Raw genomic sequence first — 57671 nt, 5'->3', positions numbered from 1 at the left:
CAGCAGGCTTTTATAAAACACGATGGATTTCAATGTGGCTACTGCACACCCGGACAAATTATGTCTGCCGTCGCATGCATTCGTGAGGGCCATGCCAATTCCGAAGCAGAAATAAGGGAATTTATGAGTGGAAATATTTGCAGGTGCGGAGCTTATCCAAACATAGTAGATGCAATAATGGAAGTTAAAGAGGGAGGGCAACAGGTATGAAACAGTTCCAATACGTTCGCGCCGCAAATCAAAAAGCAGCAATAAGCGCTCTTACAAAAAATGCTTCCGCACAATTTATTGCCGGCGGAACAAATCTTATAGATTTAATGAAAAGGGGAATTACTTCTCCAGATACTATTATAGACATCAATAACCTCCCAATAAAAGCGATAGAAGCATATGCAGGCGGAATAAGAATTGGCGCTCTTGCACTAAACAGCGAAGTGTCAGAAAACAAATTAGTTATTCAAAAACATCCACTGCTTGCACAAGCGTTAAATGCAGGAGCTTCAGCCCAATTAAGAAATATGGCCACAGTTGGTGGCAACATGATGCAACGTACACGCTGCCCATATTTTTATGACACCGCTTTGCCTTGCAACAAACGACAGCCCGGTACGGGATGCAGTGCGTTGGAAGGCTTTAATCGTATGCACGCTATTTTTGGACACAGTGATACATGCATTGCTGTTCATCCTAGCGATATGTGTGTTGCGCTTGTTGCGTTAGACGCCACTGCTTTGGTTACAGGCCATAAAGGCAACCGGCGTATTGCATTTGCTGATTTTCACCGCCTTCCAGGCGATACTCCTCAAAAAGATAACAACATCGAAAGAGGCGAATTAATTACCGGGGTCGAAATTCCAGATAATTCTTTTACTAAAAATGTTCATTATTTAAAAATCCGAGACAGGGCTTCTTATGCTTTTGCACTCGTTTCTGTCGCCGCGGCTCTTAACCAGGAAGGAAACACTATTAAAGATGCAAGATTAGCAATGGGCGGTGTCGCGCATAAACCCTGGCGCTTGCATGAAGCTGAAAAAGCATTGATAGGAAAAAAGGTTTCTGAAGAGAGTTTTCGTAACGCAGCAGAGATTGCAATGAAAGGAGCGAAAGGATTTAAGTATAATTCATTTAAATTGAAGATGGCTCCAAATGCAATTGTGGAGGCATTGAAAACAGCAGCAGGAATGGCTTAAACTAACTCTGGCTATCTTAAAAAGAAAATGTAGGGTACAAGCATCAAATTATTAATAATTCATCGTTGCGTCGCATTACGTTCATCAGACATGCTGCTATTAAGCTTTCTCATATTTCCCCGTTTGTAACAACAAAGACAAAAAACGAAAAGACGTAACAAAAAGTTTGAAGCCGTTAGTGCTATTTCGATTTACATAAATCAAAATGGATGCACAAAGAGATAAAAGTCGAAGTGAGTGACACAAGGATGAGAAAGCTTCAAATGACAACTAACAAAAATTATAGCAAAAGCTTTAAATAATTTTATGGGAAAGCAATTATTTTCTCCGGGCGAAAAAAACAAGGCACTGGATAGAGTTGACGGCAGGCTAAAAGTAACCGGGGCTGCAAAATACTCAGCAGAATACCAAATACCTGGCTTAACGTACGGCGTACTTGTCACAAGCACCATAACTAAAGGCAGAATTAAAAATATAGAGACAAAAGCGGCTGAGCGGGCACCAGGAGTGTTGGCGGTGATATCGCATGTAAATTCTATAAAAGTGCCTGGATTTGCTGATAACGAACATCCAACAGAACCACCAACCGGGGGAAGACCATTACGTGCCTTTCATAATGACCGGGTTTATTTTAATGGCCAACCTGTTGCTATCGTAGTGGCTAATAGTTTTGAAAGGGCAACTTATGCAGCGTCACTTGTAAAGTTACAGTACGACAAAGAAGAACATACCACTGATTTTGAAGCAAACACGGGAAAGGCGGTGTTGCCCGCGCAGGCTAAAAAAAATACGGACAATCCTTTGAATGATTATAATCGTGGAGAGGCGGATGCTTATAAAACCGCGGCTGTAAAAATAGAGGCAGAATATGTGCAACCGGCAGAAATGCACAATCCAATGGAATTACAATCTATCATTGCCTTATGGGAAGCTGGTGACAAACTTACTATTTACGATAAAGTACAGGGAACAAAACCCACTCAAAATGCCTTTGCTAAAGAATGGAAAATACCCCTTGAAAACGTGAAGGTAATTTCAAAATTTGTCGGTGGCGCTTTTGGTAATGGTTTACACAACTGGCCGCATGAATCCGCAGCCATAATAGCAGCCAAACAGGTAAAGCGCCCGGTAAAAGTAGTAATAACGAGGGAGCAAATGTTTACGATGGTTGGCTACCGGCCACGCACCTGGCAAAAAATCGGTATAGGCGCGACACCAGATGGAAAATTAGTAGGTATAACTCATGAGGCAATAGGGCAAACATCAAGTTACGAAGAGTTTACAGAGTCCACCTTGCAACAGACAAGAATGATGTATGCAGCTCCTAATGTTAGCACCCGCTATCGCATTTTACCTCTCGATGTCAGCACCCCTATCTGGATGCGGGGGCCGGGAGAAGCAACAGGAGCATTTGCACTAGAGTCAGCTGTAGATGAGCTTGCACACGCCTTACATTTGGACCCAATTGAATTTAGATTAAAGAATTATACTGAAACAGATCCTGAAAAGAATCTACCGTGGTCAACCAAGTTTTTAAAGGAATGTTTTACAACAGGAGCAGAAAAAATTGGCTGGAGTAAACGAAAAATGGAACCTGGCACTGTAAAAGCAGGAGAATGGCTGGTTGGTTACGGAATGGGTGTTGGCACCTTTGGTGCACATAGAGGCACTGCAGCAGTAAGAGCAAAGCTGTCTGCTGATGGTAACTTGCTAATGCAATGTGCTGTTACAGATATTGGTCCCGGCACCGGCACTGCTATGGTACAGGTTGCAGCGACCGCTTTAGGTATGGCACCGGAAAAGATAACATTCGATCTTGGCAACTCTGATTATCCCATGGCTGGCAACCAGGGAGGTTCTTCTACAGTAAACACTGTTGGATCAGCAGTACAAGCGGCGTGCAAGGCATTAAAACAAAAGCTTAAAGATCTAGCGACAAAAAAAGAAGCAGCATTTGGAACTGCGGATGCTGACAATATTATCATTAAAGACGGCAAATTATCACTTACAGATAATTCTTCTGTTTCTATTGCTATAAGCGATTTATTTAAACAAAATAATTTACCCGAAATAGAAGTTACTGAAGAATCGAAGCCCGGAGAAGAAGCAAATAAGTATTCGAAATATTCTTTCTCGATTCATTTCGCTGAAGTACATGTACACCCTAAAACAGGACAAATACGAGTCAAAAAAGTAGTTACCTGCGCCGATGCGGGTACTATTATCAGTTGGAAAACAGCAGCCAATCAAATGATTGGCGGAGTTACAGGAGGTATTGGTATGGCTCTTACTGAAGACGCTGTAATGGATCACCGCTATGGCAGATATGTTACAAAAGACCTTGCCGATTATCATGTGCCGGTACATGCTGATGTGCCACCAATAGATGTATGGTTTGTAAATAAACCTGATTATATTGTAGACCCTATCGGAACGAAGGGGCTGGGTGAGATAGCAATTATAGGGGTAGCGCCTGCAATAGCAAATGCCATATTTAATGCCACAGGAAAAAGAATAAGGGAAGTGCCCATCACTCCTGATAAAATTATTATCTAAAACTTATGTGTTTGATGTGAACTTGTCCTGGCAGCAGATAAGGTAAACGTAGTAGTAGAGTTAAATCCCTGTCTAAAAACTGGTTAAGGCAAAAACTATACAAATTTGTCATTTACGCGGTAAGCAGTATTTTTGCGCAGCTTTTAAAAAAGTTGCAGGTTTACCCGTACATTCATTTTTTATAAGAGGTGAAATCACAAGAGTAACCAGCAACCTTAATTATCATTCATACTAAATAATATTACAAAAATTATGGCTTACGACGTAATCGTTTTAGGAAGCGGCCCTGGAGGTTATCCTGCTGCTATCCGTGCCTCACAACTTGGTTTTAAGGTTGCCATTATTGAGAAAGAAAGCCTTGGGGGCGTTTGTCTCAATTGGGGCTGTATACCTACAAAAGCTTTACTTAAAAGTTCACAGGTATATGAGTATGCGAAGCATGGCGCTGCTTATGGTATAAATATCAGCGGGGCACAACAAGACTTTGGTGGAGTTATAAAACGTAGCCGTGGAGTCGCAGATAAAATGAGTAGAGGAGTTCAGTTTCTGATGAAGAAGAATAAAATAGATGTGATAATGGGTTATGGAAAACTGAAAGCCAAAGGACAAATAGAAGTAACCGCACAGGATAACAGCAAGCAAACAATTGAAGCCAAATACATAATCATAGCTACAGGAAGCCGCGGAAGGCAATTACCAAACCTGCCTATTGACGGCAAAAGTGTGATAGGTTACCGTGAAGCCATGTCTTTACCAACACAACCCAAAAGCATGATTGTGGTAGGTAGCGGAGCTATAGGTGTAGAATTTGCTTACTTCTACAATAGTATGGGCACAAAGGTGACAGTAGTTGAGTTTATGCCGAGGATTGTACCTGTAGAAGATGAAGACATTTCAAAAGAATTGGAGAGGCAATATAAAAAACAAGGCATTGATATTATGACCAATGCTACGGTAGAAGCAGTTGAGCCTACAGCCAATGGAGTAAAGGCAAGAGTTAAGACCCAAACCGGAGAAGTAAGCCTTGAAGCAGAAATCGTTTTAAGCGCAGTAGGTATTTCTGCAAATATCGAAAATATCGGTTTGGAAGAATTAGGCATTAAAACCGAAAAAGGAAAGATCGTAGTTGATAAATATGGACAGACAAATGTTCCGGGTTTTTATGCCATTGGCGATTGTACACCAGGGCAGGCTCTTGCGCACGTTGCTAGTAAAGAAGGTATAAACGCTTCTGAACACATTGCCTATGTAGAGAAGAAAAATAACCATGCTCCTGAAGGGATTGATTATAATAATATTCCTGGGTGTACGTATTGCACTCCAGAAATTGCCAGCATAGGTTTTACAGAGAAAGCCGCAAGAGATGCAGGTTATGAGATCAAAGTTGGTAAGTTTCCATTTACTGCAAGTGGCAAAGCAAGCGCAGCAGGCGCAACAGAAGGTTTTGTAAAGGTAATTTTTGACGCAAAATATGGTGAATTTCTTGGTGCTCACATGATTGGGCACAGTGTAACAGAGCTGATAGCAGAAGTCTCGGTGGCAAGAAGGCTGGAAACCACGGCTCACGAAATTCTTAATGCCATTCACCCGCATCCGACAATGAGTGAAGGTGTTAAAGAAGCTACTGCTGTAGCGTATGGTGAGGCTACTGACATTTAAGGATGTAATTTAATTTTTCTTCATATTTTTTTAAAGGCTGCTTTTTTTAGCAGCCTTTAAAATTAACGACATAACAAGCTTCTAATTTGAATGTATGGTGCAATAAAATCATGAATTTTACCTTTAATCGTTCTTTTATAAACTTCCCTTTAAAACATTCTAACAACCTATTTCTTAAAAACACAAACGGTAATGTCTAAGCCAATAAAAATGATTATATTAGATGTTAAAAATTGTAGGTGATGAAAAAGTATATTCTTTATTCAGGCCTAATAATCATTTGCTCTTTATCTGCTCATTTATATGCTCAGCCCGGTCTGAATAAATATGATACTGTTTCAAATTATATTCACATCGCCCCAGTAGCAAATAGTAAATGGAAAAAAGTAACAGGTTTTATTTTAAAGAATATTGGCACTTCAGGAGATACTAATTGGGTATCCGGAAAGATAACTTCTGTTGAAAAAGACTCTTCCGACTATTTTGTAAAAGTGAATATACCGGCCGCTGTTTTACAAAATTCTAAGGAAGCATGGTGTACAGCATTTGTACAAAGAGAAACACCTAATGGTTTAGACACCATTCCCGTGAAATATGGAGGCGTACAGTTGAGCAAAATAAAACTATTTTTAAAGTCGTCTCCCGAAGGCGCGGAGGCCTTTCTCATCCCCAACAGGATTTGGATGCAAAAAATACAAAATACAAACTGGGAGAAAGACAATTCGAAAATCGAAGATTTCAGGGTGAACACATCGAGCACAAATACTTTTGCTTACATAGATGAAACGGTATTTGTTGTATTATATAAAAAGGATAACCGGTATAAAAAAATTATTCATTTTACAAAACCCATGAGTGTGGAACAGGAACAAACTGCATGGGTAGAATTTTAAATGCTTGAAAAAACTTTCTGCTTTTTTATCTGTTGCCTCCGGTGTATTTGCAGTTATACCCGGCATTACTGTTATGATTAGCAATGTAGGAGTTCCCCCAAATTCTTCGAAAACTTTATTTGCAGCAACAATCGAAGCGTTAGGCGTTCTAACTCTTATGCTGATGTGGCTAAATAAAGAATGGATAAAACAAAAATCTCTTCAGACAATTACCAGGATTTCTGTTTATTCTATCGGTATCTTCTTATTATCGCTTTTCGCTTATATCTTTTTATATGGTTATTTAGTTGTTGATGTTGAAAATTCTAATTCCTTATTTTTCCCTCTGTGGGCTGAAGGAGAATTGAAAACCTATCTCGAAAAATTTGGAAGCCGGCCAGAACTAATAAGGCAATGGGGTCGTGATGATGTATATAAAGTTATTCAAAGCTCCTCGACGGTGCCTTTATTGTTTACAACAATACTATTACTGATCATTTACCAGCTTATTTTTGTTTCGCTGACTTTTTCATTTGGAATACTAGGTATAAAAGGAGACACGGAATAAAAGCATGAAATACTTGTAATATCCTAAGGCATCTTACAAATTTTTCTGTTATAATGCCTCACGACACTTTTCCTTGGCTAAAAAATGTTTCTTAATAATCTATAACTCTTTTTTCTGTATTACTTTTTAAAGCTGCTTCTATAACTTTTATTACTTCAAGGGCATCTTCGGCAGTTACCGGTACAGGGTCATTGAACCGTATGGCTTTATACATCTGGTCAAAATACTCCATATAATTTCCCTTAGGAGCAGCAATGTATTCTTTTACAACCTCGTTATTCCTTTCGGTATGCAAAAAGCCTTTTTCAGTTTCAGGCTCAATACCCCAATTATCGCCTTCAGGCATTTTTCCGGCTATTAAAGCATTTTCCTGCACATCACCTCTTGACTTAATTAAAGAACCTATCGACCCATGCATAACAAAAGCGGGTATTGCTTCCCTTACCGCGTTGCTTGCTTTAAGTCTGACTCTTTTACGTGGATAATACAGAAGAACTTCAAAATAATCATCTACTTTAGAAATAGGACGTATGGCGATATCATCTGCGAAAACTGCTTCAGGCTTTCCGAACAATTGCAAAGCTTCATCAATTAAGTGAGGACCTAAGTCAAGCAATAACCCAGCGCCGGGGCCAGGTGTTTCCTTATGTACTTTAGGGCTCAGTTCTTTTTTAAACCTGTCATAATGCAACTCCGCCTCATTAATCTCGCCTAATAAATTTTCATTTACTACTTTTTTCAAAAGCTTTGCATCGCTATCATACCGACGGTTGTGATAGACTGAAATCTTTTTTTGCTGTTTTGCTGCCAATTCTATCAATTCTGTTCCTTCTTCGCTATTGATTACAAACGGCTTTTCGACTATTATATGTTTGCCTGCAAGCAGTGCTTTTTTTGAATATTCAAAATGAGTTGCATTTGGTGTATTTATAATTACCAATTCTATATTTTCATCTGCAAGCATTTCTTCGAGTGTATCGAACGATTTTATTTCAGGGTAAATATCTTTTGCAGTTTTTTTACTTCTTTCCCAAACACCATATAAATTATATCCTTTGTTTACGTGTATAAAAGGAGCATGAAAAACTTTTCCGGACATACCGAAAGAACATAAAGCTGTTTGTATTGGTGATTCGCTCATAGTAATTTTTAAGGAATGATATTAATAGAAATACGATAAAAACTTATAAAAAAGCTTTTAGTTAAGCGATTGCTAATTCCGTTTTTATCTCACTTTGCGAAAATCTTATTTTCTTCTAACATTTTAAATTAATTTATTAACCAAATGCAGATAATAGAACAAAAAGATGAACGAAATGCAACGTGATGATGCAGGGATAAAAAACAAATGCCGTTTCAAAACCTAAAAAACCATTTTTCTATGCTTCCAAATTTTCAAGACACTTTGCAAGGTCAACGCCATTTTTACTATCGAGAATTGGCGCAAAAAGGTCGCCTTTTTTTTGTAGACGTTCGTGTATGGTGTTAATGGTAAACTCTTTTGGAGATAAGCCCTGTTTAACCTCGCTCCATTCCAGCGGTGTTGAAACAGTAGCGCCTTTTTTAGGTCGAAGGCTGTACACACATGCAATCGTTTGTCCTTTCCGGTTTTGCAGGTAATCCATGTATATCTTGTCTTTGCTTCTTTTGGTCAAACTTCTTTCCAGAGTTGTAAATTCCGGAATAAGTTGATTAGCCATCATACATACGAGATTTGCAAAATCTTTTGCATGGTCGTAATCATATTTCTTTCCGAGAGGCACATACACATGTAAACCAGATGCGCCGGATGTTTTACAAATACTTAATGCCCCTGCTTTGTCTAATATACCTTTGACAACATTTGCGGCCTCTATTACCTGGTCAAAAGTATTGTTATCACTCGGGTCGATGTCAATAATCATATAGTCAGGATTATCAAGAGATTTTACTCTTGAGTGCCATGGATTTATTTCTATGCAACCCAGGTTAGCGAGGTACAACAAAGTAGCTTTATCATTGCACAAGATATAATCAACATCTTTATTATTAGATTCTGAATATAAAGGAATGTGCTTTACCCATAATGGCGCTTCGTCTCCGGCATCTTTGTGAAAAAATCCTTTTTGACTTATACCATTAGGCGTACGAAACAAAGATTGGGGGCGATCTTTTATATATGGAATAATGAGTTCACTCATCTTGTCGTAGTAATCTAATACATCCCCTTTAGTAATGCCCTCGTCAGGAAAAAATACTTTAGTACGGTTAGTGGTTTTCAATTCTGCTTTACCAATCTTGTAAGTCTTTTCATTTTCTACAACATCTTTTTTGGTTTCTGATTTTTTAATTACCGCAGATTTTTCCTCTTTTGCTTTTTCAGCCTTAGGCTTTGAAGCAGGGGTTTCAGACGGAACTTTTTTGGCAGAAGTTTTATTTTGAACACTTTCTTTTTTACCGGCTTTGTCTTCTTTAGAAATTTCTTTTTTTGAATTTACCTTTTGTTTTATTTCTTTTTTCTGGGTTTTTTTGTTTGCTTCAGGATTTTCTGCCCCAGTATAAACAGATTCCATTTCATCTGTATTTATAAGTTGAGTGGTTATATCTTTCACTTGTTTATCCTCACGCATTCTTAAAAAGATGGGGTGTCTTAATTTTCCATCTGAGGTCCATTCGGAAAATTTCACTTCGCAAACATAGAAAGGTTCTACCCATGTAACTGGCATATTGGTTTTCACTTTTTCATCGAAAGGAGATTTCTCACGAATAAGTGGCTGGAGCTTAGCGAAAATTTCTTTCAATAATTCACTATTAAAACCCGAACCTGTGTGACCCGCATAAGTAAGTTTTCCATTGACCATAGTTCCCAGTACCAAAGCTCCAAAATATTTCCTTCCACCGCGGGGAGCAGTAAAACCGGCTATAATTGCATCTTCAGATTTATGATGTTTTATTTTGAGCCAGTCAGCAGTTCTTTTGCCGGGATAATATTCGCTGCCCGCTCTCTTAGCCATTATTCCCTCCAGGTTTTTCTCTTTGATTAGCTCAAAAAAGTCTTCACCACTCTCTTCAACATGATCGCTATACTTTACAACAGGGTTTTTTGGGATAATTTCGGCAAGCAGTTTTTTTCTCTCGATTAGAGGCATGGAATACAGCTTTTTACCGTCTAACTCAAGAAGGTCAAAAACATAGTATTGTATTGGAAAACTTTTGTTTATCCCGTACTCCTGCAACTTTTGAAAATCGGGATTGCCTTGCTCATTTAGCACTACGATTTCCCCGTCTAGGACTGCATTCAATTTCATTTTAGAAAGTTCTTCTACAACTTCAGGATAAGCCGCAACAAAAGAATTTCCATTTCTTGAATATAATTTTACAGTTTTCTTATTTACTTCTGCAATTGCACGGTAGCCATCCCATTTGATTTCGTATAACCAATCCTCTTTGGAAAAAGGCTTGTCAGTTTCTTTTGCCAGCATTGCCGGAATATAATTTTCTAATTTTTTAACCGGCGTTTCAACTGGCATCAGGACTTTTTTTTTGAGGGTGCTTTTTCGGGCTTGTTTTTAGAGAGCCATTTATTGATAGGGGAATTTTTAGGAGTTTGCTCTTCGCTGTTGTAGGCTTCATCCACCGCGAATTTATCTCTATGTTTAATCAAAAGCCAACTTTTGGACTCATCGTCTTTTAACCTTACAAGTGCAAACTCTCCTTTTAACTTTTTGCCATGCAAAACAAACTTTAAGTTTCCTGCCTCAAGCCCCGCCTTTAGCAGTTTTTCATCCTCTTTAGCATTTTCTTTCTGCTCTAAAGAAGTATATGTGCCGCTATCCCATATTTCTACAATACCGGCCCCATAATTTCCTTCGGGTATCACTCCTGCAAAATCTTTGTAATCGTACGGGTGGTCTTCCACCATCATGGCGAGACGTTTGTCCTGTGGATTGAGACTTGGGCCTTTCGGCACCGCCCAACTTTTTAAAACTCCGTCCATCTCAAGTCGAAAGTCGTAATGTAAGTGAGATGCTTTATGCCTTTGAATAACAAAAATTAATTTTTCATCTTCTGCCTGATTATTTTTATCACCAGAAGGTTCTGCCGTTTTTTTGAAATCTCTTTTTTTATTATAAGTAGTTAAACTCATTATTTAAGAAGCTTTCTTTTTTCTTGTGTTTAAACTTGCTTTTAGCTGAGACATTAAATCTTCTGTTGCACTATGTACTACTTTCATTTTTGGTGCTGTAGGTTTAGCACCTTTGGCTTTAGCCTGTATCACTTTCATCAACTCTTCAGTATAAGTATCTTTAAAGGCCGAAATATCGAATTTAGAAGTAAGCTGGTCAATAAGAGAAATGGCCATGTCTAACTCTGCTTTTTTAATTACCGGTTCTTCAGGAAGATTTAATTCTGAGTAATCTCTTACTTCTTCTGCAAAGCGAATACGGTTTAAAATAATGACTTTATCCCTGGGACGTAGAATAGCAAGGCCTTCTTTATTTCTCATTACAAATGTGGCAATACCTACTTTTTTTGTTTTCAACAGAGCGGCCCTTAACAGAGCATATGCGCGAGTTCCGCTTTTGTCAGGCTCCAGGTAATACGGAGTTTCAAAATATACGCTATCTATTTCTTCCTCTTTTACAAAATCAGAAATCTCTATTGTTTTTGTCTTTTTTGCATTTGCTGCTTCAAAATCTTTCTCATCAAGTATTACATATTTGTCTTCCATCTTGTACCCCTTAACAATAGAGTCCCACTCTACAGGCTTTCCGGATTTTTCATTTATACGCTGGTATTTAATCCTGGATAAATCATTTTTATCCAGCATGTCGAGGTTGAGCTCACTTCTTTCTGTAGCACTGTACATTTTTACCGGTATATTTACCAGGCCAAATCCTATCGCACCTGTCCAGATGGATCTCATAATTTTAATTTTTTAGTTGCTTTTAAAAACATTTTAAAAATATCTTCTGTTACAGTCAGCAATACAGCAATATTTGATAAGTAATTACTGAAAGTTTCATGCCTCTTATAAAGTTAAGAAACATATTAATTTACAAAGTAAAAAAAAGCAAACGAGGAAAATAGTCTACAAGACTTTTTGGATTTTTTCTGATCAATAGAGTTGATTTTTTTGCAAGTTTTTTTTCTAAAAAAACCATTATTATTGTTATAAATTCGCCGTTATTGAATATAATTGCACTCAAATGAATGGCACGATTTTACGATTATTTTATTATTATTCTTTCGATAATTCACTCTTAAACTTTTGAAAATGACAATACCAGCAAACCCAATTAATGAGGACCTTACACTGATTGGCTATGATTTTAATCAAGGTTTTATAACTTCTTCTCTATCATTGGATGATGACGATGATGATGACGATGACGACGATGATGACCTGGAAGTGGACGATATAGATATTGATGAAGTAGATGATGATGTGGAAGATCCTGTAATCGAAGCGGACGACCTTGATGACGACCTTGATTTGGATTTAGACGACGATGATGAGGATGAAGACGATGATGTTATTTAATAACTTTAATAGAAAAGGGGCGGTTATACTCTCTGCCCCTTTAATTTTGCACCCTTCTTCTAAATTCCAACCGTATTCCTTTAATTTTTTATATTATTAGATCTTAAGTATTCATACAATTTTTGAACGACCTGGTTTGTATAATGAAGTTGTACATCATACGGCTGCTTATTAACCGAAGTCATTCTTTTGCTTACAACTACTTCGCCCTTATAAGATATGGAGAAGAAAGCAAAAAGACCTTCTTTTTCACATTCCGGCACAATAGAAGCATATCCTGTTATTCCGATACCATAATCACTTGAAAACATTTTACTTACTTCAATTGCCATTGTATCCGCAATTCTGTCTGCCACGCAATTTAGTTTATTACAAAAGATTGGGTCCATATTTAAATGCCTCGCTTTCTGGCCAAGATTGTATGTTGTAATACCTCCCTGAAAATATTTTGAAGCTTCTATTCCCACAGAAAAAGCAGCCTGCAAATGACCTGATGTTACGCTCTCAGCCACTGCAATCGTTTCTTCTTTATCTATTAAAATGTCTTTTATTGAGTTAATTATATCCTCGCTATATATCATATTTATTGTATTACCGTCATTAAAAAATAAAATGCAGACAAGAAACCTTCTTATAATTGTCCGCATTTTACGAAATGCAATTCACTTATGTATTTCCCCGTTTTCATCGTCCTATCAACCAAATGTCTAGCCTAATTTACTTGCCTTGTGCATTTAAGCTTTCAACCATTACTTTCACTTGCCTCTGTATCTCCGCTTATAGCGTTGCCTCTTCCATTATTTGAATCATTAGAATATTCAACTTTATCCTTCTCATTACTGCTACGCATTGTTCTCATATTGCCACCAATTGTACCATTGTTCATGCTTCCTTCGTCCTGGTCTCTTTCGGCATTGCTTTCATTTCTGCCTGTGTTCTGTTTATTTTTATCTTCTGTCATAATAGCCTCCTTGAATTGGTAAATGATATAATATTATAACAAGAAAAAATCCGTGCCATAAGTTAGATTATAAATAATACTTCAATCTTTATCGACTGAACCTCTTACCAAGCATCTTTTGGAAAAGAAAAGTAAGTTTTCGGATATTTAGAACCACGCTTGCCCTATTATAATAGTCAATACTCAACTTCATATTGATGAATATAATACCACAGGAAGAAGAGCCTTTATTCAATAATTAATAGTATGAGGAGGGCAAAAAAAAAGTCAGATATGAATAACCTGACTTAAAAGAATTAATTAGATAGGGCTTTAGATAGTATTACCTTCTTGATTTTCCCGACTTTCCTGGCTGTCCTGGTTTTCTTGATTCTGTTGATTCTCTTGGTTGTCTTGATTCTCTTCATTTCTCTCTTCTTCCTGGACAGGAACGGGTCCTTCTTCTTTTTCAGCTTCTAAGTTAATGCTGCTAATAGCTATTTGTGTTAACCGTTCATCAGTATCTTTTTCCTCCTGCAAAGTCTGTCCGAGAAGGTCTTTTGCCTCCTGCAAACCTAAAGTTTCTGCCAACTGGGCAAGCCCGCCATAAGAAGCTATCTCATAGTGTTCTACTTTTTGAGCAGCTAAAATAAGCCCTGCATCGCGACTCATTGTACCTTTTTGCGTTTCAGCTACAATATTATCTGCTTCTCTTGTTAGCCCGTCCATAGCTTCGCATTTTTTTGCTATTGCTTTTACGCCTATAAGTTGAAATACCTGCTCAACCCTTCCAACCTGTTGTTCCGTTACTACTCTGTGTTCTTCAAAAGCTTGCTTCAACTGATCAGAAGTTGCCGCTCTCATTAATTTAGGCAAAGACTTTGTAAGTTGTTTTTCCGCCCAATATATGTCTTTAAGCCCATCAATAAATAATTTTTGGAGCAAACTTTTTTGATCGGCAGGAGAACTTGCTGCTACTTTCTTGGCTGCTGCTTTTTTGGGTGCTGCTTTTTTAGGCGCTACTTTTTTTGCCGCTACTTTAGTAGCTGCTGCTTTTTTAGGCTGTGGTGCAGCTACTTTTTTAGGCTGTGGTGCAGCTGCTTTTTTAGGCTGTGGTGCAGCTGCTTTTTTCGGTGATGCTGCAGCCGCTTTTTTTACATTTGGTGCAGCTGCTTTTTTTGCTGCTGCCTTTTTAGGAGCTGCTTTTGCGGCTGCTTTTTTGCCTGTTGCTTTTGCCATAGATAAAGTTTTTTCTGGTTAATATTAACTCAATGTACATAAAATTGATGCCATTGAAAAACAATATATTATATCAAGACATGGCGAATTATTTCCACACGTATCTTCAATTATTTCAAAACAATTTACTACTTCTTATTTATCTAGAGGATATCGCGAGTTAATATAATTCTTATTAAGAAAACTGCTGAAATGGATTTTAAAAATTTATAGTGTAAGAATGAAAACTTACTACACCTCTTTTTTAAAATTAATGATCATATCTATTGAAATGTAGATAATGACTCTTTATTGATTCATTATCTTTTCATACACTAAAAGGAGTATCAATGTTAATTATGGCTTTTGCAATCGTGTAGAACCTTTCCTATACATCCGTAATTAAAATAAAAAAGCGATCTCTACATTTAGAGATCGCCTATTAAAAAAAATTTTTTAAGTTTTTACCCTTCAGAAGAAATTGGATCTAAAAAAACAATCTCTGTTACGGCTTGAAGGTTTAAAGGTCCATATATATGAGGAAACTCCTGTTTTTGTTCTTTGTCTTTATCATACCGCAAGCTGGAGGTAAGTCTTAAAGGGTCAATGACAAGTTTTATAAGATTTTCATGTTGTTTAAAATGCTTTTCCAACACACCTTCTACCTGCTCTTCGGTAGCACAATGAATAAAGCCTTCTCTTTCATAGGACGGAGGTGTATAACTTCCTTTATCCTGTGCATCTTCCCATTCCTGCACTGTTGTAAAATGATAAATAACCGGAGCGTTCATGTTTCTTAAATTTAAAATTATACAATACGGTTAACTCGATTTTCCAGCATCATTAAATCGGCTAAAACAAATGCTGTTACAGCTTCTAATACTACCGGAACTCTTAGTGCAATGCATAGATCGTGCCTTCCCTTTACTGAAAAAGTTTCCACTTCTTTAGTTTCCCAGTTTAGCGTTTGCTGTTCTTTTGGTGTTGATGATGTCGGTTTTATTGCGATTCTGAAAATCATTTCATTTCCGTTCGTTATTCCACCCACAACGCCTCCCGCATGATTTGTTCTTGTTTTACCTTCTTCATTTTCAATAGCATCGTTGTGAAGACTTCCAAACATTTTTGCAGCCGCAAAACCGGTTCCAAACTCAATTCCTCTAACTGCCGGAATCGCAAAAACTGCATGGCTAATATAAGATTCTACCGAGTCGAAAAACGGCTCACCCAAACCTATAGGCAATCCATTTACAGTACACTCTACAATACCACCAATGGTATCTTTTGCATCAATGGCTTTTTGCAATCCTTTTTCTATATCAGCCTCACCCCCAATTTCTTTTATATTGGCCTCAACTTTAACCTGGTTTAGCAATTTTTTTGCTATCACACCTGCGGCGACCAAGCAGACAGTTAACCGACCGCTAAAGTGTCCACCACCCCTGAAATCTTCGTTTCCACCAAATTTTTCATGCGCTACAAAGTCAGCGTGGCCAGGCCTTGGAAACGCTCTCTGTTTAGCATAGTCAGTGCTGCGAGTATTGTTATTTTCAAACAGAATAGTAATAGGTGCACCGGTGGTTTTATTGTTAAATAAACCACTTTTAAAAATCGGTATATCGTCTTCTTTTCGTGGAGTAGTTCCTTTCGCACCCCCTTTACGCCTTTCTATGTCTGCTATAAAATCATCGACGGATAATGATAATCCTGCAGGACATCCATCGATAGTTAATCCGACACTTTCCCCGTGGGACTCACCAAAAATATGGACTCGAAAAAGGCGACCAAAACTGTTCAAAATAGATAAATAATTTTATTATTAAATAGTTGTAATATTCTAACAAGCAAATCAATTAAAGCTTCTTTTGATTTCTATCATCATAACAATAACTATTGGCTATTGTTATTCCTTAAAAAACATATCTTATAACTCCCCTTTTTATAACCGTTAGTCTTCTTTGGCCCATATACCAACAAACAGTACAAGAGTGCGACGCAAGCAAAGTTCAATATTTGTTACTATTGATGGGCAACAAAAAATAAAACTCTTAAACCTGAATCTCTTCCAAAAAAATCAATACTTATTGTAACACTGTCGCTCCAAGTTTTTTTAAATGCGCATAAAAATCAGGATAAGATTTATTAATTGCGTTAGCCTCTTCAATCGCTACTTCTCCATTTGATCTCAGGGCAGCAACCGCGCAAGCCATTGCAATGCGGTGATCGTGACGTGAGTGTACGTTAGCTCCTTTTAACGAGCTTCCTTTTACAAGCATTTCATCACCCCGCAAAATTATCTCTACGCCCATCTTTGCAAATTCTTCCTGCAAAGTGAGTCCTCTGTTACTTTCTTTATGTGCAAGTCGACTTACACCTTTTATGATTGTTTGTCCATCGCAATAAGAAGCCAAAGCGACTAAGGGTGGAAAAAGGTCAGGACAGTCTGTGGCATCGAAATGGAATGCCTTTAAAGCGGCGGGCCCGATTTCAATAACTTCTTTTTGAATTGATAAAAAACATCCTGAATCCTTTAAAGCCTGCAGAATTGCTTTGTCCGCCTGTGTGGAGGAAATATCTAATCCTTCTACCGAAATTTTTCCCGCAATAGCACCTGCGACCAGCAAAAATGAACCGCCGCTCCAATCACCTTCTACTCTGTAAGTCTGTGGTTCGTAATTTATAGCCTGTGGTTCTAAATGAAAATACTCATAATCTGTATGAGTAACTTTTCGGCCAAAGCTTTCCATCACCTTTAGTGTAAGATCTATGTAAGGTTTACTTTTCAAAGCATTTACTTTGATAGTAACAGGTTCAGTAACAGATGCGCCAAACGCCATTAAAAGACCGGTAAGAAATTGTGAACTTAATGATCCGTCCACTTCAATATTTGCCGGATGCAACGGGCCTTTGATTTGCAAAGGCAACCGACCTTCCCTTGATTTAATTTCAATTCCTAGCAAAGGAAAAATTTCATCAAAGAAATGCATCGGCCTTGTCAACAAACTACCTGTTCCATTTATAGTTATTGGCTTGCTGCTTAGTGCAGCAATTGGAGTAAACATCCTGATACCTAAACCACTTTCGCCGCAATTAATTTCATCTTCTACAGGATCTACGCCCTGACTATGAATAGTTAAAGAACCATCTTCATTTTTGACAACTCTTGCACCTAGTTTTTGAATAACGTCTAATGCTGCAAGATCATCATTACTTTTTCCGGGATTGATTATTTCTGATGCACCCTCGCAAAGTAGCGCTGCTGCACATGCACGCTGCATACTGCTTTTGCTGGCAGGGGCAAAAATATTTCCATGCAGAGTCGAGGGTTGAATTTTTACTGTCATTTGCCCTGTTTGTAAAAGCTATCCAAATTCCGGAGGAATTTATAACTGGTTTATTAAGGTTTCAATTTCTGTAAATGGCAGAGGCACTATTGTTCCTTTACCTATTTTATTCAGAAGAATATAATTTATTGATTGATTATCCTTCTTTTTATCACTCTTTAAAATTCTAAAAGTTTCGGCTTTATCAAATTCAAATTGTGGAGGCAATCCGTATGTTTTCAGAACCTGTATGACACGTTCTGTATCTTTAAAGCCTGTAATTTGTTCTGAAATTTTACATGCCGCACCCATTCCGATGCTAACAGCATGACCGTGTGGAATGTGGTATAAATTTTCTATTGCATGTGCGAGGGTATGTCCGAAATTTAACAGCTTTCTTTCGCCATTCTCAAATTCATCTCCAATTACAACCTTCGTTTTTATAAGCGCATTTCGCTGAATCAACTTAGCTAAAGCCGCAAAATCCTTTTGAAAAAATGAAAGCTTATTATTTTCGAGCTGGGTAAACATTGCAGCATCTTTTATGCAAGCATGTTTTATGACTTCCGCAAAACCATTAATCCATTCTTCTTTTGGCAAAGATTTTAAGAGAGAGAAGTCATATAAAAGAAACGAGGGCTGACGAATCAGCCCTACCATATTTTTATATACGCCTACGTCAATACCGTTTTTTCCGCCAATGGAAGCATCCACCATTGCTAAAATAGAAGTTGGAACAAAACCGCATTTTATGCCCCTCATAAATACACCTGCCACATACCCTGTAATGTCGGTAATTACACCTCCTCCAACTCCTACCAATGTTGTCTTTCTGTCTGCACCCAAGTCTATTAATTGCTGGATAATGTCGTCAACAGTAGCCTGAACTTTATATTGTTCCCCGGCTTTAATTACTATTGTCTTCCAGCCCTTTAACTTTTTCTGATGCTTTGCAAAAATATTTTCGTCAGTTACAATTACTGCCTGCTCTTTTGATACCAGCTTTTCGAGATAAGCGAATTCTGCATTTATATAGTAAGTAACATTAGCAGAAGAAAATGAAAAAGATTTTTTTATCATAAGCCTGCTAACTATTCATAATGTTATTCTGGTGATTGATACTTTCCATGTGAACTGCATCGTAATACTTTGTAATAAATTCTTTGCTCAATCCCAACGCTTCACCTTTTTTGGTGGCTCTTTCCAGTATCTCGTTCCAGCGACTTGTCTGAAGAATAGTGATATCGTTGTTCTTTTTATATTCACCTATTTTCTCAGCAATTTTCATTCTCTGCCCAAGTAGTTGCATCAGTTCATCATCAACATGATTAATCTGCTCTCTTAATTTTTCAAGCGCTACAACAAATTCTTTTTGATCTGTACTTTCATGTCTCCATATAATAGCATCAAGAATTTCGGCCAGTCTTTCAGGTGTTACCTGTTGTTTTGCATCACTCCACGCTTTGTCAGGATCTATGTGACTTTCGATCATTATACCATCAAAATCGAGGTCAATAGCCTTTTGAGCAACACTTTGTAATAAAGTACGATTACCCGAAATATGACTTGGATCATTAATAATCATCATTCCGGGGTTGCGACGCTTCATTTCAATTGCCATGTGCCACATAGGAGCATTGCGGTATTCAGTATTGCCATAAGATGAAAAACCGCGATGTATTAAACCAATGTTTTTAATCCCTGCTTTTGCTACACGCTCTACTGCGCCAATCCATAATTCCAGATCAGGATTAATAGGATTTTTTATCAGTACCGGAACATTTGCTCCGCGAAGTGCATCTGCTACTTCCTGTACACTAAACGGATTAACGGTGGTTCTTGCACCAATCCATAAAATGTCTATGTCAAAATGTAATGCATCTTCCACTTGTTTTGCGGTAGCAACTTCTACAGCAACTGGCAGGCCCGTTAATTTTCTTGCCTGTGTTAACCAGTTTAGGCCCTTGGTACCTACACCCTCAAAACTTCCGGGGCGGGTTCTTGGCTTCCAGATACCAGCACGCAGAACATCAACTTTACCTGTATTTTTCAGGCGTGTGGCAGTTTCTATAACCTGTTCTTCGGTTTCTGCACTGCATGGTCCGGATATGATCAACGGACGTTTAGTTAGTACCTCGTCAATTTTTGACAAGGTATTTAGTGTTTGTTCCATATATAAAGTATTGACGTATTTATTAGCTTACTATAAACTTCGACACCTTTTCATTGGCAGTTATGTCGCTGTTACTTCTTATGTTAAACTGAACATTGGCAATCCACTCGTTACATCCAAGTTGAAATAATTTCTCATTAACCGCATGCACTACATTCATCACCTCCCCGTAAGTTCCTTCTACTACCGTTGCAAACGGACCGATCTTATATTTAATACCCGATTGCTGAATAACCAATATCGCCTCGTCGACCCATTCGTACGGATGTTTATCCTGTACTATTGGTAATACCTGTATTGAAGCATTTACAATATAATTGTGCATTTTTACGCTTTTACCTCTTTTTTGTAATCATCGCTGTATCGTTATTCATCATCCTTGCGTCGCACACTTGTACTATAGGTCTTTATTGGACAAATATTAATAATCATTGCAAATTATTTTACTTCTATCCTCTGCTGTTAGCATCATTCATCCTGATCCTTCTGCCTTTAAATGTTTTTCCATCTATTGATCGCACCATTTTGTCGGCAACATTTTTATCAACCTCTACCCAGCTATTCATTTCTTTCATATCAATTCTGCCAAGAGCTTCTTTTTTGAGATCGCTCATATCCAAAATAAACTGAAGAAAACTTGCTTTATAAAAACCATCCTTCGTACCAAGGTTTACAAATAATCTTGCAAAATCACCATTACCATGTGAATATTCTCTACCGCGCATATCTCTTGAACGGCCCTGGTCTGCACCACCTCTCTCGAAACTTTTTTCTCTTACTCTTGGCTCACGAACGTTAAGATCCCCAGCATTGTCATAATACTTAAGAAAACGGTCAAACTCCATTGCAGCAACTCTTTTCAAAACTTCTTCCTTTGTTACGTCTGCAAATTTCTCCTGCAACATTGGAACGTACGTTTCGTAATCGCCGTGGCTGATATCGGTTTGCAAAAGCTTATCCATAAAGTAGAAGAACTGTTTGCGGCAAACATCCTTTCCACTCGGAATATCCAGCCTGTGAAAAGGTTGTTTAATCATTTTCTCAATCTGGCGCAACTTAAAAGTTTCTCTTGCATGAACAATTGAAACACAAATTCCCTGGTTTCCCGCACGGCCTGTACGACCACTTCGGTGGGTGTACACTTCTACATCATCAGGCAATTCATAGTTAATGACATGGCTTATTTCCTTCACATCAATACCTCTTGCGGCTACGTCTGTTGCAATAAGCAGTTGCAGGGTTTTATCCCGAAACTGCCCCATTACCTTATCACGTTGAGCCTGGGTAAGGTCTCCGTGCAAAGCATCAATGTCGTAACCTTCACGGGTTAGCTTTTCTGCTATATCCTGCGCATCTAATTTAGTGCGCGTAAATACAATACCGTAAATACCGGGGTTAAAATCAATAATTCGTTTTAAAGTCTCATACCGGTTATGAGCACTGGTTACATAATATTGGTGATCAATATTTTCATTACCAGTGTTTACCTGCCCAACAGTTACCTCAACCGGTTCCTTCATGTAGCGTTTGCTAACCTGCCTAACTTCAGGCGGCATCGTTGCACTAAATAACCACGTGGCTTCACGTTTTGGGGTATTCTTTAATATAAATTCAATATCATCTCTGAAACCCATATTTAGCATTTCATCAGCTTCATCAAGCACTACATATTGTATTTGCTCAAGGTCTATCGCCTTACGCTCGATCAAATCGATAAGACGACCGGGAGTTGCAACAACAATCTGAACGCCCCTTTTTAAATCTCTGATCTGAAGACTGATAGATGCGCCGCCATACACCGCAACTACATGAACTCCTCTTATATGTTTTTTAAAAAGTTCAATTTCCTTTACAATCTGCATACACAACTCACGTGTAGGACAAACAATCAACGCCTGTGGAAACTTGTTTTCTACATTAATCAATTGCAATAAGGGTAAGCCAAATGCTGCTGTTTTTCCGGTACCGGTTTGGGCCAATCCTACAAAGTCTTTAGTGCCACTCAGCAGCACCGGGATTGCCTTTTCCTGTATCGGCGTTGGGTTCACAAACCCCAACTCATCGGTTGCCTGAATTAACCTCGCGTCAATTCCCAACCCTTCGAATGTCATCATATATTCTTAAAATTTGCGCAAAGGTACTATTTATTTAAAGGCCTTTTGCTGCTTTTATGTTATGATACTGTTGTAACCCTTTGTATAGAAAACGATGCAAGAAAATACCACCTGTTATGAGAAAGTTTAAAAAACTTCGGAGAGGTTGTTTACTTCTAATCTTTTCGTCACAATTTCGTCACTTCAGTATTTTTCGTATTCCGTTTGCATGTTCTATCAGTTCCTCCAGGTATTCATAATTCTCTTTTTCAAGGCAACTTTTAAATTTCCGGAGCTGAGAAATATGTTCATTTAATACATCCAGTACGTTTTCACGGTTTTGTTTGAAAATAGGCACCCACATTGCAGCATTACTTTTTGCAAGACGTACGGTGCTTTCAAAACCAGCACTTGCCAATTCAAATATCGCATCTTCTTCCTTCTCCTTTTCTAAAACCGTATTTGCTAAAGCAAAAGATGTGATGTGAGAAATATGACTAATGTAAGCTGCATGGAGGTCGTGTGCCGCTGCATCCATATAAATAAGATGCATGCCCGTTTGTTTATATAAGTTTTTTACCAACTCCAGCGCATCCGGATCTGAATGTTCAGAGTCACAGATAACAGCCGCCTTATTTGTAAATGCATTTTTTACAGCAGCTTCAGGACCGCTATATTCAGTTCCCCACATGGGATGGCTTGCAACAAATCTCCTTCTTTTTGGATGCTTTGCAACCAAAGCAATGACGTTTTCTTTTGTCGAACCCATATCCATTACAACCTGGTCTTGTACCTGGTCTAAAACAACAGGCAATATTTTATCTAAAGCATCGACCGGAACCGCCAGAACAATCAATTTACTTTTTGCGATTGCCTCTTCGATTGGCAATATTTCATCAACGATACCTAACTCCAGGGCCTTTTTCTGGTGTTCTATATTTTTATCAACACCTATTACTCTTTGAGCAAGACCTTTGTCTTTTAAAACCAACGCAAATGAGCCCCCTATTAATCCTGTTCCTATAATTGTGACAACGCCTCCCAATTTCTTGTTGGCAGATATTAAATTACCGTCTTCTGCAACAGGTATTGCCCCTGCTGCGATAACATTTTCTTTTTCCATATTAACTTCTTTAAGTCCTTTTGGATTGTCAGGCTAAAATTCTTTCCAATGCTTCTTTAAGAACATCTTTTTTCGCACATAAGCTTACCCTTATGTAATTGTTTCCATTGCTACCGAAAATTCCTCCCGGTGTCAAAAAAACATTTTTGTTGTATAGCACCTCATCACTCAGCTGATAGCCGTCTTTATATTTTGATGGTATTTTAGCCCAGATAAACATTCCTGACTGACCTTTATCATACTCACACTCTAACCTGTCAAGGATTTTAAATACCAATTCTCTCCGTTCCGCATATTCGGCATTTAACTGTTGGTACCAATCTTTGCCTAAGCTTAGGGCTTTTGCAGCAGCTAATTGTACAGGTAAAAACATCCCGCTATCCATATTGCTTTTAAACCGTAATACCTCGTCAATTCTCTCTTTGGCGCCAACCATCATACCTACCCTCCATCCTGCCATATTGCTGGCCTTGCTTAGAGAATTTAATTCAATAGCGACTTCTTTTGCACCGTCAACACTTAATAAGCTTACCGGCTTGTCGTTTAAAATAAAGCTATAAGGATTATCATGACAAATAAGAATATTGTGTTTTTTGCCAAATGCTATAACTTTTTTAAAAAGCTCAACTGACGCCTGTTTGCCAGTAGGCATCTCAGGATAGTTGATCCACATTATTTTTATTTTACTGAGATCTGTTTTTTCTAAAACGTCAAAATCCGGCTCCCAGTTGTTTTCTTCCTTCAAATCATATTCTACGCATTTTCCTCCAGCCAGTTTTACAGCACTGCTATATGTTGGGTAACCGGGATTGGGAATCAGTACTTCATCACCTTTATTCAAATAAGTCATGCAAATGTGCATGATACCCTCTTTGCTACCGATTAATGGCAAAATTTCAGTATCAGCATTTAAATCAACACCATACCAGGTTTTATAAAAACTTGCAATAGCATTTCGCAAAACAGGACTACCCTTGTAGTTTTGATAAGCATGAGTTGTAGGTTTTGCAGCTTCTTCCTGCAGTACTTTTACAACATCAGGATGGGGAGGCAAGTCAGGACTTCCGATGCCCAGATTTATTATCTTTTTGCCCTCCTTATTCAGATTATCAATTTCACGAAGCTTTGTAGAAAAATAATATTCCCCAATTCCATTTAGCCTTTCTGAAACAGTAATATTCATCTCTGTTGATTTTTACTATTATTTTAAATTTCCTTTCTTAAATGCACCGAAAACCTTTAAATGCGCCGTTAACTTATCTGTTGCCTCAAAAACTTCATTAAAATGATCCATATCTTTTATTTCCATATCTGCATAAAAACCATATAAGAAATCGCTGCCAGGTATAGGCATGCTTTGCAGTTTGCTAAGATTTACTCCTTTTTCTGCAATCACAGTCAGCACTTTAGCAAGGCTACCTTTGCTGTGATCAGTTTCAAAATATACTGAGGCCTTATCTGCATTCTCCACCGCAACAGCTTCTTCCTTTCTTTGCAACATTAAAAACCGCGTGTAATTATTCTTTAACGTATGAATATCAGGCGCAAGTATATCCAAATCGTATAATTCCGCTGCAAGTTTGCTTGCTATTGCAGCTGTATGTTTACTCTTATGACGGTTAATATATTTTGCGCTCAATGCGGTATCTTCTGTCTCGACCAACTTCCAGGTATGATGTTGTTCTAAAAAATCTATGCATTGCAATAATGCCATTGGATGAGAATGCACCTCTTTAATGTCTTGTAACTGCATGCCGTGATTAACCAAAAGATGTTGACGAATGTGAAGGTACTTCTCCCCTACTATCGTCAGGTTACTTTTCTTTAAGAGATTATAATTTGGAAGAATGCTTCCTGCAATAGAATTTTCTATAGCCATTACTGCACCGTCACTTTGTGTTTTATCTGATGCAATTTTTATTACCTCTCTAAAAGTGTCACATGGAATTACTTCAACGTTTTTACCAAAGAACTTCCGGGCTGCTTCCTGGTGAAAACTTCCTTCATATCCCTGGATAGCGATCCGTAAATTTTTTGACGAGCCTCCCTTTGTTTCTTTTTTACTTGCATTCATATTCTTGCATAAAAAAATCCCGGCTTTTTTGGCCGGGATTTTATATTTTGATTTTTTATTATTTCTAAATCTCAATAAGTTTCCCGGTCCACTTTCTAAAGTAGAAATAAAAATAAAAACTAAACCAGGTATTTTCTATTGTTTGTTTCATCGAAGCAGTAAAAGTAGGATTTGCAATTTAAACCAAAAATATTTTTTTATCTTTTTTACAAATCTCAAAAATGTTTTTCATAACTAAAACACAACACCGCACCACCTTTCAACGATTTTTTTTACCGCTATCCAAACAGATTCCTAAAAGAAAAAAAGCTTCCGGCCCAACACAACTATTAAAAATAGTTTGCAAAAGATTTTTAAAATGAAAAGCGTAAAGAGAAAACAACAGCTCAATTAACTGACGCAGTAGATCTTTCTTAAGAGGCTGCAAAAGCAGCAAAATAAAGTTATTAACATCAATTGACAGTGTAAAAAAAAGCCCTCCTTAAGAATAAGGAAGGCCTCTAACGATTGCTTGCCATATGAAAATTTTTATAAACTGCTTAAAAAGCGACAAGCTACTTATTGCATTTACAACCTGCAGTTATATATATAATATTAGTGAGTAGTACTCTTAGCTGCTGTATCAGTACTCATTTTTGAAGTGTCAACACTCATTTTTGAAGATGTATCAGCCATTGAAGAACCTGAGCTCATTGTTGATGTAGTATCTGTAGTTACAGTAGTTGTTGAATCAGCGTTTGCGTTAGACTCTCCTGAACCACCACAGGCAGCGAAAGCGCCTAGTACAAATACAAATAATAGTTTTTTCATTGTTTCTTTGTTTATTGTTATAGTTGATTTAAGGGTTAATACCGGGTTAGAAGAAAGGTAACCCCCTAAATAATTTTTTTTAATCGGATTTAAAATATAAACCGTTCAAAAAATTTTATTCATGTTTAAATAACGCTCTTCCTGATGCAATTACTTTTAAGTACCTGAGTCATTTGTTTGCACAGCAGTAAAATTATTTAAAGATGATTATCAGCTAAATTTGCCTTTTTGAATTAGTGTTGATATTAGAATAACAAATAGCATTTGCTGCTATAAAACTTCTTTTAAATTATTTTGATAGAGATAAGAAACAAAAGGCAGGAATAGAAGTACACTTTACAAAATTATTGATATTACCTTGGGTTACTTTAAGTATTTCAACGGTATTAAATACAAGTCAGTGAAAGCCGAATTCAGCGAACAAGTTTTATTGAAAGGATTGGCAAAGAATGATGCAAAGGCAATTGAGACCATTTATAAGAATAATTTTAATATGGTTCAATCATTTGTATTAAATAATAATGGCAGTTATGATGATGCAAGAGATATTTTTCAGGAGGCTATGATTGTTTTATATGAAAATGTTAAATCAGAAAAATTTGTTTTAACCTGCCAGATCAAAACCTATCTATATTCTATATGCCGCAGATTATGGTTAAAAAGACTACAATATGCAAACAGGTTTACTACGCAAGTTGAAAGTCTTGAAGAAACTGTACCTATAGAAGAAGACCTTGAGCACCAGGAAAAGAGGAATTTAGATTTTGCTATTATGGAAAGAGCTTTAGGAAGCCTCGGAGAACCTTGTAAAAGCCTGCTCGAAGCATACTACCTTCAAAAGAAAGACATGACAGATATTGCATCAATTTTTGGTTATACCAACGCTGACAACGCTAAAAATCAGAAATATAAGTGCCTGATACGATTGAAAAAATTATTTTTTTCGCAATATAATATAGGAGAATAAGTGATGGATGATATTTTACTTTTAGATACTACAGAACGATACCTTAACGGGGAGTTAAGTGCTGGGGAAAAGGCAGCATTTGAACAACTTCGTCAAACAAATTCCGACGTGGACCAAATGGTGGTAGAGCATAGTATGTTTATTCACCAGATTAGCGAATATGCCCAAAACCGCGATTACAAACATCAACTGCACGAAATTCACAATCATTTATTAGAAACAGGTGAATTGAACGAAGGACAATTAACAACCTCGGGCAAAGTAGCGCAAATGTGGAATAAGTACAGACGAGTAACAAGCATTGCAGCAACTATTGCAGGTGTTACTGCCTTATTTATCAGCGGCTTGGTTACTTACTTCACTCCTGTCTCAAATAAAAAAGAAATTGTGCAGCTAAACAGAAAGATAGAACAGGTGATGCATAACGTGAGGGTGCAGGGTAACCAGTTAAATAATGTTTTACAACCTAAAGTACCGGTTAATGAGGTAGCAACAAAAGGAGGCACAAGTTTTCTGGTTGATGGAAAGGGATATCTTGTTACCAATGCTCATGTTGTGGCTGACGCTTCTACTATTCTGGTTCAAAATAATAAAGGACAAGAATTTAAAGCATCCATTGCACTTATCGATAATGATAAAGACCTTGCAATTCTTAAAATCAATGATGAAGATTATAAACCTCTCACTTCCTTGCCGTATAGCATAAGAAAAAATTCTGCTGATTTGGGCGAACAGGTTTTTACTCTTGGGTATCCAAGGGATGAGATTGTTTATAATGAAGGATATATGAGTGCGAAAACTGGGTTTAACGGTGACACAATAAGTTGCCAGATAGCTGTTAGTGCAAATCCTGGCAATAGCGGTGGGCCTGTTTTTAATAAAAATGGGGACGTTATTGGTATATTAAGTACTGCACAGATTAAAGCCCAGGGAGTAGTTTTCGCAATAAAATCAAAAAACGTTTTTCATGCTATTGATGATCTGAAAAAAACAGATACAGCTTACCCAAGAATTAAAGTTCCTTCTACTTCCAGGTTAAAAGGGATGGACCGGGTTCAACAGATTAAACAAATACAGGACTGTGTATTTATGGTAAAAAGCTTTACAAAATAATCGTTTTAAAAAGTTACCGGATAACAAAAAAAATAAAAAGTCCTGCTTCAACAGCAGGACTTTTTATTTTTTGTTAAATTCATTTCACATTATTCACATTTACTTTTTTCTTTCCAAATTGTTTTCGGTGATAAAGAAAGAAAGTTGACATCTCTTTTAATCCGAAACTTCCGCCTTTCCTTGCACCCACTGCTTTACCAGTTCTGTTGTTACACTCTTAGGTCTTTCAATAGCAAAACCTAGTGCCCTGTCCCAAATAAGACTTGCAAGCACACCTAGGGCGCGGCTTACTCCAAATAAAACCGTATAAAACTCATACTCTACCAGACCATAATGCACTAGCAATGCACCGCTATGAGCATCTACATTTGGCCATGGATTTTTAATTTTGCCAAGTGATTTAAGAACTGGTGGCACAGCTTCATAAATATTCCATACCGTTTGTACCAAAGGATCATCTGGCATATGTTTTTTGCCAAATTCCATTTGTGCCGTAAAGCGTGGATCTGTTTTACGAAGCACTGCATGACCATACCCAGGGACTACCTTTCCTGCCTTTAAAGTATCCTGTACATATTCTTCAATTTGTTCTTTTGAGGGTGTATCACTGCCTAATTTTTCCCTCATTTCAAAAATCCACTTAATCACTTCCTGGTTAGCAAGGCCGTGCAAAGGACCAGCCAGGCCATTCATACCTGCAGCTAAACTCTGGTATGCATCTGCCAAAGCAGAACCAACCAGGTGAGTAGTATGAGCACTTACGTTTCCACCTTCATGATCAGCATGAATAGTCATATACAAACGCATCAATTCCCGAAAGCTTTCATCATCATAACCCATCATATGAGCTAAATTACCTGCCCAATCAAGTAAACCGTCTGGTTGTATATGCTGATTTTGTTTGTATTTACGTCGATATATATAAGCAGCAATACGTGGAAGGCGTGCTATCAGGTTCATCGCGTCATCAAAAGTTGCACTCCAGTAATCTTTTTTATTCATACCCTTTGCATACTCCTTTGCAAAAATGCTTTCTGTTTGTAAAGCCATAATACCTATTACAAACATTGTCATAGGATGGGTATCAAGCGGCAAAGCATCTATTGTTGCAAAAACATGAGTAGGTACATGGCTACGTCGTTGCCAGATACCTGTTATATTTTCAACATCCTCGGTTGAAGGCAACTCTCCAATCAGCATTAAATAAAATAAGCCCTCGGGCAAGGGTTCAGTTCCTCCGGGGGCTTTTGGAAGTTTTTCCTGTAGTTCAGGAATGCTGTAGCCGCGAAAACGAATTCCTTCCTGTGGATCTAATAAACTGGTTTCTGAAACAAGACCAGTAATTCCACGCATGCCCTGGTACACCTGTGCGAGGGTCACTTCTCCTATCTTTTTGTTTCCATACTCTTTTAATAGTGCTTTAATTTCCAGATTTGCTTCATCAGCTTTTAACTTAAACCTATCTTTTATACCCATTACAAGGAATTTTTATTTTATAAGTAAAAAAATATAAGCTCATTACCTCTTAAAAGCACTCATCACGGCTAAAGGATAAAGGTAAAACAATTGTGTACTTTAACAAAAGTATTGTAATAATGTTGTGTAAATCAGTCCTTCTTATTTCGGAGATCGACGGTAAAACCAGAGGGCAACAAATGCAAAAATGATATTAGGCATCCAAGCCGCAAGCACAGGATGCAGGTTTCCTTTGGTAGAAAAAATAGTAGAGAAGCGGTCGGTTAATATAAATGTAGCTCCGGCTATAAAACCAATTGCAAGATGAACTCCACTACCTCCCCTCACCTTACGGCTCGCTACCACTGCACCTATAAAAGTGAGCAATATTACCGATGCAGGCGTAGCATCTCTCCGGTTCCGTTCTACCTTTAGAGCGTTTAGTCCCTCTACACCTCGTAATTCTTCAAATTGTATAAACCTGTCCAACTCCGGAGTGGTTAATTTGTCTTTAGCATACTCATCACGCTTCAGATCAAAAGGTTTGAAAGTAAAAGTTTTCGTCATTGAAGGAGTCATTTTTACCGTTTCTTTCAAACCGTTTATCCGCCGCTCTATCACGTTATCTAATATCCAGTTGTTATGAGCTGTGTCCCAACGTATACTTTCTGCCCTTAGATTGTAATCGACCTTATTGCCGGTAACGTGCTGTACAAAGAAAGCAGTTCCGGTTTTGGATGCAGTGTCATAACTAAGACCTGCATAGCTTGAAGGATCAATTTGAAGATACAGATTGCTTCTGTTGGCCACCAACGGATTGTACGAAGAATTTTTATCTATATAATTTGCCTGGAAAGCAACTCTTATTCCATTGGCTCGCGGTATTACATACCGGTTACCCAGCCATAAAATAGTACCGAGTATTATACCTGTTAACAAAAAAGGCCTCAAAAAACGATTAAAGCTGGTACCACTTGCCAAAATAGCGATAATTTCGCTTCTTCCTGCCATCTTACTGGTAAAAAAGATAGTCGCCAAAAATACAAACAGTGGAAAAAGCAATGCAAGTATATGCGGAACAAACCCAAAATAATATTGGGTTACTATTTGTGTAAAGGTTAGTCCAGATCTTACAAAATCGTCTGTCTTTTCGCTGATATCAATAACAACACTAATAAAAGCAAACAAAAAAAGGGAATAGAAAAAAGTAATCAATAAGTTCTTTAGTATGTACCAGTCAATTTTTTTCATGCCTTATAGCAAAGTACTCAAAGATAAAAGGAAGTGATGACAGAAGCGGAAAGAACTTGTTAATTGAATGAAAGCTTATTTCGTTAGTTTATATATTATTCAAAAACTTGGAACGCAAAAAATTATGGTACAAGCTTTTGTTCTTTTATCTGCTTTTGTTGCGACGCATTCCGTTCATCTGTACATCTTCTTGCAACTTTTCTAGTATTGTTTAGGAATAATCATGTTTTTGCTTTTTATTTTCTGTCGACTTAAATTGCTCTTATCTCACAATCTCTAAAAAAAACTCCAGTTCTATAACCTCTGTTGCAGAAGTGGAACCATTTCGTTTTTCCAGCTAACAAAAGTATTATTAGCAATATGCTTTCGCGCTTCTTTTACCAGCCATAAATAAAAAGCCAGGTTGTGAATGCTTGCGAGCTGAAGTCCAAGAATTTCGTTTGCCACAAACAGGTGGCGCAGGTAAGCCTTACTATAATATTGACTCACTTCATTGGGAAGCTGGTCATCGATTACGGAGAAATCAGTCGCCCATTTTTTGTTTTTTATATTAATAATTCCCTGGCTGGTAAACAACATGCCGTTTCTTCCGTTGCGGGTTGGCATAACGCAATCAAACATATCTATGCCGAGATCTATACATTCCAGAATGTTCCATGGCGTTCCTACACCCATCAGGTACCTTGGCTTTTCATAAGGCAATTCCTCACAACAAAGCGCTGTAAACTCGTACATTATTTCCATTGGTTCTCCTACACTAAGCCCCCCGATAGCATTTCCGGCAGCATCTTTTGATGCAATATATTGACATGATGCCGACCTTAAATCTTTATAAGTTCCCCCTTGCACAATAGGAAAAAGGTTTTGGTCAAAGCCATATTTACCCGGCGTAGCATTAAAATGTGTAAAGCAGCGGTCTAACCACCGGTGAGTAAGTTCCATACTGTCTTTAGCATATTTATACTCGCTGGGGTAAGGTGGACATTCATCAAAAGCCATTATAATATCTGCTCCGATTGTTCTTTGTATGTCCATTACTTTTTCCGGAGTAAACAAATGCCTGCTTCCATCAATATGAGACTGGAACATTACACCCTCCTCATTTATTTTGCGGCTTGCTGCCAAAGAAAAAACCTGGTATCCCCCACTGTCGGTCAAGATGGGTTTGTGCCAACCATTGAATTTATGCAAGCCGCCTGCAGTCTCCAATACCTCCAGCCCGGGACGAAGATATAAATGGTATGTATTTCCGAGGATGATCTGAGCCTTTACATCATTGTATAACTGTTGTTGTGTTACAGCTTTTACACTGCCAACTGTGCCCACCGGCATGAAGATGGGCGTTTCAATGATGCCATGGTCTGTAGTTATCTTTCCTGCTCGTGCTTTAGAATGCTCATCGGTATGTTGTAGTTCAAATTGTAATGCGGGCATAAGGGGCAAAAGTATGAAAATGACAACAGACCGCCGACAGAGGAAAAACAACAGCAAATTTTGATTTTGTAGAGTCTTCTCATTACAGTCACGGCAGTTTTTGGCTTATCGATTTTCCTTATTTCTTAAATTTTCCACATAAAATGCATTTATAATATTCCATGTTTTGCAAATCCTATTTTTGCTAATTATGATATTGACGCATTGGAGGGAAATTATTTTTGGTATTTTCTGTTTTGTAACACTTATCCAGGTTATTTATTATTTGGGCTTTTTTAGTCGTCTTGCTTTTTACAAACCTACACCCAAACCTCACAACGAGCAGCGGCCAGTTTCTGTTATCATTTGCGCGCGCGATGAAGCAGACAATATTGTAAAAAATCTTCCGGGCGTTCTTGTTCAAAGCTATCCTACGTCTCATGAGGTAATTATGGTGAACGATAACTCTTCAGATGACACAAAATACCTTCTTGAGGAACTTCGTAAGACTTTCAAAAATTTAACGCCACTACAGCTAAACCAGGAAGCCAAGCTGATGGCGGGAAAAAAGTTTCCATTAAGCATGGGAATAAGAACCGCAAGGTACGAAACACTACTACTGACAGATGCAGATTGCGTTCCTGCCAGTGAGCACTGGATGCAACTAATGCAGGACGGATATAACCCCGAAACCGAAATTGTATTAGGATACGGAGCATATCATAAACACAACACATTGCTAAACAAATTAATCAGGTTTGAAACATTTCATTCTGCACTACAATATTTAAGTTATGCCTTAGCAGGTGTTCCCTATATGGGTGTTGGAAGAAATCTTAGCTATAAAAAAAATGTTTTTCTTAGCAACAAGGGTTTTGCTTCTATTAATCATTTACCCGGTGGAGACGATGATTTGTTTATTAATAAAGTGGCTAATAAAAAAAATACTTCCATCGTTATTGATGCTGATGCCCATACGTTAAGTGAGGCAAAAAAAACCTGGGAAGAATGGTATGCGCAAAAAAACCGGCATTATTCTACAGCAAAATACTACCGCGGAAAACATAAATTTTTATTAGGATTATACTCAGCAACACAATTCTTATTTTACCCATTTGCTATATTGGCTATTGTTTTTTTCAACTGGTGGATGGCTCTTGCGGTTTTTGCAGTAAAATTAATTTTACAGGCTTTCATTTATTTTAAATCTATGAAAAACCTAAATGAAAGCGATTTGTTTCCTATGTTTCTTTTCTTCGACTTATGGATGTGTGTTTATTATCTTCTTTTCGCTCCTTCATTATTTAAGAAAGAAAAAAAGACATGGAATTGAGTTGAGAATTAAAATTGATAGTTGAAACATATTGTATTGAATTCACACATCGTTTTTCTTAAAAACGTAGAGTTAAATGGAGATTATCTTAAAATATTTTAGTGACTTTAGTGATAAGCAGCTTCACCAGTTTGCGAATCTATATGAATTGTACAAAGATTGGAACAATAAGATAAATGTTATTTCAAGAAAAGATATTGATAGCCTTTATCTAAAACATGTTTTGCATTCGCTGGCTATTGCTGCAGTTATAGAGTTTCAGCCTGGTACCCAAATTATTGATATTGGTACAGGAGGAGGTTTCCCCGGCGTACCATTAGCTATATTTTTTCCTGAAGTTCAATTTCACCTTGTTGACAGCATTGCTAAAAAATTAAAAGTGGTTGATGAAGTTGCTAAATCAATTGGGTTAACCAACGTAACTACACAACACATACGCGCTGAAGAAATTAAAAACAGGCAATTTGACTTTGCAGTGTCTCGTGCTGTCGCGCCCATAAAAGATTTGTGGCGATGGTCATATCCACTAATTAAAAAAGGTAACAGGCAGGAATTACCAAACGGGCTTATTTGCCTTAAGGGTGGCGACCTTGTACAGGAAATTGCAGAAAGTTCAGTAAAACCGAGAATGATACCGATTGACGAAATTTTTCAGGAAGATTTTTTTAAGGAAAAGTATTTGTTGCATATAAGCAAGTGATAATATTTATCGGCAGGGCGTTCCACAAATTGAAAAAAGTATTGATTTTTTTAAGACGTTTATAAGAAAGTGCTGTTTTACTTTTGTTTGTCTTTTTGAAGCGCTAATTATAGGTTTGCCACCCGTAGGGTACGACGTTAGAATGTAGAATGTGTTATACTGATGGAACCAAAACAAACAAAGATTCCAGCCCACAACTAAATTTAGAAAGAGCTTAAATACCGAATACACACAAAAAACCCGGAACTTTATCAGCTCCGGATTTCTTATTTAGATCACTGAAATTACTACTGATTATTTCTTCAAATACATCACTTCCTTTACCAGCTTCACTGTTCTTGGAACATCCGGAAGATAAGCAGCTACCAGGTTTGGAGCATAGTGCATAGGCGCATCTGCACTTGTAATACGACGGATAGGCGCATCAAGATAATCAAAACCTTCTTTTTGAATGCGGTAGGTGATCTCTGAGCTTACTGAAGCAAACGGCCATTGTTCTTCAACAATTACCAACCGATTTGTTTTTTTGACACTTTCCAGAATAGTATGCCAATCTAAAGGACGAATGGTTCTTAAATCTATTACTTCTGCCTCTATTCCTTCTTTCGCTAACTCTGCTGCAGCACCTAATGCTACTTTCATCATTTTATTAAAAGAAACGATGGTCACATCTTTTCCAGGTCTTTTAATGTCTGCTTTACCAATCGGTATATAATATGTTTCTTCAGGTACTTCTCCTTTTTCTCCATACATCACCTCACTTTCCATAAATACAACGGGGTCATTATCTATTATTGCACTTTTCAATAATCCCTTTGCATCGTATGGATTGGAAACTGAAATAACTTTCAGACCAGGAATATTTGCATAAAGGCTCTCAAACGCGGTAGAGTGTTGAGCACCTAATTGTCCTGCACTACCATTAGCTCCCCGAAAAACAATAGGACACCCTACCTGTCCACCGCTCATAGCTAGCATTTTGCTGGCGGTATTTAAAATTTGGTCTAGTGCCAGTACTGCAAAGTTCCAGGTCATATATTCAACTATTGGTCGAAGTCCGTTTTGAGCAGCACCCACAGCAATTGCCGTAAATCCCAGTTCTGCAATTGGGGTATCAATTACTCTTTTTGGACCAAACTCAGCCAACATACCCTGGCTCACTTTATAAGCTCCATTATATTCTGCCACTTCTTCGCCCATCAGGAAAACCTTTTCGTCTTTTCGCATTTCTTCACTCATCGCTTCTCTTAGCGCCTCTCTAAAAAGAATTGTTCGCATATTATCAGTGGAATTATTAGAATAAATAAAGTTTTGCTTTACTAAAAGCTCCGCAAAAATATAAGATTATGAATTACAATCCCAAAATGTATAATCATCATTATTGAATAAATATAAAAATCCATAGAAATCTTTAGTAATAGCAGCTGTAACAAATAAAATGAAGGTCAAAATACATTATAAGCAAAACTTACATAGTACAACCCTCCAATATAAGGATTTCCAAAAGCGGTTCTGTAATAGTGATTGGTTAAATTAGTAGCGCCAAGTTTTACCATTGACCGTATGGATGTAAACTTATAATTTACCTGCGCGTCGATCGTATGAAAAGCCGGAATAGTTCCAGCAGCGAAATCACCCTGGTAATAAACTTTATCCTGGTATTTATATTGAACAGTGAATCCAAAACTTTTGTTCCAAAGAAATCCACTATTAGAGACTCCAATATTACCACGATATTTAGGCGTATTAAATTGAGCTACAAAATTTGCAGGAACATTTGTTATTTCATCAGAATAAACATTTGCATTTACAGAAAAGTTATGCGGTAGCAAATATTCTGCTGATGCTCCCCACCCATGCGTATTTACTTTTTCTTTGCTGTTTACAGATATAGAAAATATATTAGGGGGAAAAAGGCCTGACGGTGTTCCGTTTGAGGATTGAAGCACTACAATACGCCCGATAAAATTTTTATATTGTGAATAGTAAGCATAGGCATCAAACAAGAACTTTCCAGCAATCAAAGATTTATATCCCACTTCGTATGAAGTAGCAGACTCAGGCTTATAATCATCAAACGATACTTTCTGCAATAGTGCTGGGTTAGGCGTTCCCGCCCGTGCACTTGCACCAAATGCCTGCACACTTGCAACTGTATACACAGGGTTAGTATCAAAATTATATTTTTTTCTTAACTGCGTTAGGCCTCCTATCAATCGGGCACCGTTCTGAACTTCGAGATCAATCCACTGGTTTTGAGTAGAGGGGAAACGGTAAGTAGTCTGGTATGAAAGCCTGATGTTGTTATTTTTGGCAACTGTTATAACGGCTGAAAAACGTGGCGTAAAACGACCCTTAAAATTCTCATTCTTATCGTATCTGCCAGATGCAGTCAATTTCAATACATTATTGAACAAAGCTTTTGATATTAATGCATACGCACCCGTTTCATTAATTTTAATTCGTTTGTCTTTATCAGGAAATAACGTTCCTTCAGAATTTAATACATATTGTTTAAAGTTTGCTCCAACCAGTACTTCAGCTACTTTTACGAGATCTGTAAAATTGTATTGCCCTTCTGTCATGTAAAGACTAGACTTATCTATAAATAACCCGCCTCCATTTGATATTGGCCTTGAGGCAACAGAATCGAATTTTTGGTTAAACTCCGCGGAGCCTGCTTCAGGTCGTCCCTGGTCAGCATAATTACGGGCAATAGTATGAAAAGTCGTTGTATTATTTAGCATTGCGGTCTGGGCAGTAGCCGCCGCCTGTGCGTCTGTTTGCCCTGCAGAACGAGCTGCACTAAATGCGGTCTGGTATGCTCCTACCGCTGCAGTCGCAAATGCTATTGAATATTGTGGATACCAGCTTCCAAGAGGATTTGCATTATTGTAGCTCGGTTTCCATGATTCATTAAACAAGCGCGTAGTTACGGTAGCATTAAATGTTTTTCCTGCATTTTCCTGCGTAGTGTATGCTCTTACAAACCAGTTTTTATGCTTAACCTCTGCTTTGTATTGTGCCATTACGAAATCTTTGAACGAATACCGGTCGCTTCCTGTGTAAACTGTTGATCCAGACCCCCAGTTACCGCTTAGCGAAGCCTCAATTGCAGGAGTTATTTTATAATACAATCCACCGGAAAACTTTAAATTTTTAGTAGTAGGGTCTAAAATATCTGTCTCTCTGTAACCTGTACGCGAAACAGGCAGCGGAGACTTTAAATATGGATCAAGTATAGCTGTAAGTTGTTGATGATTAGGGGATGCATTTATCACTCCCTGTAATATACGAGAGGTGGGACCGTTAATATCCACAGATGTTTCATCGCCATACACATTCACTCCCTGGTAATTTGGATCCATTTGCCTGTTTCCCGGCTTTACCTTTCCTGTTGCCGGGTTATCGCCAATATCATAATTGGAGTAATCGCTTGCTACCCAATCTTTAGCTTGTATGAATTGTCCACTGATTTTAAATGCAAATTTTTGTGACACCTGCTGCCCCCACCTAAAGCTAAGGTCGTAGTACGGAGAAGCTTTGGCCGCATCATCAGCTATATGCATTATACCCTGCTTTACCTGCACGCTTAATCCCTGGTACTTAAAAGGATTTTTACTGTTTATAAGCAAAGTTCCATTCATACCTCCGGGCCCGTACAAAGCAGAAGAAGCACCGCTGAGCAGCTCCATATTTTCAACATCAAGCTCTGTTAAACCAGCCATAGCTCCTACCGCAAAGTTCAACCCCGGCGATTGATTGTCCATTCCCTCCACCAATTGGTTAAGCCGCAGGTTTCCACTGCTATTAAAACCTCTCGTACTGGGTGTTTTAAAATTTAAACTCGATGTTACAATGTCAACACCTTTTAAGTTGGCCAAAAGGTCATAATAACTGGGGGCCGCTGCATTGCGTATTGTAGCAGCGCTTACTCTTTCGATAGAAACAGGAGATTCCAATATTCGCTGTGGTAGTCTAGAAGCAGATACGACTACCTCCTGGGCAAGTTCTGAAACCGGGTCAAGTACAACATTTACCTTTTGAGAAGTATTTTCAACTACAATGTCTCGAGGGGCAAAGCCAACAGAAGAAAATACTAAAGTAACCGGGAAACTAAAGTTACCCGCAATTTTAAAATTGCCGCTGTTATCAGTATACGTTCCAATACTAGTACCTTTTATAAGAATAGAAACGGCAGGTACGATTTCATTGTTAACTCTATTTTTTACATTTCCGCTAATTGTATTATTAGCCTGTGCACTGCCAGATACCGAAATGATCGTAGCTGCTATGATGAAGAGTAAACGCCTACGAATATTTTTCATAAGGGGGGATTTTTATAAATATTGGAATAACAACGTAATAATTACCTTTTTGTTATCTAATTTAAATTTTAAATCTAAGTTTTAAAAGCAAATAAAATATATTTTATACTGAAGCCATATTATTTTTGACTATGATAAAATTTCAATTTCCTTCTCAAAATAATTTTTACAGCGGCAAGGTCAGGGATGTGTATTCCATTGGCAGCGATTGGCTCGTTATGATAGCAAGTAACAGAATTTCTGCTTTTGATGTCATTCTCCCCAAACCCATTCCTTATAAAGGACAGGTTTTAAACCAGGTTGCTGCTTACATGCTTAACAAAACAACTGACATTTGCCCAAACTGGCTTGTCAGCACCCCTGCACCTAATGTGGCGTTGGGCAAACGTTGCGTGCCCTACAAAGTGGAAATGGTTGTAAGAGGCAACCTGACAGGACATGCATGGAGAACGTACAGAGAAGGAAAGCGAACCCTATGCGGAGTTACTCTTGCAGACGGACTTAAAGAAAATGATTACTTTTCCTCTCCTATCATAACACCCACCACCAAAGCCGAAGCGGGCCATGACCAGGATATATCGCGGGAAGAAATAATTGCGCAAAACATAGTAAACGAAAAAGAATATTTACAATTAGAAAAGTATACGCTTGCCCTGTTTGAAAGAGGTAAGGAGCTTGCGGCAAAAAGAGGATTGATACTTGTTGACACAAAATATGAATTTGGAAAAATAGGTGATACAATCTATTTAATGGATGAAATACATACTCCCGATTCATCCCGATATTTTTATGCAGACGGCTTTGAAGACAGGCTTAAGAAGAATGAGCCGCAAAAACAATTAAGTAAAGAGTTCGTTCGTGAATGGCTTATTGCTAATGATTTTATGGGCAAAGAAGGCCAAACTGTTCCTGAAATGAATGATGAATGGATACAAACCATTAGCAAAAGATATATAGAATTATACGAACAATTAATAGGTGAGAAGTTTGTACCGGAAGATCTAAGCGATGATGAAACTGAAAGAAGAGTTTTACATGCTTTAAAACAGGTGAAAGCAATCTAAAGACTTATAAACAAATAATTTTTTTTAGTTGGGTTCCGCCGATCGTGTTTAGCTGCATTAAAAGCGAAGCTGCATTAAATTTAATGCAGCTTCGCTTTTAATAAAAAATACCTGGAAAGTTTAAAATCGGCTTTTTCTATCATTTTTGTCTTATCGCTTTAAACGCTCATTCATCTTTCCATTCAGGCATTTAATATTTTCTATAAATAATAATCTGAAAACTTTTAATCTGATATTACAACCGGAAAAGAAACATTTTATTTATTTAGTCTGTTAAAGGAGTGCTACTGTAGTTGGTAAGCGACAACACTGTTTTTCCAGAAGGTAGGCACATAAACAATTTTGTTTGCAGCATCGTAACCAATATCAGCAGAGTTGATCTTTTGATCTCTTGTGTCCAGCAAGTGTTCTTTGCTGCCATCTGCCTTTACATACCAAATAGAACCTGACCAGCAAGAAACAATAAAATCGTTGCCGGCTACATTCTCAACCCCATCAGTGCCGCCATCCATTCCGTCTGCAATTTTTGTAACACTTTTATCTTTTTCTGCTTTATACAGTCCACCGTTATCCAATATGTACAAGTTACCGTCATAACACAACACTCCATTTGGCCCCTGAAGTTTTTCTAACCATACAGTTGCTTTGCCATTTTCGATCCTATGAACTTTTTTCGTCTTAGAATCAGATACATAAACGATCCCATTCTTATCAATGCTAATATCGTTTAAACCTTCTGCCCCGTCTACAGGTATTGTCTGTACAATCGTTTTGTTATTAATGTCGATTACCGCTACCTGGTCTATATCTGCCGCATAGAGTTTTCCATTATAAATTCCCATTCCTTTGGGAGCATTAAGTCCTGAAACCCAGTCTATAAAAATTATTTTTCCGTCTGTGCCAACTTTTGCAATTGACCCTTTTCCATCTTTCCCCCACGGATCAGTTCCATCAATATTTGAAACGTACAAGACTTTTCCCTTTGCATCAAATAAAACGGATTCGGGTACTTTAAGCACTGAATCTGTTTCCCATTTTTTTATAAGTTTATGTTGTGCAAATACCGGCGCTGCACATAAAAGTATCGAAAGCATTACAAGTAATAGTTTGCTCATGGGTTACTAGTTTTAAAATAAAGATATAAAACTCCACTTCTTCTTGCAACAATTAACAAGAATAAATAGTATTAGTCTTTTTTACATGAAAACGAAAATTAGTCACCTCGCTTTATGTGGTACAAACAACACCGCTTATTTTCGGGATGAGAAAAACCTATTTTTAAAGAAGGGTGATAACTTTCCACTTTTCTGAAAGCTTAGGATTTAAACAATAAGGGAGCAGATGATAGCATTACAAAATGTAAACAGATGCAGACTAACTCAACTTTTTAATGTACGTAAAGTAATAGAATAACGGGTTTCTTTTACAGGAGTAATGCTATGTTGCCATTCGTTTCTTGCACTGCCCATGATAACATAGAGAGAGCGACGTTGTACAGGAAGAGAAATGACAGATGCACGGCTTTGTTTTGCTTTATCATACGGGCGTAAACGAAATATGCACTCTCCCATAAGAGAAACACCAGCTATAACACCAAATGGAGGAGCATCACGATGCCAGTTGATGACCGTTCCTGCAGGATATTCTGTAACCAATAGTTCTCCGAATTCATCCGGTTTTATGAATAAATGTTTACTTACTTTTTCGGTGAGGAAATGAAATTCCTCAGGAATTTCATTTCCTTTTGTCAGGCTTCCATTTTCAAAACTATAATCATACCCAAAACTTGCTACTTTTCTATTTGCTTTAAATCCCTGGAAATTAAAATTGTTGAGTTCGATCTTTAAAATCTCCCTGTACAACCTTGCTTCTTCATCCTCCGTTAGAAAATTAGCAGTGTAGACAAAGCCATCGGGGTAAGCGGGTTCTATAGGAAATAAAGTATTCATCTATTGCAAATATTAAAAACGATAAGGCGCAAATTTTCAGCCAAGAGTTTAAACTATAGGCTCTGAAAAAATAAGCTCTTCAATTAATCCAATACTTTTCTGCCTGATTTCTGCTATTTATACATTCAATACTGTCACTTACTAAATGTAGTTAACTCTCAAATATTAACAAGTGTACCTTGTGGTGTCTTGACAAAATAATTTCTCCCCCAACAAAACCAGATCGGACCGTACTTGATACAAAAATTTCGGCTGGTAACATCGTTTTCAAAGCTGAGCCAACTGCATCATTCATAGCAAAACCCTTGGTTCAAAAAAGTCTGTAAAACAAAATAATCTATGGCATCAGTAAAAATTCATCGCTATGAAAAAAATTATTACTGCCCTTACAATAACCTTAATTTTCGCTATAACATTTTTACTTACAGATGCTCAAAAATCAATGGGAGTCTCGCCTTTTAATCATATAAAACATTTAAGAACTTATTTTCCTGATAATACGAAAATTACAGAAACAATAGATGACCATAGCCGCTTATACTCGATTAACTTTAAAGCTGTTCAACACTTTAAAAATACCTACCCAGACGTTACAAATGAGAAATGGGACATAGTAAATAATGGGTATATCGCGAGTTTTGTTTCAAATTCTGGTTGGACAAGAAGTTTTTATGATAAAAAAGGCAGATGGTTACAAACTGTCCTACAGTATGACGAAACAAAATTACCCCCCGATGTCCTCAAATTGATAAAAAGTAGCTACGAAGATTATTCAATCAATGTAGTTCAGGAAATCAGTACAAATAGAAATAATAGAGAACCTATTTATCTTGTATATATTAAACATGATACAACTTATAAAACAGTACGCGTTTGTACCGGAGATCTGGAAGAAATAACATTAACAGCAGAATAAGTATCGATTTATTCAGATTGTAACAAGACTGGAAGAAGTTGGATGATCATAAAGATAAGATGAAGTAATTTATCGCTGGCAACGAACGATTTTTGCAAATAAATTTACTTCGCCCCTTCCATCTTATAAGAGACGGTTGCAGGAGTGGAACTTATATACCTTCCGGCTCCTCTGTACCGGGGCTTCCAGTAAATATCGTTAAGGTCGCTAACCATTACACCATTGCTGGTAGCAGCATGTACAAATTTATTATTAAGAAGGTATATGCCTACATGAGTAATATCGCGGCCACCATTTGTATTGAAAAAAACAAGGTCGCCTTCGTTAAGGTCCTCAAGGTTTATTTGTTTACTTGAATTATATTGTTCCTGTGCAGTACGCGGAATAGTCGTGTTGTACACATTCTGCATTACCGTTTGAGTGAAAGCAGAACAATCAATACAATCTTTGGTACTACCACCCATGCAGTAACTGGTTCCCCACCAATCGTCTATTGACTTTAGCAAATTAACATTAGTCAGCGTCTCTACCGTTGCATCTAACACTATCGCATACTTTAACTGTAAAAAGTCTGCTCTTTCAATATCTAAGGCATTAAATGAAGTGCGGATATTTGAATTGTAGGACTCTCTTTGCATCTTGCGCCTGTTATAAGAAGGCATTGAAGGACTCATGTCATGCTTTGACGTAACGACCTGCCCGGGACTTACAGACATATCAAGAAATTTGACTTTTTTTGCGCTTGACTTACGGGAGGGTCTGCTTGCCGTGGAATTATCCCTCGATGTTATAGCTTTAAATTGGCTGCAACTGGTAAAGAACACCATTGCCAATAAGCCATATATCAATTGGGTTAGTTTCATATTCAGGTGCAGCAAAGTAAATGACTTATATGCCAAAAACAAAGCATTTTTAAATGTTTTTAACGTAGAGTTAACCCCAATCTGTGGATAAGAAGCAATGGTATTTTTTTAAATGATAACGATATTTGTAGTCTAATGTGAGGTGTCAGATGTTTGCTAACTTTGTAAACATTCTTATTTCACGATAAATGATTTTTACTTAATCATTTTACTTTTAACCGTTCATTGTTCATTCCTATTATGTCTAAATTCTCTCATCTACACGTTCATACCCAGTTCAGTTTGCTCGACGGGGCAGCTTCTATAAAAAGCCTGTATCAGAAAGCCATTGCTGATGATATGCCTGCTCTTGCCATAACCGACCATGGTAATATGTTCGGAGCATTCGAATTTGTGGCTGAAGCTTACAAACATAAAAATGATGACGGAACACCTAAAGTAAAACCAATCGTAGGTTGCGAGTTTTATGTGGTTGCCGACAGAACCAGAAAATCGTTTACCAAAGAACAAAAAGATGAACGGTATCACCAGGTGCTGCTTGCCAAAAACAAACAGGGCTATGAGAATTTGCTGAAACTAACCTCGCTCGGATATACCGAAGGAATGTATAGCAAGTACCCGAGAATTGATAAGGAACTGCTCGAAAAGTATCACGAAGGACTGATTGCTACAACTTGTTGTCTTGGCGCTTATGTTCCCCAGACGATTCTGCATGATGGTGAAGATGAAGCGGAAAAGGAATTTAAGTGGTGGCTTGATATGTTTGGCGAAGACTATTATGTAGAGTTGCAAAGGCATGGAATGAAAGAGCAGGACAAGGTAAATCTCTCGTTATTGAAGTTTGCAGTGAAGCACAATGTAAAAGTGATCGCCAGCAACGACAGTCATTATACTGACCAGGATGATTATAACGCCCATGACATTTTGCTTTGTCTTAATACAGGTGAAAAGAAGAGTACGCCCGGTTATGACGATTTCATAAACGATGATGTGCAGGTGAAGGAAAGGAGATTTAAGTTCCCTAACGACCAGTTTTATTTTAAGAAGACGACTGAAATGAAGGAACTCTTCAACGACATTCCTCATTCCATTGATAATACAAACGAAATTGTCGATAAAATAGAACTTTTAAATCTAAAAAAGGATATTCTTCTCCCAAATTTTCCTATTCCCAAAGAGTTCCAGCAACATAGTGACAGTAACCTCAACCAGTGGGAATACCTTCATTATCTTACTTACGAAGGTGCAAGAAAAAGATACAGTGAAATAACGGAAGAAATAAGAGAGCGGCTTGACTTCGAATTGTTTACCATTAAGACAATGGGGTTTGCGGGGTACTTCCTGATTGTATCAGACTTCATAAAAGCAGGTCGTGAACTGGGAGTGTTTGTAGGTCCGGGACGTGGTTCTGCCGCTGGTTCGGTGGTGGCTTATTGTGTCGGTATTACCAATATCGATCCCATTAAATACAATTTACTGTTCGAGCGTTTCCTTAACCCCGACCGTAAGAGTATGCCGGATATCGATACGGACTTTGATGATGATGGCCGGCAAAAGGTGATCGATTATGTGGTAAAGAAATATGGCAGAAACCAGGTAGCCCAAATTGTAACGTTTGGTACCATGGCTGCTAAGATGAGTATCAAAGACGTTGCGCGTGTACTTGACCTTCCGTTAGCTGAGAGCAATATGATGGCAAAGCTGGTTCCAGACAAACCGGGTACCGAATTAAGAAGATGCCTCCACGCTCCAATCACTGCTAAAGAAGGACCAAAATCGCTCGAAGAGAAAGAAGGTTTTGGACCTGAAGATATCGACAACATAAAAAAGCTCCGTGAGATCTATAACAGCAACACGGAACAATCAAAGGTTTTACACGAAGCAGAACGTTTGGAAGGCTCAGTACGTAACACAGGTTTACATGCTGCAGGTATCATTATCGCTCCGGATGATTTAAAAAATATTATTCCTGTCGCTACATCAAAAGACTCTGAGCTTTTGGTTACTCAAATCCAGGGAAGTGTTATCGAGGAAGCGGGTGTTATCAAGATGGACTTTTTAGGATTGAAGACTTTATCCATCTTAAAAACTGCGCTCGAGTTAATCAGACAAAATCATGGCGTAGAAATAGAGATTGATGAAATTCCGCTGGATGATGAAAAGACCTATCAATTATATCAAAAAGGAGAAACGAACGCTACTTTCCAGTTTGAAAGTGCGGGTATGCAAAAGCATCTTCGCGATCTGAAGCCCGACGTTTTTGCCGATCTGATCGCAATGAACGCCTTGTATCGTCCCGGTCCAATGGCGTACATTCCTGACTATGTAGAAAGAAAACACGGACGTGCCGAGATCACTTATGATGTGCCTGACATGGCCGAATACCTGGAAGAAACGTACGGCATTACAGTGTACCAGGAGCAGGTGATGTTGCTTTCTCAAAAACTTGCAGGATTTAGTAAAGGTGATGCTGACGTATTGCGTAAGGCAATGGGTAAAAAGCAAATAGCTGTGCTGAATAAAATGAAAGCGCAGTTTATGGAAGGTGCCACAAAAAAAGGACATCCTGCCGATAAGCTTGAAAAAATATGGACAGACTGGGAAGCATTTGCTCAATATGCCTTTAATAAATCTCACTCTACCTGTTATGCATTTGTTGCTTACCAGACCGCTTATTTAAAGGCCCACTACCCTTCTGAGTACATGGCGGCTGTTTTAAATCACGCAGGAAGTATTGAGAAAATTACATTTTTCATGGAAGAATGTAAAAGAATGGGATTGATGGTACTTGGACCTGATATTAATGAATCTCAACGTGGTTTTGCCGTAAATAAAAAAGGCGAGATCCGTTTTGGAATGATGGGACTGAAAGGCGTAGGTGAAAATGCTATTGATTGCATTTTGGAAGAACGTGCAAAAAAAGGTCCTTTTACCAGTATTTTCGATCTTGTTAAAAGGGTTAATCTTCGCGCAGCAACTAAAAAGTCTTTGGAGAGTCTCGCTTACAGCGGGGCTTTTGATTGTTTTAAAGAATATCATCGTGCGCAGTATTTTTTGAATAAAGAGACGAATATCAACGGCCTTGATATTATTATAAATTTCGGCAACAAATACCAGGCGCAAGCTCAAACTTCCAGTAATAGTTTGTTTGGTGATATGATCTCTATGGATATTCCAACGCCCCAGTTGCCTCGTGTGGAACCATGGCCTTTGACTGAATTATTGGATTATGAAAAAGAGGTCACCGGAATGTTTATGAGTGGTCATCCGCTCGATCATTACAAATTTGAATTGAAGCACTACAACTTTACTCCGTTAAATGAATTTAATGAAGTAAAAGATGCGCCGCAATTATCTCCTAAAAAAAATAAGCCTTTTAAACTTGCCGGACTGGTGGTAGATGCACAACATCGTGTTACTAAAACAGGCCGCAACTTTGGTATACTGGCTATTGAAGACTTTACAGGCAAGACGGAACTGATGCTGTGGAGCGACGATTACATGAAGTTCCAGAACTACCTAGACAAGGGCAAGAGCATCATGGTGCAGGGCGAATTTAAAAGCCGTTTCAACACTGAGCAATACGAGTTTAAAGTAACAAGTATTAACCTGCTCGAAGTGACCAAGCAAAACTTCACAAAACAATTGATCCTCGACGTACCCACAAGAATCATCAACTCCGACTTTGTTGATTTCTTTGATAAGAACGTAAAGACCTTCCCCGGTAAAACGTCTATTAAGTTCAATCTTATTGAGGCTAAAGACAATTTGAAGTTGAGTTTATACACCTTATCAACCGGCGTTACTATGAATGATGAAATTATTCATTGGCTGGAAGAAAACCAGGATGTGGACGTGCAGGTGGTGGTAGCGTAGGAAACCCGTCATTGCGAGGAGGAACGACGAAGCAATCTGCTGATCGAACAACAAAAGCTTCTTAATAAAAGGGGGCGCGTTGTGGTTGGTAGGTGATGATTATGGTACCGGCGGTAGTAGCGCTATTGGTATGCGTTGCGTCCGACACTTTTACTTTTAGAATTAATTCCGCGTGCTTCCGGTTATGATAATTTTGCCAACAAAGGCGAAAAAGGTGATGTTTGTGAAGAACAACAAACAGCCGCAGTTGTCTCCATGGTTTTATCTTACTGCATATACACCAATAGGCAAACCGGCTGCACTCATTTCCCCAATTATTCGTATGTTTGATAGTGATTAAAAAATGATTGGCCATGTTAAAGAGAAATCATCTTTCCTTCCTTTTAATTTTCGGGTTTTTGCTTTTCATTACACACGGTGGTTTTGCTCAATCGATGATATTGGCAAAGGGTTCGACAGCACCGACTTTCAACGCAAAAGCCAGCATGGCTGGCAAGGAATTCGATTTTTCATTAAAAAAAGCTCTTGCCAAAGGACCGGTGGTATTATACTTCTATCCTGCGGCCTACACAGGTGGGTGCGATTTAGAAGCACATACATTCGCCGAATTCAAGGATAAATTTACGGCAGCAGGAGCAACCATTATCGGTCTTTCAGCAGATGATATTGCCCGATTGAATTCGTTCTCGTCCGATCCGGATTACTGCGGGGGAAAATTTGCAGTGGCTTCTGATCCTGAAGGCAAAATTGCAGCAACTTATGGTTTGAAGTTGAAACCTCCACAACCTGGAGTTAAAGATGTACGGGGCCAGGAGGTTACTCACGGCTTCATACCACGAACAACATTCGTTATTAATAAAGATCGCAAAATTGTAGCTGTATTTTCATCGGAAACCGATCATATCGCAGCGGATGAGCATGTAAAAAAATCATTGGCAATTGTAAAGGAACTATAGTTTTTTTGTCACTGTGAGTGTTGCAGCAATGCGCCACATGCTGTGCCTGCAACTGCTGCAGGCACAGACTAGCATAGAACTAAGCCGGAGCAATCGACTTCTGTCGTTTGTGACAATATTAATTAGAGCGTTCTGGACCTTCTCGTTACAGTATATCCCGCAACTCCCGATGATTAAGAATACTTACACTCATTAATTAATTATTTTCCCGGAACGCAGGGATAAAGTTGTTGAATACCCCTTTTGGAAAAAAGCATTACAATGTATGAAGAATTGGTACATTTTTTAGAAAAAAACGAAGATGTAGAAGTACAGGTAGTGACAGTGTAACGGTGCCGCCATTCCCCTCTTTTAAATGTTGCGTCTATTTTTCTCTACATCAAGAGTAGGGTTTTAGTCATTAAACTGCCATAAATTGCAAAATACACATCGGTGCAAAAGTCAAAAAAGCAGATTTCGTTTATTGGAGTTAAATTTGCAATCTGGTATTTGTAGTTGAAAACTACATCATATTATATCAACTTTAAAATATACATTATGGCTTTAGAACTTACCGATGCAAATTTTCAGACTAATGTTTTAGATAGTGATAAACTTTCACTTATAGATTTTTGGGCAGAATGGTGTGGCCCTTGTCGCGCTATTGGTCCGGTAGTGGAAGAACTGTCAAAAGAATATAACGGAAAGGTAAACGTAGGAAAAGTAAACGTTGACCAAAATCCTAATTTAAGTGTCAATTACGGCATTACTTCTATTCCTGCTATACTATTTATTAAAGGTGGTAAGGTGGTAGACAAACAAATAGGAGCAGTTCCTAAATCTGTTTTAGACAAAAAGATCCAGGCTCATTTATAATACTTTTTAGGTTTTGTTATAAAAGCAGGATGCTGTATGCATCCTGCTTTTTTTATGCATAGAACTAGGGCGGTCATATGTTTTTCATCTAAATCTAATACATAATATTTTATTGAAATTTAATGTATGGTAGCTTTTTTGCAGTAAATGCCTAAAAAAGGTTACATAATGAGTAAAAAGATTTCTTTTAAGGGTGTGATTGAAGTGCTGAAAAATGCATTTGGGGGGTTCGGGGATGATAAAGTAACGAAATTAAGCGCCTCATTGGCCTATTATACCGTTTTTTCAATGGCTCCATTACTTATTGTAATCATTTCTTTGACCGGGCTATTTTTAGGAAGAGAGGCCGTAGAAGGGAAAATTTATGGACAACTTGCAGGCTTTGTGGGATCAGATACGGCTGCCACATTACAAGAAATGATAAAAAATGCTTCCCTGGCGGGCAAAAGCAAACTAGCTGTCATTATTGGTGCAATAACACTGCTTGTTGGTGCTACTACTGTTTTTGCCGAAATACAGGATTCTATTAACATGATATGGGGCTTAAAACCAAAACCGAAGAGAGGATGGCTAAAGATGATTCAGAACAGGTTTCTTTCCTTTTCTGTAATAGCAAGTCTTGGATTTTTGCTGCTTGTTTCCCTTGGCATTACTGCTATTATTGATGGATTTAGTGACAGTTTAAAAGCTCGTTTTCCTGATGTGACTGTAGTTATCTTTTACATTATTAATGTATTTATTACCCTTGCTGTAATTACAACAATATTCGGTGTTATATTCAAAGTTTTACCGGATGCAAAGATTAAATGGAAAGATGTATTAGCCGGTGCGATTGCAACCGCTTTATTATTTATGCTGGGCAAATTTGCAATCTCCTTTTACATTAGCAAAAGCAATGTTGGCAGCACTTACGGCACTGCCGGCTCATTGGTAGTCCTCTTGTTGTGGATATATTACTCTTCTATCATTTTGTACTTTGGGGCAGAATTTACAAAAGCATATGCTGTGAAGTATGGTTCTGAGATTCATCCTAACGACTACGCTGTTACTACAAAAATGGTAGAAGTAGAAACGGGTAATAAATCTATACAAAGTAAGGAGGCGACAGATATAAAGACTGTTGAACAAAAAAAAGGATAACTTCTTTCATAGAAAATGATATAGCAAAAAAGGCTTTTCATTTTCTTATTTATCTTGACAACTATACTCTGTTTGTTCATTTTCTAATTTGTACGACGATAAAAATGCTACGTGTTTAAATTTAAAAGCATTTTTATCGTCGTTATTTTGTAAACAACATTTTTTTAAACCTATGAATTGGACTATATTAATTATTGCCGGATTTTTTGAAGTTGGGTTTGCAACCTGCCTGGGTAAGGCCAAAGAAACTACTGGTCAGACTTCAACTTTTTGGCTTATTGGCTTTTTTATCAGTCTTTGTATTAGTATGATTTTATTGTATAAAGCCACCCAGACTTTACCTATTGGTACAGCCTACGCAGTATGGACAGGCGTTGGTGTGGTTGGGACAGTGCTTGCAGGCATTATTTTATTTAATGAACCCGCAGATTTTTGGAGAATGTTTTTCCTTACTACTCTTATAGCTTCTATCGTGGGCTTAAAATTCGTTTCACATTAATCCGGCTTTACAACTTCTAACAATAATTCTTATGCTGGCTTTTCGATTGCATCTCTCCTGACAATTGAAAATTATATGGAAGCAATAATATTTTGTGGCATACAAGCTTCTGGTAAAACGACTTTTTACAAAGAGAATTTCTTTAAAACTCATGTACGTATTTCTTTAGATTTATTAAACACAAGACGAAAAGAAGCCATTTTTTTAGAAACATGCTTACAAACTCAGCAGCGTTTTGTAATAGATAATACCAACATAACCAAAAAGGAAAGACTCGTTTATATAAATAAAGCAAAGCAATATAAGTTTACAATAAAAGGATTTTATTTTGAAACCACTGTAGGAGAAGCGATCACAAGGAATAAAAACAGAACTGGAAAAGAAATTGTACCGCCTGCAGGAATTGGAGGTACCTACAAAAAGCTTCAAATCCCATCTTACGAAGAAGGTTATGACGAACTGTTTAAAGTTAAAATTGTAAACGGCAGTTTTATTGTGGAAAAAATGGGTAGCGAAGCAAATATACCAGGTGTGATAAAAGTTGATTAAAAACTACAACAGCAAGCAATAAATATCAGATATTTGTTTTTATAGATACCAATGAGAAAAATAATTATTGCAATAGTAATTGCTTTTGGTCTTTTCGCGGCTTATTCAAGTAAGCCAGATGATAAAACCTGTATTATAGCCGGAGTAAGAGCAGTATGGGGCGATCGTGTCCCTGACGAAAAACTTCCTATGTATTTTAACCAGTTTATGGATATTACCAGTCAATCAGTTAGAGTAAATGACTGGATTTTCCTAAAAAGGATTCAATATAAATTTAAAAACGAGTATAAGACAGTAGGCTTTGGAGCTTTCAAAAAAGTATATACTTTCTAAATAATTTTTGATATTATTTCTACTTAAACAGCCTAAATAATATTTATCATTATTATTGTAAAAATAAAATGAAGTGGAGCAAGTAGTTTCCAGTCAATAATACTATGAACATAACGAGACGTAATGCCATCAAACATTGCTTAATGATTTCTGTAGGCGCGGCCATTGTACCCTCGTGCATGCAGGAAAAAAGCAGGCCGGCCATAGTTTACAAACACCTGTCGATAGATGGCAGCGATGAGAAGCTGATAACGGAGGTTAGTGAAACAATCATTCCTGTAACCGATACTCCCGGGGCAAAAGATACTTATACTCACCTTTTCGTATTAAAGATGCTCGATGACTGTTATACAAAAGAGCAGCAACAACAGTTTTTGAAAGGGATGAAAGAATTTGAAAAGATCTCGCAAAAGAAATTTGATAAATCTTTTGTCGATTGTAATGTATTGCAAAGAGAAGAACTGATAAGAAATAATATAAACAGCAAAGAAGTTTCAGAAGACGTTTCAGCTTTTTTTAATATAATGAAAAAGCTTACCGTGCAGGGATATATGACTTCCAAATATTACCTCACAAATGTGCAGGTATATAAACTTGTTCCGGGAAAGTTTCATGGCTGTGTTCCGGTAACCTCATTAAATCAAAAAGGAGCTTCAATTTAGATACATGGGTAATAATAATAACTCGATTAAGAATCGCACCTTCGACGCTATAGTTATCGGCGCCGGTATGAGCGGTGGATGGGCTGCAAAAGAACTGACAGAAAAAGGTCTTAAGACACTTGTATTAGAACGTGGCAGAGATGTAAAACATCTTGTTGATTATCCTACCACCAATATGAACCCATGGGAATTTGAGCATCGAAACCAGCTTCCTGTTGACATTCAGGAGGCCAACCCTATTGCAACCCGCTGTTATATATTTAAGGAAGATGCCATGCATTTTGTCGTTAAAGACAACGAACATCCTTATGTGCAGGAAAAGCCTTTTGACTGGATAAGAGGTTACCAGGTTGGAGGCAAGTCCTTGCTCTGGGCAAGGCAAACGCAACGCTGGAGCGACTTTGATTTTGAAGGCCCTGCAAGAGATGGTTTTGCTGTTGACTGGCCCATCCGTTATAAAGATATTGCGCCATGGTACAGCTATGTCGAAAAGTTTGCAGGAATATCTGGCAACAAAGATGGTTTACCAAATCTTCCTGACGGAGAATTTTTGCCCCCTTTGGAATTATCTTGTGTAGAAAATTACTTTAAAGACTTTATATCAAAAAACTATAACGACCGGCATGTTATATATGCCCGTTGCGCTCATCTTACTGAACCTCAGCCAGTACATCTGCAGCAAGGGAGAGCACAATGTCAAAACAGAAACTTATGTCAGCGTGGTTGTCCTTTCGGCGGGTATTTCAGCGCTAACTCCACTACGATTCCGTGGGCGCAAAAAACAGGAAATATGACGTTAAGGCCATTTTCTGTAGTACATTCTATTATTTATGATGAGAAAGCAGGAAAAGCAACAGGCGTAAGGGTTATAGATTCTAAAACAAAAGAAACAATCGATTATTATGCAAAAGTTATATTCTTAAATGCTGGTGCTTTAAATTCTAACCTGGTTCTTTTAAACTCCATTTCACATCGTTTTCCCAACGGACTTGGCAACGATAGTGGTATTTTAGGTAAATATGTCGCTTTTCATAACTACAGTGCAAGAATTTCTGCTCAATATGATGCTTTTAAAGACACCACAACCGATGGAAGAAGACCAACGAGCGCTTATTTTCCAAGGTTTAGAAATGTGTTTAAACAGGAAACAGGCTTTCTTCGTGGATATGCAGCAGGATTTAATTCCGGAAGGTCATTTAACACAAATACTGATGGGTTTGGTGAGGAATTGAAAAAGAACTTGTTGCATAAAGAATGGGGACCATGGTACGTTGGATCGCATATGATGGGTGAAACCATTCCGAAAGAAACAAACACGGTTAGTTTAAACAGCAGTAAAAAAGATGAATGGGGTATTCCCTTGCTAAATATCAACATCAGTTATGATGATAATGACGCAAAGATGAAACAGGACTTTTTTGAACAATTTACTGAAATGTATACCAAAGCAGGATTCACCGACATAAAAACAACAGATTCCAAACAGGCGCCGGGGCTGGATATACATGAAATGGGTGGCATTCGTATGGGTAAAGATCCGAAAACCTCTATGCTGAATAAATGGAACCAGCTACATGCCTGCACAAATGTTTTTGTTACTGATGGGGGTTGCATGAACTCAACATCAACTCAAAATCCATCTTTAACTTATATGGCTTTTGCGGCAAGAGCTGTGGATTACGCGGTGGGTGAAATGAAGAAAGGAAACTTGTAGAAGAACGACTTAAGACGTAACTGATAAAGCAACTTTTACGAGGTTTATTAAAATATTGCAACTACTATGGCAACAGGCAGAAAAGTTGTGCTATACATAGCAATGAGCTTAGAGGGCTTTATTGCAAAGAGAAATGATGACATTAGTTTCTTATCAATTGTTGAACAGAAAGGACAGGATTATGGTTACGGAGATTTTATTAAAACGATTGATACAGTGATTTTAGGTCGAAAGACTTATGATAAAGTATTGACTTTGGGTATTCCTTTTCCTCATTCTGATAAAAAAACCTTTGTTATAACACGCACTGCAAAACCGCCGTCGGGAAACATTACTTTCTATACAGGCAATATTACAAACCTGGTTTTGTCTTTAAAACAAGAAGCAGGAAAAAATATATTTATAGACGGAGGAGCAGAAGTAGTACATGAAATGATGAAACAAAATCTTATTGATGAATTTATCATTTCAATAATTCCTATTTTTCTTGGTGAAGGCATTCCATTATTTAAACAGGGCCGGCCAGAGAAAAGACTACAATTGATTAATTCAAAAACATTTGAAAAAGGTCTTGTTCAACTACATTACACAATTGCAGAAGAGCAAACAACAGATTTTTCTGATTAAATAAAGCCGCATATTTTTTATGTATTCTTAAAATTCATAACTGTTCTTTCCTCATCTTTGCCCTTGGGCGAACTACTTATCGCTACAAACTTTTATAACAGATTGACCATACAAAAAAAATGATTAAGAATTTTAATCATTGCGTTTAATTAATGATTGGGACTATTAAAACTGAATTTTTCATTTCTTATAATAGTTCTGGATTTCAAATATTATTATGAAAACAAATAAGAAAATAACTTTATGTACTTTTTTATATTTCCTTATTATTCACCCTGCAATACATGCGCAACAGGTAGAACTTGATCCTGTTACCATTACGGCTTCATTACAACCCGTTTCATCCTCTGCCACAGGGCGTAATATGTTGGTAATTAAAGGAGAGCAATTTTCAAAACTGCCGGTAAATTCATTGGATGAACTATTAAGATATTTACCAGGTTTAGAGGTGCAAATGCGTGGACCAATGGGTGCGCAAAGTGATATAGTTTTACGTGGTGGCACTTTTCAACAGGTATTGGTAATAATAGATGGAATTCGCATAAATGATCCAAACACAGGCCATTTCAACAGTTACATTCCTATTGCTCCCGCAGAGATTGAAAGAATAGAAATTTTAAAAGGCGCTTCTTCTGCCATTTACGGCTCAGAGGCAGTGGGAGGGGTTATTCATATAATCACTAAAACTTTTGCAGCAAAAAGAGAGCAGAAAACAAGCCAGCTAACTGCCCAGGGGGCTGCCGGACAGTACGGTTTGTTAAATGGACAGGTGGGCGGATTTTACCAGAATAAAAACACAGCAATTGCAGGGGGGGTATTATCTAACAATGCGACAGGCCAGCAACAACGCGGAACAAAAGGTTTTTTTCACAATACTTCGGCTTCTGCTTCTATAAATCAATTTATCAATAAATACTGGAATATTTCATTTAGATCTGCTTATGACAAGCGTGACTTTGCTGCACAAAATTTTTATACAACTTTTAAATCTGATACCGCCCATGAAAAAGTAGCGGCTTTTTGGAATCAGCTACAGCTAAATTATGCAAAGCTCCATCATAATTTCTCACTCGATATCGGCTATAAAACTACAAACGACACATATAAATTTAATAGTGCGGCTGGTGCAAATTCAAATAAGAGCAATTTAATGCAGGGGCTGGCGGTGTATAATTGGGAAGCGGGTGCTAAGACAACACTTACCACCGGTGCTCAATGGGTAAATAAAAAGATGCAATCTAATGATCGCGGAAATCATACGCTTAACCAGGCAGGTGCTTTTTTGATAGTGGGTCAGAGAATTGGAGAACATTTTAATGTCAATCCGGCTATGCGCTTTGAATGGAATGAAAGAAGCGGCTGGCAGATGATTCCACAACTGAATTTATCATACAAGCTACCCTATTGGCAATTGCGCGGAAGCGCCGGTAAAACGATACGAGATGCCGATTTTACCGAGCGTTTTAATAATTACAACAAGACCTTTGTTGCAAGTGGAAGCATAGGAAATCCTGATCTGGCGTCAGAACGCTCATTTAGTTATGAAGCTGGTGCAGATTTTTTTGGTATAAAAAATATGAAAATTGCAGCAACTATTTTCCGTCAAAACTTTACACACCTGATAGATTACGTTCCTACCCCTTTTAATGAAATGCCCAGGAAAACTAATCTATCACCGACAGGAACGTATGCTTTGGCAAAAAACATAGCAAGAGTAAACTCTACGGGTATTGAGACAGACATACAATACACAAAACAATTTGACAATAAGCAACAGTTGTGGGCAACGTTTGGCTTAACATGGATAGATAGCAAAAGCGATAATGCTACCCCTTCCTTTTATGTTTCATCACATGCAAAATTTCTTACCAACTTCAATCTTCAGTATACCATACATTGGTTTTCTGTAAGTGTAAACGGGTTGTATAAGCAACGAAATATCCAGTCTTCAACTCCTATAAATGCATTTCTTTCGAAAGATTATTTTCTGCTTAATGCACAGTTGCAGGCATACGTATACAAGAATAAGTTGAGCATTTTTGCCTCTGCTGATAATGTATTTGATAAACAATACAGTGATTTACTGGGAACAGTAATGCCTAGAAGATGGGTGATGGCTGGGCTTAAAGTTATGTTGTAGGTAACTACGTGGCGAGCGCACCCTGTATTTAATACAACTTTTTAAGCAGATATTATCGCAAAAAAAACTTGCCTTTTCCATTAATTGAAACCAATTAATTCTGATAAAAGTTATTTACATCAACCGTATTTAACTGAATGATATCGGGAGGCCTTACGTAGTTGCTATTATAGCGGAAACGGATATTGCCATTAAACGAAATCTGAAAAGCGTTCATATTCTGTGCTTTTCGCGGGAAATAGATTAATTTAACCTCTGCGGTTGCAAATATCAGGTTTACATTACGGGTTCTTAATCCACCGCCAAGCCCTGTATAAATATCTGACCTCTTAAAATTGTTGTCCTGACCTGTAAGCAACGTACCCGCAGCAAACCCAAATGGGGCCAGTTGAAAACCAAACAGTTTTAACTTGGCAAAGAATAAACTTTCAGCATACAAGCTAACTCGTTGTGAGCCTCGCAAAGTATCTGCTCTGAAATTTCTTAAGCCCAGTGGATTATTGATTTGGACAGGATCATAAATTACGCGGTTAAAAAGCCTTGTATAACTGTATTGAAGGTACTGGCGCATTTTAAAATGGCGAAACAAATACAACTTGCTATACAAACTTCCACCAGCAAGCACGCTTGCATCTTCGAGCCTGCCCTGGTTAAAAAACACACCGCTACGCAAATAGTATTGGGTAAACTTTCCTCTTTCTGAAGCTACATACCGGTTCGCATTTACCCCAAAATATGGTCGGGCCAAATCGAGCTGTTTATACCATCCTGTGGTTAATGCCACGTTATACCCATACGGTACATCTTCTGTAGTTCCAAAATTATAAATGTAATTTGTCTTATAA

Annotated in this window: 51 protein-coding genes (2 of these 51 cut by a window edge); 24 read left to right on the top strand and 27 right to left on the bottom strand. The window is 37.7% G+C overall.

The window, feature by feature from the left end:
• From B154_RS0105810 to B154_RS0105785, 6 genes are all read left to right on the top strand, one after another.
• Positions 1 to 210, top strand: the 3' end of a protein-coding gene (locus B154_RS0105810) for a (2Fe-2S)-binding protein (protein WP_026259998.1). 435 nt of this gene lie to the left of the window's left edge; 210 of the gene's 645 nt are visible here — the last part of the coding sequence; its start codon lies beyond the left edge, outside the window; it ends in the stop codon at positions 208 to 210.
• The gene (locus tag B154_RS0105805; RefSeq protein ID WP_018612494.1) at positions 207 to 1190 is read left to right on the top strand and encodes an FAD binding domain-containing protein; all 984 of its coding nucleotides are present in this window, start codon (positions 207 to 209) and stop codon (positions 1188 to 1190) included. The genes B154_RS0105810 and B154_RS0105805 overlap by 4 nt, the downstream gene beginning before the upstream one ends.
• 306 nt (positions 1191 to 1496) lie before the next feature.
• Positions 1497 to 3746, top strand: coding sequence for a xanthine dehydrogenase family protein molybdopterin-binding subunit (locus B154_RS0105800; RefSeq protein ID WP_018612492.1), 2250 nt, complete (start codon positions 1497 to 1499; stop codon positions 3744 to 3746).
• Between the two features lie 252 nt (positions 3747 to 3998).
• Positions 3999 to 5405 (top strand): dihydrolipoyl dehydrogenase, encoded by a 1407-nt coding sequence (gene lpdA / locus B154_RS0105795; protein ID WP_018612490.1) that lies wholly within the window; start codon positions 3999 to 4001, stop codon positions 5403 to 5405.
• 242 nt (positions 5406 to 5647) lie between these two features.
• Positions 5648 to 6298, top strand: a complete 651-nt coding sequence (locus B154_RS0105790; RefSeq protein WP_018612489.1) for a hypothetical protein — start codon at positions 5648 to 5650, stop codon at positions 6296 to 6298.
• A 4-nt stretch (positions 6299 to 6302) separates the two neighbouring features.
• A complete protein-coding gene (locus B154_RS0105785; protein WP_018612488.1) occupies positions 6303 to 6845 on the top strand; it encodes a hypothetical protein in 543 nt (180 codons plus the stop codon).
• Positions 6846 to 6936: 91 nt separating this feature from the next.
• Here B154_RS0105785 and B154_RS0105780 read toward each other — a convergent pair whose 3' ends face one another.
• The 4 genes from B154_RS0105780 to ku all read right to left on the bottom strand — a co-directional run bounded on the left by B154_RS0105780 (position 6937) and on the right by ku (position 11751).
• On the bottom strand, positions 6937 to 7986 hold the full coding sequence (locus B154_RS0105780) for a Gfo/Idh/MocA family oxidoreductase (RefSeq protein WP_018612487.1): 1050 nt from the start codon (positions 7984 to 7986) through the stop codon (positions 6937 to 6939).
• A gap of 238 nt (positions 7987 to 8224) precedes the next feature.
• Positions 8225 to 10354 (bottom strand): non-homologous end-joining DNA ligase, encoded by a 2130-nt coding sequence (gene ligD, locus B154_RS30570; RefSeq protein ID WP_018612486.1) that lies wholly within the window; start codon positions 10352 to 10354, stop codon positions 8225 to 8227.
• Positions 10354 to 10971 carry a DNA polymerase ligase N-terminal domain-containing protein gene (locus tag B154_RS0105770; protein ID WP_018612485.1) on the bottom strand — a complete coding sequence of 206 codons (618 nt, stop codon included), beginning with the start codon at positions 10969 to 10971 and terminating at the stop codon, positions 10354 to 10356. Before B154_RS0105770 ends, ligD begins: the two co-directional genes overlap by 1 nt.
• Positions 10972 to 10974: 3 nt before the next feature.
• Positions 10975 to 11751: a non-homologous end joining protein Ku gene (gene ku, locus B154_RS0105765; RefSeq protein WP_018612484.1), complete on the bottom strand. Its 777-nt coding sequence runs from the start codon at positions 11749 to 11751 to the stop codon at positions 10975 to 10977.
• A gap of 351 nt (positions 11752 to 12102) precedes the next feature.
• On the opposite strand from ku, the gene B154_RS27805 reads away from it, so the two are divergent.
• The gene (locus B154_RS27805; protein ID WP_018612480.1) at positions 12103 to 12369 is read left to right on the top strand and encodes a hypothetical protein; all 267 of its coding nucleotides are present in this window, start codon (positions 12103 to 12105) and stop codon (positions 12367 to 12369) included.
• A gap of 80 nt (positions 12370 to 12449) precedes the next feature.
• Here the strand turns inward: B154_RS27805 and B154_RS27800 are convergent, their stop codons facing one another.
• From B154_RS27800 to B154_RS27790, 14 genes are all read right to left on the bottom strand, one after another.
• Positions 12450 to 12950 (bottom strand): CinA family protein, encoded by a 501-nt coding sequence (locus B154_RS27800; RefSeq protein WP_169337644.1) that lies wholly within the window; start codon positions 12948 to 12950, stop codon positions 12450 to 12452.
• 161 nt (positions 12951 to 13111) lie between these two features.
• Positions 13112 to 13330: a hypothetical protein gene (locus tag B154_RS0105745; RefSeq protein ID WP_018612477.1), complete on the bottom strand. Its 219-nt coding sequence runs from the start codon at positions 13328 to 13330 to the stop codon at positions 13112 to 13114.
• Between the two features lie 312 nt (positions 13331 to 13642).
• The gene (locus B154_RS31280; RefSeq protein WP_018612475.1) at positions 13643 to 14548 is read right to left on the bottom strand and encodes a YciE/YciF ferroxidase family protein; all 906 of its coding nucleotides are present in this window, start codon (positions 14546 to 14548) and stop codon (positions 13643 to 13645) included.
• Between the two features lie 443 nt (positions 14549 to 14991).
• Entirely contained in the window at positions 14992 to 15318 is a 327-nt protein-coding gene (locus tag B154_RS0105735; RefSeq protein ID WP_018612473.1) for a DUF952 domain-containing protein, read from the bottom strand.
• 17 nt (positions 15319 to 15335) lie between these two features.
• Entirely contained in the window at positions 15336 to 16325 is a 990-nt protein-coding gene (locus B154_RS0105730; protein WP_018612471.1) for a chorismate synthase, read from the bottom strand.
• A gap of 283 nt (positions 16326 to 16608) precedes the next feature.
• Positions 16609 to 17871, bottom strand: a complete 1263-nt coding sequence (gene aroA / locus B154_RS0105725; protein ID WP_018612470.1) for a 3-phosphoshikimate 1-carboxyvinyltransferase — start codon at positions 17869 to 17871, stop codon at positions 16609 to 16611.
• Between the two features lie 39 nt (positions 17872 to 17910).
• A complete protein-coding gene (gene aroB, locus B154_RS0105720) occupies positions 17911 to 18930 on the bottom strand; it encodes a 3-dehydroquinate synthase (protein ID WP_018612468.1) in 1020 nt (339 codons plus the stop codon).
• Between the two features lie 7 nt (positions 18931 to 18937).
• Positions 18938 to 20023: a chorismate mutase gene (locus tag B154_RS0105715; RefSeq protein ID WP_018612466.1), complete on the bottom strand. Its 1086-nt coding sequence runs from the start codon at positions 20021 to 20023 to the stop codon at positions 18938 to 18940.
• A 22-nt stretch (positions 20024 to 20045) separates the two neighbouring features.
• The gene (locus B154_RS0105710) at positions 20046 to 20348 is read right to left on the bottom strand and encodes a thiamine-binding protein (protein ID WP_018612463.1); all 303 of its coding nucleotides are present in this window, start codon (positions 20346 to 20348) and stop codon (positions 20046 to 20048) included.
• Positions 20349 to 20472: 124 nt separating this feature from the next.
• A complete protein-coding gene (locus B154_RS0105705; RefSeq protein ID WP_026259994.1) occupies positions 20473 to 22137 on the bottom strand; it encodes a DEAD/DEAH box helicase in 1665 nt (554 codons plus the stop codon).
• A gap of 178 nt (positions 22138 to 22315) precedes the next feature.
• Complete coding sequence (locus B154_RS0105700; RefSeq protein WP_018612459.1) at positions 22316 to 23239, bottom strand: prephenate dehydrogenase; 924 nt, start codon at positions 23237 to 23239, stop codon at positions 22316 to 22318.
• A gap of 28 nt (positions 23240 to 23267) precedes the next feature.
• Positions 23268 to 24422, bottom strand: a complete 1155-nt coding sequence (locus tag B154_RS0105695) for a pyridoxal phosphate-dependent aminotransferase (protein ID WP_018612457.1) — start codon at positions 24420 to 24422, stop codon at positions 23268 to 23270.
• Positions 24423 to 24440: 18 nt separating this feature from the next.
• On the bottom strand, positions 24441 to 25313 hold the full coding sequence (locus B154_RS0105690) for a prephenate dehydratase (RefSeq protein WP_018612455.1): 873 nt from the start codon (positions 25311 to 25313) through the stop codon (positions 24441 to 24443).
• A 594-nt stretch (positions 25314 to 25907) separates the two neighbouring features.
• A complete protein-coding gene (locus B154_RS27790) occupies positions 25908 to 26123 on the bottom strand; it encodes a hypothetical protein (protein ID WP_018612450.1) in 216 nt (71 codons plus the stop codon).
• Positions 26124 to 26523: 400 nt separating this feature from the next.
• On the opposite strand from B154_RS27790, the gene B154_RS0105680 reads away from it, so the two are divergent.
• Positions 26524 to 27090 (top strand): RNA polymerase sigma factor, encoded by a 567-nt coding sequence (locus B154_RS0105680; protein WP_018612448.1) that lies wholly within the window; start codon positions 26524 to 26526, stop codon positions 27088 to 27090.
• A 3-nt stretch (positions 27091 to 27093) separates the two neighbouring features.
• Positions 27094 to 28203: a S1C family serine protease gene (locus B154_RS0105675; protein ID WP_033411221.1), complete on the top strand. Its 1110-nt coding sequence runs from the start codon at positions 27094 to 27096 to the stop codon at positions 28201 to 28203.
• 156 nt (positions 28204 to 28359) lie between these two features.
• Here B154_RS0105675 and B154_RS0105670 read toward each other — a convergent pair whose 3' ends face one another.
• The 3 genes from B154_RS0105670 to tgt form a co-directional block, all read right to left on the bottom strand.
• A complete protein-coding gene (locus tag B154_RS0105670) occupies positions 28360 to 29679 on the bottom strand; it encodes a citrate (Si)-synthase, eukaryotic (protein ID WP_018612446.1) in 1320 nt (439 codons plus the stop codon).
• Between the two features lie 141 nt (positions 29680 to 29820).
• Positions 29821 to 30909, bottom strand: coding sequence for an LptF/LptG family permease (locus B154_RS0105665; protein ID WP_026259991.1), 1089 nt, complete (start codon positions 30907 to 30909; stop codon positions 29821 to 29823).
• Positions 30910 to 31203: 294 nt separating this feature from the next.
• On the bottom strand, positions 31204 to 32343 hold the full coding sequence (tgt, locus tag B154_RS0105660; RefSeq protein ID WP_018612444.1) for a tRNA guanosine(34) transglycosylase Tgt: 1140 nt from the start codon (positions 32341 to 32343) through the stop codon (positions 31204 to 31206).
• 190 nt (positions 32344 to 32533) lie between these two features.
• On the opposite strand from tgt, the gene B154_RS0105655 reads away from it, so the two are divergent.
• Together B154_RS0105655 and rsmG are read left to right on the top strand one after the other, a co-directional pair.
• Positions 32534 to 33655: a glycosyltransferase gene (locus B154_RS0105655; protein ID WP_018612443.1), complete on the top strand. Its 1122-nt coding sequence runs from the start codon at positions 32534 to 32536 to the stop codon at positions 33653 to 33655.
• A gap of 76 nt (positions 33656 to 33731) precedes the next feature.
• Positions 33732 to 34355: a 16S rRNA (guanine(527)-N(7))-methyltransferase RsmG gene (rsmG, locus tag B154_RS0105650; protein WP_018612442.1), complete on the top strand. Its 624-nt coding sequence runs from the start codon at positions 33732 to 33734 to the stop codon at positions 34353 to 34355.
• Between the two features lie 294 nt (positions 34356 to 34649).
• Here the strand turns inward: rsmG and B154_RS0105645 are convergent, their stop codons facing one another.
• Both B154_RS0105645 and B154_RS0105640 read right to left on the bottom strand, forming a co-directional pair.
• On the bottom strand, positions 34650 to 35633 hold the full coding sequence (locus B154_RS0105645) for a pyruvate dehydrogenase complex E1 component subunit beta (RefSeq protein ID WP_018612441.1): 984 nt from the start codon (positions 35631 to 35633) through the stop codon (positions 34650 to 34652).
• 167 nt (positions 35634 to 35800) lie between these two features.
• Positions 35801 to 38683, bottom strand: a complete 2883-nt coding sequence (locus tag B154_RS0105640; RefSeq protein WP_018612439.1) for a TonB-dependent receptor — start codon at positions 38681 to 38683, stop codon at positions 35801 to 35803.
• Between the two features lie 131 nt (positions 38684 to 38814).
• Between B154_RS0105640 and B154_RS0105635 the strand changes: the two genes are divergently transcribed.
• Entirely contained in the window at positions 38815 to 39747 is a 933-nt protein-coding gene (locus B154_RS0105635; RefSeq protein WP_018612437.1) for a phosphoribosylaminoimidazolesuccinocarboxamide synthase, read from the top strand.
• A gap of 284 nt (positions 39748 to 40031) precedes the next feature.
• On the opposite strand, the gene B154_RS0105630 is transcribed toward B154_RS0105635, so the two are convergent.
• Together B154_RS0105630 and B154_RS0105625 are read right to left on the bottom strand one after the other, a co-directional pair.
• Positions 40032 to 40862, bottom strand: a complete 831-nt coding sequence (locus B154_RS0105630) for an SMP-30/gluconolactonase/LRE family protein (RefSeq protein WP_018612434.1) — start codon at positions 40860 to 40862, stop codon at positions 40032 to 40034.
• 264 nt (positions 40863 to 41126) lie between these two features.
• Positions 41127 to 41696, bottom strand: coding sequence for an alpha-ketoglutarate-dependent dioxygenase AlkB (locus B154_RS0105625; protein WP_018612432.1), 570 nt, complete (start codon positions 41694 to 41696; stop codon positions 41127 to 41129).
• A 364-nt stretch (positions 41697 to 42060) separates the two neighbouring features.
• Here B154_RS0105625 and B154_RS0105620 point away from each other — a divergent pair, with 364 nt between their 5' ends.
• On the top strand, positions 42061 to 42612 hold the full coding sequence (locus B154_RS0105620) for a hypothetical protein (RefSeq protein WP_018612430.1): 552 nt from the start codon (positions 42061 to 42063) through the stop codon (positions 42610 to 42612).
• Positions 42613 to 42716: 104 nt separating this feature from the next.
• Here the strand turns inward: B154_RS0105620 and B154_RS0105615 are convergent, their stop codons facing one another.
• Positions 42717 to 43511, bottom strand: a complete 795-nt coding sequence (locus tag B154_RS0105615; protein ID WP_083934926.1) for a C40 family peptidase — start codon at positions 43509 to 43511, stop codon at positions 42717 to 42719.
• 204 nt (positions 43512 to 43715) lie between these two features.
• Between B154_RS0105615 and dnaE the strand changes: the two genes are divergently transcribed.
• The 11 genes from dnaE (at position 43716) to B154_RS0105545 (ending at position 56826) form a co-directional block, all read left to right on the top strand.
• On the top strand, positions 43716 to 47351 hold the full coding sequence (gene dnaE, locus B154_RS0105605) for a DNA polymerase III subunit alpha (RefSeq protein WP_018612424.1): 3636 nt from the start codon (positions 43716 to 43718) through the stop codon (positions 47349 to 47351).
• Between the two features lie 353 nt (positions 47352 to 47704).
• Positions 47705 to 48307 (top strand): peroxiredoxin, encoded by a 603-nt coding sequence (locus B154_RS0105595; RefSeq protein ID WP_018612420.1) that lies wholly within the window; start codon positions 47705 to 47707, stop codon positions 48305 to 48307.
• Between the two features lie 537 nt (positions 48308 to 48844).
• The gene (gene trxA, locus B154_RS0105590) at positions 48845 to 49162 is read left to right on the top strand and encodes a thioredoxin (protein WP_018612419.1); all 318 of its coding nucleotides are present in this window, start codon (positions 48845 to 48847) and stop codon (positions 49160 to 49162) included.
• Between the two features lie 168 nt (positions 49163 to 49330).
• Positions 49331 to 50302: a YihY/virulence factor BrkB family protein gene (locus B154_RS0105580; RefSeq protein WP_018612417.1), complete on the top strand. Its 972-nt coding sequence runs from the start codon at positions 49331 to 49333 to the stop codon at positions 50300 to 50302.
• 172 nt (positions 50303 to 50474) lie between these two features.
• On the top strand, positions 50475 to 50801 hold the full coding sequence (locus B154_RS0105575) for a DMT family transporter (RefSeq protein ID WP_018612415.1): 327 nt from the start codon (positions 50475 to 50477) through the stop codon (positions 50799 to 50801).
• A gap of 75 nt (positions 50802 to 50876) precedes the next feature.
• Positions 50877 to 51350, top strand: a complete 474-nt coding sequence (locus B154_RS0105570) for an AAA family ATPase (RefSeq protein ID WP_018612413.1) — start codon at positions 50877 to 50879, stop codon at positions 51348 to 51350.
• A gap of 51 nt (positions 51351 to 51401) precedes the next feature.
• A complete protein-coding gene (locus B154_RS0105565) occupies positions 51402 to 51683 on the top strand; it encodes a hypothetical protein (RefSeq protein ID WP_018612411.1) in 282 nt (93 codons plus the stop codon).
• 104 nt (positions 51684 to 51787) lie between these two features.
• A complete protein-coding gene (locus tag B154_RS27785) occupies positions 51788 to 52345 on the top strand; it encodes a gluconate 2-dehydrogenase subunit 3 family protein (RefSeq protein ID WP_083934925.1) in 558 nt (185 codons plus the stop codon).
• A gap of 4 nt (positions 52346 to 52349) precedes the next feature.
• A complete protein-coding gene (locus tag B154_RS0105555; protein WP_018612406.1) occupies positions 52350 to 54059 on the top strand; it encodes a GMC oxidoreductase in 1710 nt (569 codons plus the stop codon).
• Positions 54060 to 54125: 66 nt separating this feature from the next.
• Positions 54126 to 54686 (top strand): dihydrofolate reductase family protein, encoded by a 561-nt coding sequence (locus B154_RS0105550; RefSeq protein WP_018612404.1) that lies wholly within the window; start codon positions 54126 to 54128, stop codon positions 54684 to 54686.
• Positions 54687 to 54903: 217 nt separating this feature from the next.
• Positions 54904 to 56826: a TonB-dependent receptor plug domain-containing protein gene (locus tag B154_RS0105545; RefSeq protein ID WP_018612402.1), complete on the top strand. Its 1923-nt coding sequence runs from the start codon at positions 54904 to 54906 to the stop codon at positions 56824 to 56826.
• Positions 56827 to 56920: 94 nt separating this feature from the next.
• On the opposite strand, the gene B154_RS27780 is transcribed toward B154_RS0105545, so the two are convergent.
• Positions 56921 to 57671, bottom strand: partial view of a BamA/TamA family outer membrane protein gene (locus B154_RS27780; RefSeq protein ID WP_018612399.1) — the end only. It continues 1103 nt past the right edge of the window; the window shows 751 of its 1854 coding nt (coding positions 1104-1854); its start codon lies off the right edge, out of view — the gene reads right to left on this strand; it ends in the stop codon at positions 56921 to 56923.

The sequence above is a fragment of the Segetibacter koreensis DSM 18137 genome (assembly GCF_000374045.1).
Classification (GTDB): domain Bacteria; phylum Bacteroidota; class Bacteroidia; order Chitinophagales; family Chitinophagaceae; genus Segetibacter; species Segetibacter koreensis.
This window is presented reverse-complemented; position numbering and strand designations above follow the sequence as displayed.

Coding starts and splice junctions, on each gene's coding strand:
- B154_RS0105805 (WP_018612494.1), top strand. CDS start 207: ATGAAACAGTTCCAATACGTTCGCGCCGCAAATCAAAAAGCAGCAATA.
- B154_RS0105800 (WP_018612492.1), top strand. CDS start 1,497: ATGGGAAAGCAATTATTTTCTCCGGGCGAAAAAAACAAGGCACTGGAT.
- lpdA (WP_018612490.1), top strand. CDS start 3,999: ATGGCTTACGACGTAATCGTTTTAGGAAGCGGCCCTGGAGGTTATCCT.
- B154_RS0105790 (WP_018612489.1), top strand. CDS start 5,648: ATGAAAAAGTATATTCTTTATTCAGGCCTAATAATCATTTGCTCTTTA.
- B154_RS0105780 (WP_018612487.1), bottom strand. CDS start 7,986: ATGAGCGAATCACCAATACAAACAGCTTTATGTTCTTTCGGTATGTCC.
- ligD (WP_018612486.1), bottom strand. CDS start 10,354: ATGCCAGTTGAAACGCCGGTTAAAAAATTAGAAAATTATATTCCGGCA.
- B154_RS0105770 (WP_018612485.1), bottom strand. CDS start 10,971: ATGAGTTTAACTACTTATAATAAAAAAAGAGATTTCAAAAAAACGGCA.
- ku (WP_018612484.1), bottom strand. CDS start 11,751: ATGAGATCCATCTGGACAGGTGCGATAGGATTTGGCCTGGTAAATATA.
- B154_RS27805 (WP_018612480.1), top strand. CDS start 12,103: ATGACAATACCAGCAAACCCAATTAATGAGGACCTTACACTGATTGGC.
- B154_RS27800 (WP_169337644.1), bottom strand. CDS start 12,950: ATGATATATAGCGAGGATATAATTAACTCAATAAAAGACATTTTAATA.
- B154_RS0105745 (WP_018612477.1), bottom strand. CDS start 13,330: ATGACAGAAGATAAAAATAAACAGAACACAGGCAGAAATGAAAGCAAT.
- B154_RS31280 (WP_018612475.1), bottom strand. CDS start 14,548: ATGGCAAAAGCAACAGGCAAAAAAGCAGCCGCAAAAGCAGCTCCTAAA.
- B154_RS0105735 (WP_018612473.1), bottom strand. CDS start 15,318: ATGAACGCTCCGGTTATTTATCATTTTACAACAGTGCAGGAATGGGAA.
- aroA (WP_018612470.1), bottom strand. CDS start 17,871: ATGACAGTAAAAATTCAACCCTCGACTCTGCATGGAAATATTTTTGCC.
- aroB (WP_018612468.1), bottom strand. CDS start 18,930: ATGATAAAAAAATCTTTTTCATTTTCTTCTGCTAATGTTACTTACTAT.
- B154_RS0105715 (WP_018612466.1), bottom strand. CDS start 20,023: ATGGAACAAACACTAAATACCTTGTCAAAAATTGACGAGGTACTAACT.
- B154_RS0105710 (WP_018612463.1), bottom strand. CDS start 20,348: ATGCACAATTATATTGTAAATGCTTCAATACAGGTATTACCAATAGTA.
- B154_RS0105705 (WP_026259994.1), bottom strand. CDS start 22,137: ATGATGACATTCGAAGGGTTGGGAATTGACGCGAGGTTAATTCAGGCA.
- B154_RS0105700 (WP_018612459.1), bottom strand. CDS start 23,239: ATGGAAAAAGAAAATGTTATCGCAGCAGGGGCAATACCTGTTGCAGAA.
- B154_RS0105695 (WP_018612457.1), bottom strand. CDS start 24,422: ATGAATATTACTGTTTCAGAAAGGCTAAATGGAATTGGGGAATATTAT.
- B154_RS0105690 (WP_018612455.1), bottom strand. CDS start 25,313: ATGAATGCAAGTAAAAAAGAAACAAAGGGAGGCTCGTCAAAAAATTTA.
- B154_RS27790 (WP_018612450.1), bottom strand. CDS start 26,123: ATGAAAAAACTATTATTTGTATTTGTACTAGGCGCTTTCGCTGCCTGT.
- B154_RS0105675 (WP_033411221.1), top strand. CDS start 27,094: ATGGATGATATTTTACTTTTAGATACTACAGAACGATACCTTAACGGG.
- B154_RS0105670 (WP_018612446.1), bottom strand. CDS start 29,679: ATGGGTATAAAAGATAGGTTTAAGTTAAAAGCTGATGAAGCAAATCTG.
- B154_RS0105665 (WP_026259991.1), bottom strand. CDS start 30,909: ATGAAAAAAATTGACTGGTACATACTAAAGAACTTATTGATTACTTTT.
- tgt (WP_018612444.1), bottom strand. CDS start 32,343: ATGCCCGCATTACAATTTGAACTACAACATACCGATGAGCATTCTAAA.
- B154_RS0105655 (WP_018612443.1), top strand. CDS start 32,534: ATGATATTGACGCATTGGAGGGAAATTATTTTTGGTATTTTCTGTTTT.
- rsmG (WP_018612442.1), top strand. CDS start 33,732: ATGGAGATTATCTTAAAATATTTTAGTGACTTTAGTGATAAGCAGCTT.
- B154_RS0105645 (WP_018612441.1), bottom strand. CDS start 35,633: ATGCGAACAATTCTTTTTAGAGAGGCGCTAAGAGAAGCGATGAGTGAA.
- B154_RS0105640 (WP_018612439.1), bottom strand. CDS start 38,683: ATGAAAAATATTCGTAGGCGTTTACTCTTCATCATAGCAGCTACGATC.
- B154_RS0105635 (WP_018612437.1), top strand. CDS start 38,815: ATGATAAAATTTCAATTTCCTTCTCAAAATAATTTTTACAGCGGCAAG.
- B154_RS0105630 (WP_018612434.1), bottom strand. CDS start 40,862: ATGAGCAAACTATTACTTGTAATGCTTTCGATACTTTTATGTGCAGCG.
- B154_RS0105625 (WP_018612432.1), bottom strand. CDS start 41,696: ATGAATACTTTATTTCCTATAGAACCCGCTTACCCCGATGGCTTTGTC.
- B154_RS0105620 (WP_018612430.1), top strand. CDS start 42,061: ATGAAAAAAATTATTACTGCCCTTACAATAACCTTAATTTTCGCTATA.
- dnaE (WP_018612424.1), top strand. CDS start 43,716: ATGTCTAAATTCTCTCATCTACACGTTCATACCCAGTTCAGTTTGCTC.
- B154_RS0105595 (WP_018612420.1), top strand. CDS start 47,705: ATGTTAAAGAGAAATCATCTTTCCTTCCTTTTAATTTTCGGGTTTTTG.
- trxA (WP_018612419.1), top strand. CDS start 48,845: ATGGCTTTAGAACTTACCGATGCAAATTTTCAGACTAATGTTTTAGAT.
- B154_RS0105580 (WP_018612417.1), top strand. CDS start 49,331: ATGAGTAAAAAGATTTCTTTTAAGGGTGTGATTGAAGTGCTGAAAAAT.
- B154_RS0105575 (WP_018612415.1), top strand. CDS start 50,475: ATGAATTGGACTATATTAATTATTGCCGGATTTTTTGAAGTTGGGTTT.
- B154_RS0105570 (WP_018612413.1), top strand. CDS start 50,877: ATGGAAGCAATAATATTTTGTGGCATACAAGCTTCTGGTAAAACGACT.
- B154_RS0105565 (WP_018612411.1), top strand. CDS start 51,402: ATGAGAAAAATAATTATTGCAATAGTAATTGCTTTTGGTCTTTTCGCG.
- B154_RS27785 (WP_083934925.1), top strand. CDS start 51,788: ATGAACATAACGAGACGTAATGCCATCAAACATTGCTTAATGATTTCT.
- B154_RS0105555 (WP_018612406.1), top strand. CDS start 52,350: ATGGGTAATAATAATAACTCGATTAAGAATCGCACCTTCGACGCTATA.
- B154_RS0105550 (WP_018612404.1), top strand. CDS start 54,126: ATGGCAACAGGCAGAAAAGTTGTGCTATACATAGCAATGAGCTTAGAG.
- B154_RS0105545 (WP_018612402.1), top strand. CDS start 54,904: ATGAAAACAAATAAGAAAATAACTTTATGTACTTTTTTATATTTCCTT.